This window comes from Larkinella sp. VNQ87 (assembly GCF_049445795.1).
Lineage (GTDB): Bacteria > Bacteroidota > Bacteroidia > Cytophagales > Spirosomataceae > Larkinella.
This window is the reverse complement of the sequence record NZ_JBMSDT010000002.1, coordinates 230,255-287,767: the sequence shown is the minus strand read 5'-3', so window position 1 is coordinate 287,767 and position 57,513 is coordinate 230,255. Positions and strand designations below refer to the sequence as shown.

Sequence of the window (57,513 nt, the reverse complement as noted above, 5' to 3'; positions counted from 1 at the left end):
ATTGCATTTTATTCCGTCCGATTTAAGCAAGGCAGAAGGCGCACAAAAAGTAGTCAACGAAGTGCTATCAACGTATGGGAAGCTGGATATTCTTGTGAACAATCTTGGTGCTTCAGCAACCCCCGCTGGCGGTTTTACCGTATTAACGGATGAAGATTGGGAATCAACCCTGCAAGCAAATTTGCTTGCTCCGGTTCGGCTGGATCGGGGATTTCTACCGCAAATGATCGGTCAAAAAAGTGGAGTCATTATTCACATCGCTTCTATTCAGGGCAAGCTGCCCCTCTACGATTCTACCTTGCCTTACGCAGCCGCCAAAGCGGGGTTGAGAAACTACAGTAAAAGTTTATCCAATGAAGTTACGCCAAAAGGTGTTCGGGTGCTGACTGTTTCGCCAGGCTGGATCAATACGACGGCATCGATAGCCTGGTTGGGCGAAATTGCAAGAAACGCAAATAGTACTGTAGAGGCAGCACAACAAAGTGTAATGGATGCATTGGGTGGAATCCCCTTCGGAAGACCGGCACAGCCCGAAGAGGTGGCCGAATTGGTCGGCTTTTTGGTTTCGCCAAGAGCAAGCTATCTCACCGGGACAGAATTTGTAATTGACGGAGGAACCGTACCCACTATTTGACCACTCTAAAAAATAAAAAAAATGGATTTGCCGAACGTAGTAGCCGATTTAATTGAAGCACAAAATAACTTTGATAGCGTTGCCTATGCAACTTGTTTCTCCGAAGCAGCCCTCGTTTTTGACGAGGGCAAAACGCACCATGGAAGAAAAGAAATAGAACATTGGATTACGAATGCCAACGAGCGATACAAGGCAACAATGAAGCCGGTCAGCTTTGAAGAAAAAGAAACCGAAAGCCTGTTAAAAGTAGAAGTTTCAGGAAGTTTTGACGGAAGCCCGATTGTAGTAAGTTATCATCTAAAAATAGCAGATAAATTGATACAATCACTGAAAATTACTGGATAAGCGGGACCGGCTAATTTTAGCCGGTCCTTTTTTAACTTCTCACAAAATAACCTCTATGAGTTTGGAATTTATCAACATCCTTTATTGGGTATGACATAGATCACGTTGCCCGAAACCGCTAAATTGAAACCATACTTTTCGGTAGCAGGAAGTGGTAGTTGTTGCCAGGTTTTGCCCCTATCCGATGACCGGAATAGACCATCTGAGCGACCACATAGCAGATCGTTACCCATTTGTTTGATGGATAAAATAGCCGATGAAGATTCAAGTAAGCCTATTTTTTGCAGTAATAAACTACTCAAGGAAGGCTGAAGGTCTTCACCAATGGCCTTCCAGGTTTTTCCACGATCCATTGAAAGGTGTAGGCTGTTTGTTTGGGTTACGGGGTTGTTTATGATCGCAGCAAATCCTCCATCCATACGTTCCACCGCGATGCCGACACCCCCTTCACTGAGCACACGATCCCAGGTTTGACCATCATCGGTGGACCTTACTATTCCCTCTCTGTAGGTAGCCAAAAGGACACCGTTCGACTCTACCAATTTCATATCCCCACCCCCAACATGCACTTGTTTCCAGGTTTGTCCGTGGTTCGCTGATCTAAAAAGGCTGTTGCTGGAAACGATAAAAACGGTGCCTCCGGCCGTTTCAAAAACGGTGCGTACAAATTTCACTTTATAATTCTTGTAATAATAATCTTCCGTTTCGTTTAGGCGTACGGCTTGCTCCTGAAAATTCGTATACACGGGTGACCAATCACTCGTTCCGTTTATTTTTTGTAAAAATTGGCCCTTGAAATCATAGGCAACTATCCCATTCTGACCAGGGACAATGTTACGTTGTTTACCGGGGAAGCTCTCTTTTGTCCAAAAAGGAGTGGTGGAAGTTGGCTCACTGTGATAAACCCCATTTCCAGCGCGTAAATAGAGCCCACGATCATTGGCAAAGAAACCGTTGCTCGGTACACCTGCTCTCTGCAAATTTTCAGGTAGCCCTTTGCTAACGTCCTGCCAGGTTTGTCCGCCATCCGCAGATTTGAAAATGATGTTGGCAACCTCCGCTGATTTGCTCTCTTTTATGGGGTTCTTTTTTACCTCCTTTTCTTTTAGCACGAAAGAGTTTAGTAGCAATACTACCAGAAAGATAGCCGGAATAAACACAACTAATTTTTTCATTTTTTCTTTATTTGAAGTAAAACCGTATCCATTAGTAAGTAGCGGAACGTAGCAAACCCGCCAAACCAGCTACTTCCATCGCCAGGCGAATTGCAACAAACCTACTAGTCTTTGTGCTGAGATGTGTTGAGGGATCGTAAAAGAATGTTAACGAAACGTAAAAGTTGCCGCTTCGGCTGTCCGAGTTTACATACTGCGGTGGATGTTTGCCCTAAGCGGGCTGGGTATGTTGTACAAAAAGGCTACTGGCGCATCTGCTATGACAGAAAAGGTCCAAACTGATTTACAATTGACTGGCAACCGGCCTGCATCGGCATACGGTACCTTTTTGTCGATGCATCCTAATTGGTATGCCTAAATTCCAGGGGAGTCACGCCCGTCTTGGATTTAAATAACCGGGAAAAGTATTGTGGATAGTCAAAGCCCAACGAAAATGCCAACTCGCCAACCGATTTATCCGTTCCTAGCAGCAACGTTTTGGCTTCTTCGATCAGGTAATAATGAATGCGGTCCTGGGCGTTCATCCCCGTTTCTTTTTTTAGCAAGTCACTGAGATAATTGGGCGATAAGAATACCTGGTCCGCCAAATACTTCACACTGGGCAGCCCTTTCTTACTCAGGTCCGCCGACTGGAAATAGCTGGTCAAGATAGTCTCAATTTTCGTAAGCAGATCCTGATTCGCCGTTTGTCGGGTGATGAATTGGCGGTCGTAATAGCGGGTACAATAATTCAGCAACAGCTCTATAGCAGAAACGATCAGCCGCTGACTGTGCCGGTCAATGTTTTCCGACAATTCAGCATCAATCTTCCGGACCAGCTCCGACAGATTTTGCTTTTCCTTCTCGGATAAATGAAGGGCTTCGTGTGTCTCGTAAGAAAAGAACGAATACTCTTTGATGGTTCGGCCTAACGAAGTGCCCCGGATCAGGTCCGGGTGGAAAAACACGCCCCAGCCCCACAGGGCCACATCCAACTGGGTGGGCTCGTCCAGGGAAATGACTTGGCGGGGCGCGATGCAGATCAAACTGCCGTCCTGAAAATCATAGGTTTGCTGGCCGTATTTCATCTTATTCGGACAAAAGTTCTTAAACATCAGGGCATAAAAGCCCAGGGTCACTTTCGTGCCTGAATTGAACTGCTCGCTAAACTGCGAAAAGTCCACCACGGCTCCCAGGGGATGCTTAACCCGGGCTTGCGGGAGCAGTCGGTACATGTCCGAAATCGTTTCTAAATGAAGGATGTTGCTCATGCTTGTACCTGGCTCATGATTAGTTTATCAAAGGCGCGATCGCCAAAGTAGGTACGCAGCCAAACCAACGGTTTTGCCCAGCGCCCGACCCGGTATCGAGTTTTGGCCTTCTTGGCCGTCACGATTTTCAAAACCGTATTGGCAATCACCGCAGCTTTCGAACCGCTCCCCCGCTCATACGTTTTTTTGGTTGATGCGACCAATCTGCGCGTCAGGTCAGCGTACGCTCCGGCGGAGGAAAATTGACCCAGGCTTTTCAGAACTTCATCACCAAATTCGGTCAGGATGATGCCTGGTTCCAACACCACCACGTTAATGTTGAAGGGAGCTAATTCCAACCGTAAGCAATCGCTGAACCCTTCAATGGCATGTTTACTGGCATGATACCAAGCGCCCATCGGCGTGTAGATCTTACCGCCCATGGAGGAGGTATTGATGATGGTGCCTGACTGCGCTTTGCGCATGTAAGGTACCACTTTTTGGGTCATTGAGGCCAAACCAAATACGTTTACTTCGAACTGTCTTCTGGCCTGCTCAAGGGGAATGTCTTCGACTGATCCATACAGGCCATAGCCCGCATTATTCCAAAGCACATCAATCTTGCCCTCTTGTTGGATGATGGTGTCTACGACCCGTTGGATGTCGGCTTCGTTGGTCACATCCATTTGAATGGGATGTCCGCCCAGGGTTTTTAGCTCCTGCATTTGCTCGACACGCCGGGCCGCCGTGTAGACAGTATGTCCTTCCTGAATAAGTTTCCGGGCCGTTTCTTTGCCCATGCCTGAACTGGCGCCCGTAATTAAGATGACCTTTTTCATGTTTGTGTCGTTTTAAAGTACACAACAAAGGTCTGGAGAATAGGGCAGGGAGACTTAACACAAAACCGGGTTGGTTGTATACGAATTCTCTATTGTGGTAGTACCCCTGGGGGATATCCTGTTTTTCTAATCGTGTTCCATCGTAACTACATGGAAAAGACCCATAAAGCAAAAAGGGCTGATTAGGTAATTTTGAGGTTTTATGCCAGAAACTGATTAATCCTTATCTGAAAAAGTCAGTGATTCAGGTCGTGATGTGTTAGGGATTTTTGCGACTCAGCAGCGTTTGCAGGCCTAGTATCAGCTTGCTCATATCGGCTTTGCTGTTGGCCAGCAGAACGCAGCCGCTTCTCCGTTCGGGAAAAGCCGATAAGTGCGATCGAAAGCCCAGCGAACTCCCGTTATGTTGAATATCCCGATAGGCCCCATTGGTCCGCGTCCCCCAGCCCAGGCCTGTGTTATTGACAGTGGGCTGGTGGCTCAAGCGAATCGCCGAATCCCGCTCTTCGATTTGCCCTTGTAGATAGCGTATCATATCCGGTAAGGTGGAATGAATATCACCCGCCGGACCAAACAGGCCTCCATCCTGAAATAGAACACGGTTCCCGTTCTCGCTATATGGCTGAGCCATCCTTGAGCGATCTTCATGGGCATGCTGGTAGTGCGTATGACGCATGCCCAACGGGGCGCAGATCGACTGCTGAACCAACTGCCCATACGGTTGGCGATACACCGTCTCTAGAATATGTCCCAGCAAGGCCATGCCCCAGTTGGAATACTCAAACTTATACCCCGGTAGGGTATCTAACCTGACGGCTCTTAGGGCCTGATAAAATGCCAGCGAGTCCATCGAGGGCTCCGGATTCAGTGGATTGGCGTCCGGTTGCTCGCCAATCGTCGGAGGTAGACTAGGAAGCCGGGCGGTATGATTGGCTAAATCCTGTAAGGTGATGGGGCGATCGGCAAATAGCAGGTTTGGATAGTCGCCCGGTAGATACCGACGAATATCGTCCTTCAGTGAAACCTTGCCGGAAACGACCGCCTGGGCCAATAATGTCGCGGTAAAGGTTTTTGTAATAGAAGCGATTTCGTACTCCGTTACTGGGCCAGGGAGCAAACCCGAGCCACGAGTCGTTTCTCCGTAATAATAGCTGTAGGGTTTGCCGTCTTTGATGAGGCCGATTGAAACACCCACCGCCGTCGGGTTGCGAAAATAGTCCCGCGCCAAACTGTCAATCGATCGGTCAAAAGCAGTTCTCAACGGATTGGTGCTTTTGACGGGGGGAGCGGTAGGCAACAGCTCAATGGGGACGGTGGAAAGACCGAAACTGCTAAATGTTCCCTGGGGAGTTATTTTCAGAAACAGGTTCATATCTCTGACTTCAAAGGCCAGTCGGTAAGCGATGCCGCCCCTGGTTTGTTCCTGGGAAACGAGTCGGATGATGTTGCCGCTGTTGCGGTTAGCCTTCAAATAATTAACCAGCCTGGATTCAGATATGCTTTTGGTAAAGGCGGTATCAGCCAGTTGATAAATGCCCTTGAAGTCATTTCGATTGAAGCGAGCAATAATGGAGTCTCTTACCAGGGCATGGGCTACTTGATTAATCTGAGCCGTAGCGGAAAGCGCGAATCCTAATACCGCTGCAAACAAAGCCAAAACACGCAACATAGGAAATAAGAATTAGACTGGAAATCAAAGCGACTAATGACACGCCAACACGCTGCGTAGTTGCATACACTCAGAACGAATTTTGCCTGTACTTTTTAGGTGGGTTATGGATTCACCTGCCTGCTTAGAATAATGGAAAGGCGTTCGAACAGTTCTTTTTTTGAGTACTTATATCGTCGTATTCACCTGTGACCTATACCGAATTTGAAGCCCGTTGGAAACCGGCGAACGGTATCGAACGCGCCAACTATGGACTATTCCTGCAAGACCTGTGCGATTTAATCGGTGTTGCCCGGCCTGACCCAACGACTGTTCTAATGCGACGCCACCCGGCCTAAATCAACCGCCCGTACCTCGTCCGCGCTCATGGTTTCCACAGCTACGGTGTCGCCTTTGGCATTCATGAACTCTACTTCATAAAGGCCATTACTCCCATAGACGTGAACAACGGTTCCTACGTCTCCCCGGTGCAATCCAATGGTCGGGCGGTCAGCCAACAAGGCTACTAAATCAAGTTCCTGAATCATGGTTCTATCAGTTTGGGTATGTTTTGCCGTTGTGCACAGCGAGCCAGACGCTAAACCCCCATAAAGCAAAAAGGGCTAATCAGTTGATTTTGAGGTTTTACGCTCGAAAACTGATTAACCCTTATCTGAAAAATGAGCTCTACGGGATTCGAACGGCAGCGGCCGACCGTCTGCGACCTACGCATTCGTAATGCGTCGCTCTACCCAAATGAGCCTCCTACGGGATTCGAACCTGCGACCTACGCATTACGAATGCGTCGCTCTACCAGCTGAGCTAAGGAGGCAAAACGGAAAATATCCATTTTTGTGGCTGCAAAATAATGGGTTCTTGACGAACTATGCAAGCAAACGAGGCAAAATTGCGTAAATTTGCCGCATGATTTCTCTTACCAACCTGTCGTATTACCTCGGCAGCCGGGCGCTCTACGAAAATGCCTCGATGCACATCAAGCCCGGCCAGAAAATCGGCCTTATTGGCCTCAACGGAACCGGAAAGTCAACCTTGCTGCGGCTGATCATCGGCGAATACCAACCCGACGGCGGGATCATCTCCAAAGCGGGCGATGTCACCATCGGTTTTTTGAACCAGGATTTGCTTTCCTACCAAACCGACGATTCCATCCTGTCGGTGGCCATGCAGGCGTTTGAGCGCCAGAACCACCTGCAAAAGCGCATCGATACGCTGCTGCACGAAATGGAAATCAACTACACCGACGACCTAATCGACAAACTGGCGCGGGCGCAGGACGAGTTTGCGGCCCTGGATGGCTACACGATTCAGTCGAAAGCCGAGGAAATTCTGGAGGGGTTGGGCTTCACGACCGACGATTTGCACAAACCGCTCCGGCAATTCTCCGGAGGCTGGCGGATGCGCGTCATGCTGGCGAAACTGCTGCTGCAAAAACCGTCGCTATTGATGCTCGATGAACCGACCAACCACCTTGACTTGCCCTCGATTCAGTGGGTTGAAAAATACATCCAGAACTACGAAGGCGCCGTGATCGTGGTTTCGCACGACCGCGAATTTCTCGACAACGTCGTCGATAGCATTGTGGAAGTGTCCGGGGCCAAGCTAAATTATTACCCTGGCAATTACTCGTTTTATGTCGAGGAAAAAGCCCTCCGGAATGAGATCCAGCAGGGTGCCTACGAAAATCAGCAGGCCAAAATCCGGCAGACCGAGCGGTTTATCGAACGGTTTAAGGCCAAGGCAACCAAAGCCAAGCAGGCTCAAAGCCGGGTGAAGATGCTCGAAAAAATGGAACTGGTCGACGCGGTGATTGACGAAAATGCCCGCGTTAACTTCCGGTTTAACTTCTCGACCCAGCCCGGTCGGCATATTCTGCATCTGGATGAGGTCACGAAAAATTACGGTGAGAAAAAAATCCTGACCCACACGACGGCCCGGCTCGAACGCGGGGATCACGTCGCGCTGATCGGGGCCAACGGGAAAGGGAAATCGACCCTGCTGCGGATCATTGCCGGGACCGAACCGACCACGCAGGGTGAACGGCGGCTGGGCCATAACGTCTCGTTCAGCTTCTACGCGCAGCACCAACTGGAGTCGCTGAACGTGGAAGACAACATGCTGGAAGAACTGAAAACCGCCAACCCGACCAAATCCGAAGCGGAATTACGGACGGTTTTGGGCTGCTTCCTGTTTTCGGGCGACGATGTGTTCAAGAAGATCAAAGTGCTGTCCGGGGGCGAAAAATCGCGGGTGGCGCTGGCGAAGGTGCTGTTGTCGCAGGCCAATTTCCTGCTGCTCGATGAGCCGACCAACCACCTCGACATGCAGTCGGTCAACATCCTGATTCAGGCGCTGGAGCAGTATGAGGGCACCTACGTGATCGTGTCGCACGACCGGTATTTCGTGTCGCGGATTGCCAACAAAATCTGGTACATCGAAGACGAGCAGATCAAGGAATACCCCGGCACGTACGAAGAATACGAGTGGTGGCTGGAAGAACGGAAATCGCAGGGGGCCGGGCAACCCGTAACCCAGACGCCCTCTGCCCCGCGCCCTAAGCCCCAGGCCAACGACGACGAGCGCAAGGAACTGCAACGCGCCCTGAAAAAAGCCACGCAGCAGGCCGACGAGTTCGAGCAGAAAATTGCCGGGTTGGAAAAGCAGAAAAAACAGTTGGAAGCCGAATTAGCCACGCCCGCTGTGGTTGCTGACGGAAAGAAATTTCAGGCCAAAACCGCCGATTACCAGCGTCTTAAAACCCAGCTTGATGCTGTTCAGGAGCAGTGGGAAGACGCCATGCTGGAAGCGGAGGAGCTGGAGAAAAAGTTGGGGTGATTATACTTCCCTGAGAATGTTGTTGGTACTTTACTTGACTAAATGAAGAATTTCCATGAGCACACTGGAGCAAATACGGAAAGAAGTAGTCGAGTATTTACTCGAACGACATTCTCAGGAGAAGGAGGCCGGGAGGGAGTTTTATTTTACGGTTGATACGGTTCAAAATCGTTTCTTACCACCATTTCCTACAGATAGAGCAAAATTACTCGGAGAGGAAAGTATTAAAATATTATGCTATGGTGATTGGGCTCCATCGCCAATTGCCTATTTGATAATAGACATCAGTAAGCAATTATATTTAATTATAGAGTTTAGAAATGCGTACGATCCAACTGAGTTTATTGTATTAAACAAGCTCAAAAATAAATTTGAGTCTTATTATAAGACTGATCTTGTTGACGGGGTTTCTGGTAGAGAATATTTTTTTCGTGTTCTTAAAATATACAAATACAATAGTAGTGTAATTGATAAATTAAATTATTTTTTTAATGACGTAAAACCTGATATAGATTTTTGTGTTAATGACTTGAAGGATAATCCTAAACACAGCTATTATTTTTTTAATCGCCAACAGTTTGAAGACTATTTAAAAACCGAACCGTTTTATACTCCGCCAGTATCAGTTGCTAAAAGAAATCTTGCTTTAAAATCGTTGCGGGTTCAGAATTACAAAGGAATTAAGCAACTGGTTATCGACGATCTTCCTGCTTCGGCTCGCTGGATTATTCTGACCGGTGAAAACGGGTTAGGAAAAACATCAGTTTTACAAGCTATCGCTGCCGGTTTATACGGGAATAACGAAGAGAGCGGAACCGAGTTGGTCACGGATCGTTCGTTTGTCGGGGTTGAATACTATGCCAATGGCGAACCGTTTGAAACCAATTCCCGCACACCGCGCCTGGATGCGGCTCCGTTAAAACTCGCTAATGAACTGGCAACCTATGGTTCGTCGCGGTTGCAGGTGAGCGCGTCGGTAACGAGAGAAATGATTGAACAACAGGAACCGACTACGTATCATTTATTTAATTCCAACGGGCTTCTATTGAATATTGAACAGTACTTAAAAGATACGTATAGCTTCAATCGACCGGTTTTTGAAAAAGTTGTTAGCTTATTCAAAGAATTGCTACCAACATTGTCGAAGATAGAGATAGTATTGGCGAATAAGATACCGGAAGTTCGGTATTATGAACAAGATGAGGAGGGTAAGTTAGTAACGGATGGACTGTCATTCAGTCAATTAGCATCCGGTTTTAAGAACATCATTGCAATGGTCGGCGATTTGGTTTATCGGCTGTCCAGCAAGCAAAACGTTGATGATTTTAGCGACTTGGAAGGGATTGTAATCATTGATGAACTGGAGCTGCATTTGCATCCCAGATACCAAAAATTGTTGCCGGAAATACTCTCCAAACACTTCCCGAAAATTCAGTTTATTGCTTCGACGCACAGCGCCATTCCCTTATTGGGCGTTCCGAAAGACACGGTTTTACTACACGTTACCCGGAGTGAAGAGAAGGGAATTGAAGTAGAACGGCTGGATGTCGATTTTTCCGTGTTAACGCCCAATGCCATTCTGTCGTCGCCAATTTTTGGCTTCAAGGATTTGATTCCGGACAGTAAAGCAGAAAACCGGATGATCCAGCCGGAAGATTCGTACGAAGAAATGACGGAAAACCGGCAATTGCGTAGTCAGATCAAGGAGTTTCTTTCGCCGGAAAAGCAGCAGGAATTGCTAAAGCTTCTTAAAGAAAAGTAAGCATGCGTTTGGTACCGAAAAATCTGGCCGATCAACCGGCCATTTTAACCCACCAACGAACGCTGGATGCGCTGGAAAAGTTGAGCCAGGCGGCTGATCCGTCACAAATCGCGGATAATTATTACCAGGATACGTACAAAGATTCGGAAGAAAGAACGCAATCCCGCGTTCGGGATAAGCTGAACGAATATTACTATCACAAATGCGCTTATTGCGAGTCGTATTGCAAGGCTGAAATCGAACATTATCGCCCGAAGAAAACCGTAAAAGGTTCGACAAGTGGTTATTATTGGCTGTGTTACGAATGGTCGAATCTGGTTCCTTCCTGTCATGATTGCAATACCGCCGGTGGAAAAGGAACGCAATTTCCGGTAGCCGGAATCCGGGTGTTGGCTCCGGCTTTCGGTGTCGATGGAAAGTTGGATAAAAGCCGTTCACGAGCTTCTACCGCTCCATTGATTGATGAAAAGCCGTATTTATTGCATCCGGAGATTGATGAGCCTATTCACTACCTGGGCGTGGCTATTGATGAAAAAGGGGAAGGGCTACTACTCACCGGACTCGATGGTGCAAATCAACGAGGGGAACAGACGATCCGAATTTGCAACCTGAACCGCAACGATTTAAAACTACGACGGCTCCAGATTTTAGATTCATTGATCAAGGGTATAAATGAGGTGTTCGCCTACCTGTTAGAGGGAACCCTGCCTTTCGATAAATTAGGGAATGCGCTGCAGATCTGTTTTCGTCAAATGGATACTGAAAAAGCTAATCCGAAACTCGAACACACGTTTTTGCGCCGGTTTGCAATGGCGAATCCCGCCAATTTTGATGCGGTGGTTTTACCGCTTTTGGAAGCAAGTCAGTGTCCGATTGTTCAGGAAGCCTTTCGGGTTTATTACCAGGAACGACTCCACGAATAAAGTCCTAACCTGATGGTTTTACCCGTACATAATATACAGAAAACTGGCTCCGGCCGAAACGATCCCCCAGGTCAGCAGACCGACCAGCGTGATGAGGGCGGTTTTCAGGATCGACCGGGGGCGCGTAGCGGGCAGGAACTGGTAGTAGGCGAAGGTTAAATACAGCAGTTGAAACCCCAACTGGCTGTAGTTGAAGGCGTTATTGCCCGGAAAAACCGGCCGGATGGGCGTCAGCACGAGGGTCGTGAAGAGCGAATAAAAGCTCGAAAAAAAGACCTGAGCGACCAGGTGCTCGGCGTAGTTGAGACCCGTCCGCAGAAAGAACAGCCAGTACACGAGCGCAATGATCGGAATCGCCAGAAACAGAATCAGGTTATTTCTTTTTTCGATGAAAGCCTGAAGGTTCTGCCGTCGCTCCGCAAAACCGATGATTCGTTGCCGCTCCTGCTCCGACTGGTATTGCCCGGTTTTGGCCCGTTCCACCAGGTCGCGGGAGGTTTGCGTATACGGGCGGAAAACCGAGTTGAAAAACAGCGTCAAGCCCAGCACCAGGACCAGAAAGGTAAACGGATTGAAATATTTCTTACGCTTGCCTTCCAGAATGTATTCCCGGGCGACGATACCGGGCCGGGTCGCCAACCCTTTCAGCAGGTAGATAACCCCTTTGTCGGCGTGGGTCAGGGCATGGAAAACTTCGTGAAAAATGTGCGGCAGGTTAAACCGGTGAATGTGGGTACTTTGCCCGCAGGTGGGGCAATACTTGAACGGAGCTTCCAAATTGGCCGAACAGTTCGGACATTCTTTGACCGCAGTCAGATGCATGGTATCGGGAGGAAATGGCGTTTGTGCAATGTAAACGTTTCCGCCCGAAACCGCAACTCAACGAGGGTCGGAAGTCGTTGACTGACTGACCGATGCGGGCAACGAAAGGAGCAACCCCACCGAACGTTGAATCGTTTGGCAGATGGTTTCGGCGGGCAGGTCGTTGGCGTCAGTGCCGAACGGGTCTTCAATTTCCTCGGCAATCACCTCCAGGCTGGCCAGAACGTAAAAAATAAAGACCGAAAACGGCACCACGAGGTAGTGCAGGTTAAACACGTAGCCCAGCGGAAGCGTCAGGCAGTAAATGATGATGAATTTCTTTAGAAAAGCGCTGTACGAAAACGGAATCGGCGTTTTATGAATCCGCTCGCAGGCACCACAAATGTCCATCAGACTCAGCAATTCGTTGTTCAGAAAAAGCAGATGTTCGGGTAGCAGTGCGCCCCGGCCTTGCAACTCGTAGACTTTCCGGGTCAGGGCGGCCGAAATCTGCCCCGGAATGTGCTCGTGCCGGTTCAGGTCCGACAACCGAAACTGCGCACATTCCGTAAATTCCTGCTCAATGAACTGGGCACGGAGGTGATTCTTCATCGCAAAGGCGAAATTCGGAATCATGGCCCGAAAGAATTCCCGGTCGTCAGCCGTTGCGTCGGCCAGCAACGGTGCCAGCTTCAGGGCCAGATTCCGGCTGTTGTTGACCAGCGCGCCCCACTGCCGACGGCCTTCCCACCAGCGGTCGTAGGCGGTATTGGTCCGGAACACCAGCAGCAGCGAAATCACGAACCCGAGCAGCGAGTGCATGATGGAAATGCTCTTCAAATCCGACTTTTCGTTCAGCCGCCACACATCCATGATTAGAAAGGCGACGACCGTCGAGTAAGCCGCCATCAGGATCAGAAAAGGCATTAATTTGCGAACCGTGTCGGCTTTCGGGAAGTTGATCAGAAACCGGAGCCACTCTTTTGGGTTGTAATTGATCATCGTTCGGGGATTGGTCTGGCTTTTTCAGGCGGATTGTCGGTTTTTTGTATAACTCCGACGCTTAAATTTCGTTCATACTTCCGTACGTTTACCGGTATGAAGTCATTTTTTCCTTTTTATCTACTTCTTTCGTTCGTTTCGTTTTGTCAGGGTTTGGCCCAAAAACCGCCGACGGAAGACCGCATTTTTGACCCAACGATCAAAACCGTGTTGCTGTATCCGCAACTCGGCAGCGATCCGTCCGACCCCGCCCAAACGCTCAACCCGCCCGTGATCGACCAGTCGGCCGGGACACAGCTTATGCTGGAATTTGACGACCTGACGGCCAATTATCGCCCGTTTCGCGCCAAAATCGTCCATTGCAACGCCGACTGGCAGCCGTCGGTGCTGAGCGATATTGAGTTCACCTACGAATACAACGACTATCCGATTCAGGATTACCAGATTTCGCAGAACGCTAAAATACCGTATTACCACTACCGATTTCCGGTGCCGAAGCTGAAATTGCCCGGAAATTACGTGCTGGTGGTGTATAATGAGCGCAATCCGCGCCAGATTCAGTTCAGTCGACGGTTTTGTTCCTACGTCAATCGCGTCAACATTTCGCCGACCTTACAGTTTGCCAACGACCCACAGTTGCGGTTTACCGACCAGCAGATCAATTTCGACATCAGTTACCGGGGCTATTCGCTCATTTCCCCGCAGGATGAGCTGAAGATTGTCATCCGTCAGAATTACCGCGACGACCGGGTGGTGACGGGCCTGCGCCCCACCAACGTCCGGGCATTCGATTATTTGCTCGAATACCGGCTGTTCGACCTGAAAAACACCTTTCCGGGCGGGAACGAATACCGATATTTCGACACGCGAACGGTGTTGTCGCGCGGAAATAACATCGGGCGCGTCGATCGACGGGAGGAGAAGAATACGGTTTTCGTGCAGACCGATGGTGTGCGGAGCCAGGGGGTTTACGTGCAGACCGACGATTTCAACGGCCTGTTTGTGATCGATCACCTGGAAACCCGGATCGGAGCGACACAGGCCGATTACATTACGACGGTTTTTACGCTGCACATGGACGAGATTGCCAACGCTGAGGTGTTCGTTAACAGCGCATTCAATTTCTGGCGGCTCGATGAGTTGAACCGGATGCAGTACGTGCCGGACCTGCGGGCGTATCAAGCCGAAATTCTGCTGAAACAGGGCGTGTATAATTACAACTATTCCGTGAAAGGTATCCCGCCACCGGTTACGCGGTCAGGCATGAACCTGACCGGCAACGAAACCCTGATTGAAGGCAATTATTCCGAAACGGAAAACGATTACGAATTATTCGTCTATCATCGCCCCCCGGCGTCACGGGCCGACCAACTGATCGGCTACCGGCGGATTGGCTACAACAAGCGGAAGTGAAAAAAGCGGGCACCTGACCCGCTTCTGTCAGGCACTGTGCAGGAATTCCATCACGTCGCCGTCTTCCACGACGTACTCCTTGCCTTCGACCGACAGCTTTCCGGCTTCGCGGACGGCGGCTTGCGATTTGAACTGTACGAAATCCGGTATCTTGATCACCTGAGCCCGGATAAAGTGTTTTTCAAAGTCGGAGTGAATCACACCGGCCGCCTGGGGCGCTTTCCAGCCGCGCTGGATCGTCCAGGCCCGCACTTCCTTCACCCCCGCCGTAAAGTACGTAATCAGGTTGAGCAGCCGGTACGACGCCTTGATGAGTCGGTCCAGCCCGGATTCCTGCAAACCATATTCTTCCAGGAAAAGTTGGCGTTCGTCGGGGTCTTCCATTTCGGCAATCTGCGCTTCAATGGCCGCACACACGACCACCACCTCAGCGCCCTCGGCTTTAGCCACTTCCTTCAACTGGTCGGAATATTGATTTCCGTCCGGAAGCGATTTTTCGTCCACGTTGGCAACGTAGATGACCGGTTTGATGGTCAGCAACTGGAGGTCACCCACAGCAGCCTGACTTTCCTCGGGCGTGGCATCGACAGCGCGGGCGTTCAGGCCCGATTCGAGGGCTTTCTTGTATTTCAGTAGCGTTTCGAGTTCAGCTTTGGCCTTGGCGTCGCCACTGGCGCGGGCGGCTTTTTCGGTGCGCTGGAGCTTCCTGTCGACCGACTCGAGGTCTTTCATCTGCAACTCGATGTCGATGATTTCCTTGTCAAAAACCGGGTCAACGCGCCCCTCGACGTGGACGATGTTGTCGTCTTCGAAGCACCGGACGACGTGGACGATGGCATCCACCTCCCGGATGTTAGCCAGAAACTTGTTTCCCAGCCCCTGGCCTTGGCTGGCGCCTTTCACCAGCCCGGCGATGTCGACAAACTCGATGATGGTCGGCACCACTTTCTGGGGCTTGACGAGCGTTTCCAGCGTGTTCAGCCGCTCGTCGGGCACCGTCACGACGCCGACGTTGGGATCTATGGTACAGAACGGATAATTGGCAGCTTCGGCTTTTCCGCTCGAAATGGCATTAAACAAAGTGGACTTCCCGACGTTGGGCAGCCCGACAATACCGCATTGAAGACTCATGAATTTTTAATTTTGAATGAGTGAATGAGCGAATGAGTGAATAGCTCCGCAAAATGACTACTTGGCGGAGCTATTCACTCATTCGCTCATTCACTCATTCAAAATTAAAAATTCGGGGCCGAAAAACAAAAAAGCCTGCGGGTAGTCCGAGGCTGAGGGAAAGGTCGAATAAGAAGGAACTAATCCCACTTGAGATCGCTGCCGCCCACGTCTTCCAGTTCGTCTTTTGCATTGTACTGCGAAAAGTCAAAATCGGGCATCAGATCAGATTTGATGTACTGAATGGTATCGTGCAGGGCATCAGAGAATTTATCGAAATCTTCCTTGTAGAGAAACATTTTGTGTTTCTCGTAAACAAAACCATCGCCTTGCGGATGCCGTCTGCTCTCAGTAATCGTCAGGTAATAATCGTTGGCGCGGGTGGATTTAACATCAAAAAAATACGTCCGTTTTCCGGCCCTGACGCGCTTCGAAAAGATTTTTTCTTTCTCTTTTTCTTCCACAATCGGTGGTGGTTTGGGTGATTTAAACGCTAAAATAAGCGGATTAGTATAACAAGCAAAAATATTGCCTGAAATTAATTTTTATAGCGTACGGCCCAAACAGGACACTTTTGGGAGAACATTCTAAAAAAGAAAGAAAACAAATTGCTTCTTACGTAGTTGCTGCTATCTTTGTAAGAAGGGACTTGATAGAGTCCCGGCGGAGGTGGGGCGTATGTGTCTGACGCTCAACCTTTTTTTGTTTCCACCAAACCTCAAACTGTATGAGTCTAATCGTATCGATCATGCTGTTTTTCGGCGGCATGAAATCAACGGAGGCCCATTCGGGTCTCATACAGAAAGGAAAGGCTTCTTTCTATTCCAAACGCTTTCATGGGAAAAAAACCACCAGCGGAGAACGGTACCAAAATAACAAACTGACGGCCGCACATCTCTCCCTCCCCATGAATACCCTGGTCGAAGTGACCAATCTGGCCAATAACCAATCCGTCGTCGTACGCATCAACGACCGGGGACCACATGGCAAAGGCCGCATCATCGATTTAGCGTACGGCGCAGCCAAAGCACTCGGCATGGTCAGCAGCGGCATCGCCAATGTCGCCATCCGGGTAGTCGGCTTTAACCGGAAAATTACCGAGCCGATCACGGCCGACTTGTTTCCGCTCAACACCCGTTTCGAACCGCGTCTGGCGCCTGTCGACAACATTTAAGCGCCGACAACGTTCTCGTATCGCGGCTGGATTCCTGAACCTTCGGTAGTTTGCACACCGGACGCCCGCTCAGACACCGGGCTTTCCACATCAAAGGTGCACAAACTGGCAAACGGGTCGCTTGGATGATCCGGCCGCGATCGTTATTTTTATGACTATGGCAGCACAAGTCGATTTAGGGAAAGTCCGGGAATACGGCAATGTTGAGTTCCTGGCCCGGCAGTTGGTCGAAGGGTTCATTACGGGTTTGCACAAATCGCCGTTTCACGGCTTTTCGGTCGAGTTTGCCGAACACCGGCTGTACAATACCGGCGAAAGCACCCGCTACATTGACTGGAAAGTGTTCGCCAAGTCGGAACGCCTGTTTGTCAAGCGGTTTGAAGAAGAAACCAACCTGCGCTGCCACTTGCTGCTCGATACCTCGTCGACGATGTATTATCCCGAACCGGGCTACGGAAAGATTACGTTCAGCATTCTGGCTTCGGCCTGCCTGGCCTACCTGCTGCAACGCCAGAAAGACGCCGTCAGCCTGACGACGTTTGCCGAAGGAATCGACATACAGACGCAGACCAAATCGACGCCTTCGCACGTTCACAAGATTTTCCAGCAACTCAACGGCCTGCTGCACCAGCCTGCTCCGCTGCGAAAAACCTCGGCGGCTGAGGTGATTCACCAACTGGCCGAAAAAATCAATAAGCGGTCGCTGGTGATCATTTTCAGCGATATGTTTGAAAATGTCTCGGAGGTCGATCACCTATTTTCGGCCTTGCAACACCTGCGGCATAACCTGCACGAGGTGCTGATTTTCCACGTCATGGACAAAAAAACCGAGGAGGATTTTGCGTTCGACGAGCGGCCTTACGAGTTTATCGACCTGGAAACGGGCGACAAGGTGAAAGTGCAGCCGAATCAGGTCCGCGACAGCTACCAGCAGGCCGTCAAAAACTTCTACCACGAACTTAAACTCCGCTGCGGCCAGTACCGGATCGACTTCATCGAAGCCGACATTGCCAAAGGCTTTGACCAAATCCTGACCAGCTACCTCGTGAAGCGGACGAAGATGCGGTGATGACGTCTGGTTGTTATAATTTCTCCCATTCTTCCCGGCTGATTCCGGCCTGTTTTAGCAAACGTCCGAGGAGACCCACACTAATTTCGCCTTGGTGTGGGTTCGGAATAGTGAGCTTTAGATTCCCTTTCAACATGAATTGGTGTTTACCTCCAGATTCGGGTCCCGTAAAACCGGCCTGAGGAAGAAAATAAATTAAATCGGAACGCTTAATGGATTTGAAGGGGGACATAGTGACTTAAACCACTTCCAGAGCTGGATTTAAATCAATTCCTTCGACAATGGGCAGTTTGTGTCCATGACGAATTCCGACGATCAGCCACCCCTCTAAAACGTCCAGGAGTTGTTCCCGGCAGGCTTCCAGCGTATCACCGTAAGCGATCACACCTTCAAACCCCGGAATCTCCGCGTAGAAGGTACCTTCTTCCAATTCATAATGCGCTTTTCGTAAAGCGGATTGAAGATATTCTCCGATCATGGTTTGTTTGAATAAACGGCTAACAAGATAAGCAAATCTCTTTACTTCCCCTTCACACTCGCCTTGGCATCCTTCATCGGAGCCGGTTTTTGTTTCAACTTCTGTTGTTGCAGGAAATTGAAATAACCTTCCAGGTCTTCGACGGGTAGCCGCCGGGCCAGGATTTTCTTGTCTTTGTCGAGCACATAGACCGTCGGCGTCGAGTACACATCGTACTTGTTCTTGTAGTCGACGGGCGCGCTCGGGCCGTAGACGTTCACGAGGTTCTGCAGCTTAAACTCGCGGATAAACTTCTTCCAGTCAGCTTCGGTTTTGCCGATGGCGACGGCGTAGATCTGCACCCCTTTTGCTTTGTTGTCGTCAAAAAACTTCTTCAGCTTGGGTGCCGATTCGCGGCAGTGGCCACATTCGGGGTCGTAGAAGAACGCAATGGTGTAGTCGGCTTTCAGGTCGTGCAGCGCCCGCCGACGGCCCAGCGTGTCTTGCAGGCTGATATTGGGTAAGATCTTTCCGGCCAGCAACGGTTTCAAAATGGCTACCCGCTCGCGCATGCTTTTTAGCGTCGAGGTGTCGCTCACGGGCATCACCCCGGTTAACCAGTATTTTTCGGCCATGTGAATAAACAGCCCGTCGGTATTTAGCACCTTCTTCTGTTCTTCGTACTGGTTGGTGATGTACCAGATCGTATAGCGAAGCATCTCTTCGTTGGCTTTGGCTTTGCTTACCAGGTAATCGGCTGCCGGAATCAGCGAATCGACGGTTTGTACAGTCAGTTCTTTGATATACCGGTCGATTTTATTTTGCAGAAAAGGCGTTCGCAGCAGCCGCTCGTCGGCAAAATCGAAGCCGTCGAAGTAGTGATTTCGATAATAATTAAACACCCAATTTGAATCCGGCCGACCGTTGGCGAGCTTCGGCGCTTCCGGAACTTCGGGCTCCTCGGCGGCTTTGAACAGCTTTACCGTCAGTGTATTGGCGTTCTGGGCGATAAAGTTTTTGCGGTACTCTTCGACTTCTTTTCGAAGAGCCGCCAACTGGGTCGGCGAACCGCCCTGTTTTTGCAATGCCCCGATTTCTCCGTACTTTTTGCTCAGAAATTTCTGGTAGCCATAGAAAATCTCGTTCTCCCGAGAACCCGTCACCTTCATGGACTCGATGACGTTGAGCGTATCGGCCTCAAACGAAAACCGCTGTTCGCCAATCACGAGTTGCAAAACCGGCTTGGCATTCACGACGATCATGTACAAACCGCCGGGCAGTTCTTTGGGTCCGTCGAACACCAGTGTCCCGTTGGCATCTGCCGTAGCCGTGTCGCGGGGCGTAAACTGCGTCGGGCCATAAAAATGGGCCAGGTAAGCGGTTTTGTTGGCTAGTCCTTTGATTCGGGCCGTTATGTTGTGACCTTCGGACGATTGCGCCCGTAGGAGCGGCACGGACAACAGCAGCAGAAGCGCCGTAAAACAAAAGCGTCGGTTCATGAATAGAGCGGTTGATTGACCAGATTTTGGCATACAAAGATACAACTAATAACGTTTGGCCCCCCGGCCTTCGCATACCTGATGTTCTACTTTCTTTCGAAGACGCTCACCTTTCTGTTTATGCCGATGGGCCTGATTGCCGTGGCCCTGTTGTTTGCCTTATTGACCAAAAACCGTGCCCGCCAGCGCAAGGCCCTGATCGGGGCAACGCTGCTGCTTTTTATCGGTGGAAATGGGTTTATTACCAATGAACTGGCTCGTTGGTGGGAGGTTCCTCCGACGGTTCTGCCCGCCCGAACCAGCCCACGAGTCGGCGTCGTACTGACGGGTGGGCTTATGAAAACCAGTCCGGAATTACAAAACCGGTTGCATTTGAGCGATCAGGCCGATCGGGTTGGGCAGGCGCTGCTGCTCTATAAAACTGGCCAGATTCAGAAAATCCTGATCAGTGGCGGAATTGGCGGGATTATCAAACGAAAAACGGGCGATGAGGGGCACCTGTCGCGCCAGTTCCTGATCATCGGGGGGGTCCGGGCGGAGGATATTGTGCTGGAAAACAAATCGATCAATACCTACGAAAATGCCCGGTTTTCGGCCCCGGTCCTTCGGCAGCAATTTAGCGGCTATGAAGTGGTGTTGATTACGTCCGGCTGGCATATGCGCCGGGCCATCGGCTGTTTCGAAAAGCAGGCGGTTTCCGTAACCCCTTTTCCGGCGGCTCCGATGGCGAGCGAGCGACAATACGCACCCAATCATCTCCTGTTCCCGTCGGAAGGAGCCTTGCACGATTCGTACTGGATTCTGCACGAATTGGTCGGGTTTGCCACCTACCGCATCATGGGCTATCTCTAAACGCTCAGAATGCGAACCATCCGCAGCAGGTCTTCGTTGATCGGTTTTGGCAGTTTGATGGTGTCAATGAACGGCGTGTAAATCAGCTCGTTGTTGACAATTCCGGCCATAACGTTCTTCTGTCCGTCGAGCAGCCCTTCGAGGGCACCCAGCCCCAGGCGGCTGGCCAGAATCCGGTCGTAAGCCGTCGGTACTCCACCCCGCTGGATGTGGCCGAGCGTCGTTACGCGCATGTCAATCGGAACGGCAAGTTGCTCCCGGATCTGTTCGGCCAGTACGACGGCATTGCCTTCCACGTCACCTTCGGCCACGATGATGATCGAAGAGGATTTTGAGCGGCTCCAGCCCTGTTTCAGCGTTTCGACCACTTCCGAGATTGGCGTCAGTACTTCCGGCACCATCACCATTTCGGCCCCTCCGGCAATCCCCGACTGAATGGCGATGTAGCCGGAGTCGCGGCCCATGACCTCGATGAAGAAAACCCGGTCGTGAGAGTCGGCCGTATCCCGGATTTTGTCGATGGCTTCCAGAGCGGTATTCACGGCCGTATCGTACCCAATCGTGTAATCCGTCCCGTACAAGTCGTTGTCGATGGTGCCCGGTGCGCCAACGGTCGGGATCTGGAATTCCTCGAAAAACTTGAGCGCTCCCGTAAACGTTCCGTTTCCACCGATGGCAATCAGGCCTTCGATGCCGTGTTTCATCAACTGATCGTGGGCTTTCTGACGGCCTTCGGGCGTCATGAACTCTTTGCTGCGTGCTGATTTCAGAATGGTTCCGCCCCGTTGCACAATATTGCTGACGGAGTGAGAAGTCATCGGAAAAATATCGCCGTTAATCATTCCGTTGTACCCCCGACGGATGCCGAACACTTCGACGCCGTGGTAAACAGCCCCCCTGACGACTGCCCGGATACAGGCATTCATACCAGGGGCGTCACCGCCGGAAGTAAAAACAGCTACGCGCTTCATGATATAAGTCTATTTTAAATTTCCTAGGTACAAAAAAATATTCGTTGGCCCATCGCCAGCGAACCGCAAATTTATTTTCATTTTTGGACAAACCGACAAATGTCTTTCATGAAAAACGAATTTAATCCTTGCGTAAAGCAGAAATAGGCCGGAGAATAAGCAAAAATTTGTAAGTAATTAACTGATTATTAGTAAGTAATGCCTATCGTGTGACGCGCTTTTTCGGCCGGATCAATTTCCGTTTAATCACCGGATAAACGGCGTATGTTATCTTTACCGACGCGATTCCGATACCGGCTGCGGCCAGCACATCCGCCCAATGGTGTTCGTTATTGGCTACCCGCAACAGGGCGGTGGCACTTGCCATGGCGTACCCCGCCACGCTGATCCAGGGGCTTTTGTGCTTGTAAGCCTGGTGCAGCAATTCGGCTCCCGTGAAGGCCACCGCCGTATGCCCGGACGGAAACGACCGCCGGTCCGAGCCATTCGGGCGGGTTGACTGAACGGTTCGTTTCAATCCTTCCGTCACCACGGCCATCACGCCATTCGAGATTACCGTCACGGCGATTTCGTCGCCGAGCTTGACCGCCGGTTTTACGCCAAACGCCTGCAAGGCTACCCGCAATCCGTACGGCCCAAACCGCAGGTACTCGTCGGCCGCGCTGATGTGATCGGTACTCGTAAACGGGTCGCGCGTCGGATGACCGAGCAAAGCCGCTCCGCCCCCGATCAACACCGACGGGACAATAAAAGACTTCAGCGGATACCGCCGTTCGGTCGGAATGGAATCGCCTGCCGTTTGGGCGAAAAGCTGAAAGGAAGTCAGCCAGAGTAAAAGGAAAAACCGAATGCGAAGTGCCATAAAATCAGGTAAATAAGGGCGGTTTTTAAAACGTGCGGTAATCAGGCTGCTAACCGAAACCGCACGGCCCGGGCCAGAATCCGGACGTGATTCCACATGGCCGTTGCCGTACCAAAATGCGTCGCCAGCACCTTAAACCGGTCGATCAGCGACTGCCGGTGCCGCTGCACGGACAAGCCGCCGGTCAGGTATTTGCACAAAATAAAATCCAACCGAACCACCTTGCGGGCCGCTTTCAGACACCGGATTTCCCAGTCGATATCGGCGCTCAGGTTGTCGACCCAAAACGGCGGGGCCAGGCTCCGGCGGGCAATAAATGCCTGGTGGCACACCTTCATGCCCATCGCCATGTCGCGCCAGGTAAGCTGCTGCGGCAGGGTGTGGGGCGTAATCGCGGAGCGCAGCCCGAGCGGTTTGCCGGTTTCGTCGACAAACAGGGCGTCACTATAATAGACGTCGGCGGGGTTGTTTCGTAACTCGTTCAGCAACTTAAAAATGGTGGTAGCGTCGTAAATCTCATCCCCGGCGTTCATAAACCAGATGTATTCTCCCGTCGCCAGTTGCTGCCCTTTGTTCATAGCGTCGTACAGCCCGCGATCCGGCTCCGAGATCCAGCGGCTGATGTGGTTTTCGTACTGATGCACAATGGCCAGCGTCCGGTCCCGGGAGTTGCCGTCGATGATCAGGTATTCCACCTCGTCGCCCGGCAGGTTGGCAATCAGGCTCTGGATCGTGCGTTCCAGAAACCGCTCGGCGTTGTAGGTGACGGTGATGATGGAGAGTAAGGGCATGAAGCGGTCGCGAAAAGTTGCAAAAAAACGGTATTTTTACCGGCTAACCAACGGCAGAATGCAAACGAATTCCACCACTTCTTCGGCGCTTCAGGATGCGTACCGCTCGCAATACGCTGATGCTGACCGCACCTGGCGCGATATGGGCGCGCGGATGAAGGCCGAAACCATTCGCCGGTTGTGCCAGTCGTACCAGTTCCCGAAGATACTCGACGTCGGTTCGGGCGACGGCGCGGTGTTGCAGCAGCTCGACCAGGCCCGGTTTTGTCCGGCGATGTTCTCGCTTGAAATCTCCGAAAGTGGGGCCAACCGCATCCGCGAGCGCGGGCTGGCATCGTTGCAAAATGTGCAGTTGTTCGATGGCTACAAAATCCCGTACGGCCCGAAGGAGTTTCCGCTGGCGACCTGCTCGCACGTCATCGAACACGTCGAACACCCGCGTTTGCTGCTGCGTGAGATTGCGCGGGTGTCGGAGTACCAGTTTTTCGAAGTGCCGATCGATTTCAGCTTTTTCGTCGACCGAAAGACCGAGCATTTTCTGTCGTACGGACACATCAATATTTTCACGCCCTCGCTGTTCAAGTTCCTGCTCAAATCCGAAGGTTTCGAGATTCTGGCCGAACATTCGGTTTTCTACGACACGGCCGCCATCCGGCATTCGGCTCCGGGCACGCTGGCGTTCTGGGCCATCTGGTTGAAAACGCAGGTCCTGAAGTCGGTCCCGGCTTTGCGGAAAATCAAGCCGAGTGCGTTTGCAGTGTTGTGCCGGAAGAAGAGTGATTTGAGTATTTTTTGAAAGGGGCTGTTACACAGGGTTTATCAGGGATTATCAGAGGTTATCAGAGAAAAACCCTGATAACTCTGATGTCCTCTGATTAACTCTGTGTAACTAAAATATCTCCTCATACAAAGCCAAATACCGCCCGGCCACCACGGTTTCGTCGTAGTTGGCAACGACATGGTTTCGGGCATTCACGGCCAACTGCTCATACCCGGTTTCGGATTGTTCCAGAATCCAGCGCATCCCGTTCGCCAGGTCCTCGACGGACCGGTATTCGACTAGGTAGCCCGTCTGCCGGTGCCGCACCATTTCGGGAATCCCGCCGACCTCAAACCCGACCACCGGCGTTCCGCAGGCCATCGACTCCATAATGGTGTTGGGCAAATTTTCTTCCAGCGACGGGATCACGAACAGATCGGCGGCACTGTAGGCTCTGACAATTTGCTCCAAACTGCTCAACGAACCCAGAAAGTAGTAGCGAAACGGCAGGCTGTTCAGCAGGCTTTCGTCACCCGCGCCGAAAATCAGCAACTCCACATCGTTGGGCTGGGCGAGTTGCTGCCGTAACACCGTCAGCGCCTTTTGAAAATACGAAAAGCCCTTGCCGAGCGCCGAAACTTTAGCAGCCGCAAAAAGGATAAACCGTTTATGATCCGGCAGCTTCAGTTCCCACCGGGCGACGGCTTTTGGCAGGGGAAAGAATTGCTTCGTATCGAGCGGATTCGGGATCGACCGGACGGCCAGATCACCGAACAAACGGCTTTTCCGGGCGCGGTTCGCCAGCCATTGGCTGCACCCGACGGGCGTTAACCGGGCGTTTGCGTAGGCTTTCTGCTTCCGTAGCCAGCCGCCGTGCGAAAGGTCGTCGGGCGCAGCGGTGCGCAGAAACGGGCAGTTGCCGCACTGGTCCTGGTATCGTTCGCAGGTTCCGCTGTGGTGACAGCCGCCGGTAAACGCGCCCATGTCGTGCATCGTCCAGACGACCGGTTTTTGCAGCGCAAAGAGTTTTTGTAACGAACGCGTCGATAAAAAACCGAAGGTGGTCCAGTGGAGGTGCAGAATATCCGCCTGTTGCACGAGCGGGTGCTGGCTGATGTCGGTGCCGACCAAACCGGGTGAAAATGCAAACCGGACCGCGCGGCTGCGTTCGAACGGCATAAACGTCAGCCGGTCGAGCGCAAACCTTGCTTTGGACCAACGCCGTTGCCAGGCGGTTTCGGCCAGCGACACCACGTGCGGTTCTTCAACCGACGTTTCGGCCACCAGCATCTCCGACAACACCCCCGCCCGGTTGAGCGCCTGGTTGATGCGGTTAGCGGCAATGGCGGCCCCGCCGTACCGGTGAAACGTGCTCAGGTGCAGAACCTTCATTTAGTAGCCGTTAGAACGATGTAGGGCGAAAACGCTTTGGTTTCGACCGGAACCAGTTTGAAAAAGACTTTCAGCGGAAGCCAGAGCCCTTTTTTGAGCAGTCGGCCCAGCAGCGGTTTTTCGGCTTCCCGCTCAAACCAGAGCATAAACCGGCCGTCGTAGTCCACCCGGATGTTTTGCAGTCCCAGCCGCTGGCTGGCCTGCCGAAGCCGGTCAAGGTCCATCGAGCGGATGTTGTGCTTGGCGTAGTTTTCGGGGTCGAAGGTTTTCTGAAACCAGCCGTTCAGCCCCCGAAAGTTGGGCAGCGTCACGAGCAGTACCCCGCCGGGATTCAGCGATTCGACGTGTTTTTCGAGAATGGTTTCGATGTCGTCAAAATGTTCGATCAGTCCGTTCGACATCACCAGATCGAAGCCGCGTTGGGGCGTGTACTGGAACAGATCGGTTTCAATGACGCCCACCGACCCTTCAGGCAAGCCGTTGGCCCGCTCCAGGTCGTGCAGAATTTTCGGGTGAACGACGTAATCGAGCAGGGTGGTGTCGGTTTTGAGGTGTTTTTTAAGCCAAACCGAATAATAACCCGGAAAACCGCCCAACTCCAGCGCCGACCGGATTGGATGCGTCGAAACCAGTTGCCGAATCAGGGGCAGAAACGGGTACTTGTCCGGTATCTGGAAAATAAGCCCCTCTTTCGATTCCCAGTAGTTGAGCCAGAATGTGCGGTCGGTCAGTGTCAAAGCCGTAGTTGATCCAATGCGGAAAACCACCCGCACCGGGGCAAAAATAGCCACGATCCGACAGATTCAAAACCGCCCGGCCGAAAACCGCCCTGAGCGTACTGACCCGCCTATCCCGGCTGCACCACAACCCCTGGCGGGGGTTGTGGTGCAGCCGTTGTCCCTCTGGGTTTGTGGGAGTGTGTTAGGCACCGTACTTGTAGCGGTTGATCAACTGCCGCAGCAGACTGGGCCGGAAATGGCGTTGCAGATTTTGGATGACCGCCGGATCGAGTTGCAGGTTTTCGGTGAAATAGATCTCGCCCTCGTATAACGGAGCGTGCTGGTAGCGACTAAACCGGCCGAAATTCGTTCCAGCATCGTAGCCAATATGGTCGACTTTCGATTTGAAGGGATACAAACAATACCGTTTTTGCCGGAAATGCGTGTAACTCCAGCGAATCGCCCAGGAGCTGATCAGGCCCTGCTGCTGTTTCTGAAACATCGGAATGAGGTCGCTGCCGCCCACCGAAAAGGCGCGCCGGGCCTCCCGGTTTTTGATAAAATCGGCAAAATCGGGTACCGTCCAGTCGGCCAGCGCCCAGCGGTTTTGCCAGGTCGACCAGCCCAGCGACGACGCCCGGGGCAGCAGCAGCACCTCGTCGGGGTAGCTGGCCGGAATGGTGAAGGGATACAAATACCCGGAAACCGAGAAAACCAGCGGATGGTGTTCGTAGAAGTCGAGGGCTTTATTCTGAAAATCAAGAAAGTCGGTGGTGCAGATCACATCGTCTTCCATGACGATCACCCGCCCGTGCTGTTCGATCACCGCCGAAACACCCCCGATGATGGAGTTGGCTAATCCCTGATTTTTAGGCGCTTCCTGAATTCGAACGTCTGCAAAACCGGTAATGGTGGGCAAATAAGCCCGGACCTGCTGCACCTTTTCAACGTCTTCCAGACCCGGTTTCGGCCCATCCGAGAAAATATACAGCACACTTTGCTGGGCCAATGGATTATTGGCCAGGTATTGGATCGTTTCGCGCAGGTGATCGACGCGGTTGTAACAAAATAAAACGATGGGAGCGAGGGTCATTTTACGGTTTACGGTATTCGGTGCCCGGCGTACCCACGGACTTTAGTCCGTGATAAAATCTCACCAACCGATTAGCTGGGCTGAAAACACGGACTAAAGTCCGTGGGTACGCCGGGCACAAACTAATTGCAAGATTACTTAATTATTTGCATCGTCTCTGCTTTCTTTGTGGGCAGAATGTTGACTTGTAGCCGATCAGTACTGTGAACGGACCGGGCTTTTTTGATGAATTATGACTGAAATCCGCGCTGAAGCGATGCCGGACGATCCGTCCGAGCACTACCGGATTAAACCTCCACTGACCAATCCCCGCCGGTATTACCTGATGAAACTGAGGGAGTTGGTGCAGTATGCCAAAGCTACGTTTATTGATCCGCTGACGAAAACCGGTCGGATCAGCCTGGCCGATTATGGCTGCGGCACCAAGCCATACGTTTCCCTTTTTCCGGCTGAACAAGTCAAGTATATTGGTATCGACCTGGCCTGGAATCCCCACGCGGATGTGTACATCGGATCCGATAGCCGGATTGACATGGCTGATAATCAGGTGGATGTGGTGCTCTCGACGCAGGTACTCGAACACGTTGAAGACCCGGAAGGGTATTTGCGGGAAGCCTGCCGCATTCTGAAACCGGGCGGTTTGCTGCTGCTGACTACCCACGGCTACTGGATGTACCATCCCGACCCGACGGATTACTGGCGCTGGACCTCGGCGGGTTTGCAAAAAATCGTAGCCCGCAACGGTTTTGAAATCGTGGCGTTTCGCGGGATCATCGGCCGGTCGGCGATGGGGTTGCAACTGTTTCAGGACGGTTTTCTGTTCAAAATACCGCGCTGGCTGTGGCCACCGTTCGCGCTGGTCATGCAGGCGTCGATCAGCCTGTTCGACCGGACGACCTCGCAGGAAACGAAGGACAAAGACGCGTGTACGTACCTGGTTGTCGGACGAAAACGATGAAAATCTGCCTGGCCTATCCGAACAAAAACAGCTATTCGGAGACGTTTATTCACAACCATGTTCAGTACCTGAAACCGGCCCTGACGCTCTCGGGCGGCTGGCGACCGTACCGAACCCAGGACGGTGGCACGATTGTAACCCTGCCGTTGGCCGAACCGATTCGGGTGGTCGTGAAGCGCGGTTTGTCGGCGCTCTACCCGGCTTTTTACACCCATTTTCTGACCCGGTATCTGAACCAAAACCGTCCCGATGTGTTGCTGGCGGAATACGGCCCGACGGGCTGTGCGGTCATGACCGCTTGCCGACGGGCCAATGTGCCGCTGGTCGTGCATTTTCACGGATTTGATGCCGTAGAAAAACAGACCATTGAACGATATCAAAAACCGTATCGCCAACTGTTTGCGCAGGCCAAAGCAATTGTGGCGGTTTCCAACGACATGGTCGATCAACTGGTACGGCTGGGAGCCGATCCGGCGAAGGTTTACCGGAATCCGTACGGCGTCGAAACGCGGTTGTTCTCCGGAGCCGAACCGGAAAAAGCCGATAAAATTGTGGTGGCAGTTGGGCGGTTTACGGCCAAAAAAGCTCCGCAATTTACCATTCGAGCGTTTGATAAAGTGCTCGACAAACACCCCGACGCGCAACTGGTCATGATCGGCGAGGGGGAATTATTCGAATCATGTAAAAAACTCGTCAACGACTTACAACTGAAATACGCTGTTCGTTTGTTGGGCGTAAAACCGGCTGCGGAAATTGCCGACTGGCACCGAAAAGCCCGGCTGTTTGCCCAGCACTCGATGGTCAATCCGGCGAACGGCGATTCGGAGGGAACACCCAATACCGTGCTGGAAGCGTCGGCGGCCGGGTTGCCGATTATCAGCACCCGCCATGCCGGAATCAAGGAAGCCGTCGAGCACGGCAAAACCGGGTTTCTGGTCGAAGAAGGGGATGTGGGAGGCATGGCGAACTACATGATTCAACTCCTCGACGATCCCCAACTGGCCGGTGAACTCGGCCGGAACGCCCGGCAAAAAATGCTGGCCGACTACGAAATGAGCGACCGTATCAACGAATTAAACCGTATTTTAGAAAGTGCCCACGGGCCGGCGGGCGCTCCCGTTTAGCCCCTGACCTGGATCGAAAACAATGACCGTACTCTCCCCCCTCACCAACTCCCCGGCGGTGTCGCCCGTTCGGAGCCTGAACGCCCGCACCATCGAACAGCGTTACCGCGAGCAGTTCGGCATGGACGTGAGCCGCTATTTTGCCGGGATGGACGAGGTGATGATTTATGAATGCAACCAGTCGAAACTGCGGTTTTACTATCCGTTTTCGCTGGCGGGCGATGCGGCTTTTTACGCCGATTTGGGCAAGCATTACAAAGGCTACTACAGCCCCTGGAAGTGGGAGCACGAACTGGTTTTCCAGCAGTTGAAACCGGGCGACCAGGTGCTGGAAATCGGCAGCGGCAACGGTTTTTTTCTGAAACGGCTGCCCGAAAAAGGAGCCGTTGGGCTGGGGCTGGAACTGAACGACGATGCGATTGCGTACGGCAAAAAAATCGGCGTCAACATCATCAGCGAGGACCTGAAAATTCATGCGGAGCAACACGCCGGGCAGTACGACCTGGTCTGCGCCTTTCAGGTCTTCGAGCACGTCAATCAGGTCGGCGAGTTTTTCCGGCAGGCGGCCCAGTGTGTCAAACCGGGCGGTTTGCTGGCGATTGGTGTTCCGAACAATGCGTCGTATTATTTCCGGGAAGACCCGTACCATACCCTGAACCTGCCACCCCACCACACGCTGCTCTGGGACCCGGTTTCGCTGCGGTTTGCGGGGGAATTGATGGGCCTGAACGTCGTTGACATCCGGAGCGAACCCGCCACCGTGACGCACCGGAGCCTCGGTTACCGGCTGTGGCTCGAAAAGCAGTTGGGCCGCAGTCTGCTGACGACGCTCCTGTACAAATCGACCCGGTTTGTGGCCAAACGCTTACCGATCCTGAACGACGGCGCGACGGTGGTCGCTATTTACCGCAAGTGAGTTAATTTGATTTCATGGGAATTGTCATTCGTCAGAGCCTGAAAGCCAGCATCGGTTCCTACATCGGAGTCGGCATCGGGATTGTCAACCAGTTATACGTGTCGCTGGAGTTTCTGGAAACCGACCAACTGGCTATTTCGCGCTTGTTGCTGGAAAACAGCCTGTTGTTTGCGGCTTTCGCGCACCTCGGCGCGCCCTTTATTACCGACCGGTTTTTTGGCTATTTCCGCGACGACAAAACGCAGAACAACGGTTTTCTCGGTTTTCTGCTGGCGTTTCCGCTCATCGGCATCAGCCTGTTCACGGCCCTTTATTTTGGGTTTGAGCAGCCGATCAAGAATTATTTTGCCGAGAAGTCGGCCGGGCTGATTCCGTACTACGTGCTGGTGGTGCCGTTTACGATCTTCTGGATTTACATCACGGTGCTCGAAGCGTATTGCCGCAACAATTCTCGTATTGCCATTCCGACCTTTATTCGGGAAGTCTACCTGAAACTATCCAACGTGCTGATTATCCTGATGTTCGGTATCGGCTGGTACAGTTTCGACTGGATGCTGTACCTGGTCATTGGCGCGCACGGGCTGGCGGTGCTGATCCTGCTGGCGTACATTTATCAGTTGGGCAAGTTTTCGCTCCGCTTCGATTTCAGGCAGTTGAAAGACGGGTTGTTCCGGCAAATGGTGTATTTCGGGCTGTTCGTGGTGCTGGGCGGAGTCGGTACGCAAGTGGTGTATTTTATCGACCGGACGATGCTGTCGGGCGGCAAAGGGCTGGTCGACGCCGGTATTTTTATCATTGCGACTTACATTGCCGGGATCATCGAAATTCCCCGAAAAACCATTACGCAAATCTCGACACCGCTGGTTTCCAACTCGTTGCGCCAGAACAACCTGGCGCACGTGCAGGAGTTGTACCACAAATCGTCGCTGAACCAGTTGCTGGCGGGCGGGCTGGTGTTTCTACTCATCTGGACCAACATCGACGGTATTTTCAGCATTCTGCCGAAAGGGGCCATTTACAGCCAGGGCAAGCTGGTGGTGTTGCTGCTGGCGTCGGCCAAGCTGTTCGAGATGGCGACCGGCGTCAACGGCGAAATCATCAATTATTCCCGGTATTTCCGCTACGCGACCTACCTGATGCTGGTGATGGCCTGCCTTGCCATCGGCGCAAATGCCTATTTTATCCCCCGGTACGGTATCGACGGGGCCGCGCTGGCCACCACGCTGACCACGCTGATTTTCGCCCTGAGCAAAGTGGTGATTGTCTGGGTCCTGTTCCGCATTCTACCCTTTACATTCTCGGGCGTGAAGGCCGTGCTGGTGCTGGCGCTGGTGTACGGTGCGTCGTTTCTGTTGCCTGAATGGAGCGGTTCGCTCTGGCTGACGCTGCTCAGCATTGCGTTCCGGTCGGGGGTGTTGGCGGGTCTGTTTGCCGGGCTGGTGCTGTGGCTACGGGTTTCGGAAGACATTAACGGCCTGGCCGGAAGCCTGTGGAGTCAGGCGCGGGCGTTCCGGCAGCGTTAACGGTTAAATCATCCAGAGTCGGCGATCAATGGGTATGATTTCTTGTTCGACAATTTGGAGTTGGTGAAACGTCGGATGAAGCGGGTGAAAAATGACATTGAACGAAAAAGGCACAACGACAGATGGCAGCGCCACGGCCAGCCGATCCGGTTTTTGTAACCACGCTTTGAGCCACTGCTGCGTCCGTTCGTAGGTGTTGTCCTGCCAATAATCGGGCATTTCATCCCGCCGGAAATACCGAATGTCGTCGGGGGCTTCGATGGAAAACAGCCAGTACGTGGGCAGTTCTTCGTAGCGGACCCTGGGCGCGTGCGCCAGGGTCTCTACTAAACCAAGCTCCGGGCTCGAGGTAGTGTAGAGGACTCCGCGGCCTTTCGGGTTCCAGCGGGCACTATATAGGCGACTTCCTTCGACGGACAGCGGCTGGTCGATGAACTTCTCGCGGATAATGCGGTAAACGATGGGCATTGTTCGAACGGCTGGTCAGGCAGGCAGGCCATGATCGATCCGTCCCAGTACATCGTCGACCAGGCCAAATCCAGTCACGGTGTCCAGTAACTGAAGCGGGGTCTGATCTTCCAACTCCCGGATGGGCGTTTTGAGCCAGTTTAAGACTGTACCGGCCCGACCTTCAAACGTATCCAGGCTGTGCAGCAAGAGGTTTTTTAACAACAAAAGCCGCTCAGACGCTTCGGTATTCAGCGTTTGTTCGGGCGAAAGCCGGTGCAAGTTTCGGGGCGTCATACCCAGGGCGTGCGCCATTTCCTTGTCGGTTAAACCGACCAAGTTCGCCACTTCATCGATCTGCGAACGCAACACGCCCTGCCGGACGGTTTTGATCACCTCGAAAGGAAGCATTTCCTGAAAAGGAACTGAGCCAGTTTGAGCGCGTGGTTGCATAATCGTTAAGTGAAAATTTTCACTAAGTTGAGGGAAATGTTTCACGAAAGCAAGTAATGTTTTAAGAAGCAGTCAAAACCGCTTTTCAAACACCAACTTCAGCGATTCGCTGGCTCCAAGGTTTCGTTTAAACCGAATCAGCCCTTCGTTTCGAACAGTCTGGCTGGTCGAAATACCGAGGTCGAGCAGGGAAATACCATGTTGCTGACAATACGCATACAGGCTTTCTACTAACAAGACCGACGGACTATGTGCCTGATAATCTTCGTGGTCGGCGGGTAGGAAGTAATACAAAATATCGGCGCGAACGCGAATTCCCAGACAGGAAGCAATCAGTTGGCCCTGATCGAGCACGGTAAAAACCGGGCAGACATCGCCGAAATTTTCGAGCAGATTCGCCAGCCCGTCGCGGGTAATGCTTAGGGGCAGTTTTTTTCGCCACCGGGCTTGCTGAATAAACGTAAATAGTTCGTCAACATCCGGTTTTTCCCAGATCTGGGTCGTAAAACCAGCCTGGTGGCATTTTCGAAGCCGCCGTCGTTCGTTGGCATGCAGTGCCTCCTCAAAAGAGCGCTCGTCGACGGACCGGTGTTGATTCAGTTCTTCGTATTTGACCAAAAAACCGGCTTTTAGCAGGAGCGAGCGAAGTCGAGCGGCTTGTCGGGGAGCGTAACAATCGGGATAATTGACTAGTCGGATTCCTGTTACTAGTAAATTTTTACTAGAAATAATAATATAATTAAGCAGCCGGTCCAGCGCCGAATTGGGTATGGTTTTCAAAAATTCAAGAGAACCAAAGGAGGCCGCGCAAGGGCTGATAGTCCAGCCGTCGCGGACGAAAAGGCTGCATCGAGCCACTGCCTGGCCGGTTTTTGAATCCAGGAGGGCAAAATAGTGTAGCGGACGGCAGGGCTGGTTAAGCAGATGCCTGGCCTGGAGGAACAGAAAACCATCGTCCGAAAACGGAGGAATCTGTTCCGGCAGCGGATTTTCTACGTGAAAAAGATCGTACACGGAATCACAAAAGTGTTGAAGCCAGGACTAGTGCTTCTTTTTCTGGTGTTTTTTGGCCCAGCGGTCGTAGACCAACTGAAGAATACCGTCTTTGAGTCCGAGGTCGGGCACGATGATGGTTTCAGCTCCGGCCCATTTCATGACCGAAATATAAATATCGGCGGCCGGAACGATGACATCGGCGCGGTCGGCATTCAGGCGCAGTTTGTTGATCCGGTCGTCGAGGGTGTAGCTTGCGATGTAATTCCGCATCCGTTCGATTTCGGCCAGCGTGGTGGTGTCGGATACTTTGGCGACAAGGTTAAAAATCTTATTGATGTTCCCACCCGTACCGACGGCAATCAACTCCTGCGAGGTTTGCACATTTTCCTCGACCCATTCCTTCATTTTCGTCCAGGCACCCCGGGTTTCCTTGCCTTCCAACAAGCGCACGGAGCCGATTTTGAACGATTTGGAGTTGGTTTTCTTTCGGTTCAGGTACAGGTTCAGCTCGGTGCTGCCCCCGCCCACATCGATGTGCAGGTATTGCCGTTCGTCAAGTGCCTGCACCACTACATTGTTGATCAGTTCGGCTTCTTTCTGTCCGTCGATGATATGAATATCAATGCCAGTCGACTCTTTGATGCGGGCGGCTACAGCCTGGCCGTTAGCAGATTCGCGCATGGCCGAGGTCGCACAGGCCATATAATCTTCTACTTCGTGCAGTTCCATGAGCAGTTTATAAACCTGCATCAGTTTGGTAGTCCGCGCTTCGCTCTCCGGGGTCAGTTCCCGGAAGTTGAAAACGTCGTGGCCCAACCGAAGTGGAAAACGGACGTATTCTACTTTTTTAAAGCTCACCGTGCCGTCGACATACAGGATCGTAGAAATCTGTAGTCGGGCCGCATTGGAGCCAATATCGATTGCCGCAATTTTCAAAGTAGCTTGGGGTCAATGTGGAACGCAAACGGCCAAATATACTGAACGTCGGGGAAATAAGCCGAAAACTTCGTTAAAGGAACATTAGTGATGGTACCTTCTATCAGAGTAAAGGCCAGCCAGTCGGGTGGTTCGTCCGGTACAACGGTTAGTGAATGCGTGAGAGAAACCTGCCAGGCGGTACTGCTAAACTGGTAGGCCAGTTTAGCAGTACCGCCCTAAGCGAGTGGTGTGAACATAATGGGATCGACTTTCACTGGATTCAACGGCATCGGCCGTCCGGCAGGTAAGCCAGCTCAAAACGCTTACATTGAGCGTTTCAATGCGGGGTCGACGCGAAGTGAAGCCACCGCCGACTAAAAAAATCAGTTGAATTTTCACGGAATCTTATAGAAAATTAGAAAATAAATAATATGAGTTTGAAAAAGCTCTCACTATAATTAGCTTTGGATACGAATATACCCACACTTGTATGACCATTTTAGGAATCTCAGCTTTTTATCATGATTCGGCGGCAGCGTTGATTGAAGATGGACGTATCGTGGCGGCTGCTCAGGAAGAACGATTTACCCGCAAAAAACACGATCCCGGTTTTCCCGCCAACGCCATCGCTTACTGCCTGGAATACGGCGGAACTACAATTAACACGCTGGATGCCATTGTCTTCTACGATAAACCCCTTTTGAAATTCGAGCGTCTGCTGGAGACGTATTATGCCTTTGCTCCGCGTGGGCTAGCCTCGTTCCTGACGGCGATGCCGGTTTGGATGAAGGAAAAGTTATTTTTGAAGCGGCTCATTCGGGATGAACTGAAAAAAATCGGTTATGACACGAAAAGACCGGTAAAACTACTCTTTCCGGAACACCACCTCTCTCACGCAGCCAGCGCCTATTACCCGTCCGCTTTCGAAAAAGCCGCCATCCTCACCATCGACGGCGTGGGGGAATGGGCCACGGCTTCCATTGGTCTTGGCGACGGCAAAAATATCACGATTCTGAAAGAATTACGGTTTCCGCATTCGCTGGGACTTTTGTATTCTGCTTTCACCTATTTCCTGGGTTTTAAAGTCAACTCCGGAGAGTATAAGCTGATGGGTCTGGCACCGTATGGCGATCCGCACTCGCCCGATATTACCCGGTACGTCAGCGTAATTAACGACAAACTGATCAGTGCCAAAGAAGACGGCTCAGTCTGGCTTAATCAGGCGTATTTTGATTACGCTACGGGGCTGCGAATGGTGCATGAGAAAAAATGGGAAGAACTGTTTGGCATGGCGAAACGGAATCCGGAAGATGAACTGAAAGCCGAGCATTGTAACCTTGGTTTGGCGATCCAGATCGTAACGGAGGAAATCGTGATTAAAATGGCCCGCGAAGCCCAGCGGCTTACCCAAACCGAGAACCTGGTGCTGGCGGGGGGAGTGGCGCTCAACTGCGTTGCCAACGGAAAGCTCCAGAAATCCGGTATTTTCAAAAACGTCTTCATTCAACCCGCAGCCGGTGATGCCGGTGGTGCATTGGGCGCAGCGCTGGCGGCTTATCATATTTATTTCGGGAAAGAACGGGTCGTGAATTACCAGAATGACGCGATGGAGGGCTCGTATTTGGGGCCGACGTTCTCCGACCTGGATGTAGAACTGATGGCGAAAAAATACAAAGCCGTTTATACCCGATACGATGACTTTACGACACTGAGTGAAGACGTTGCGAAGTTGCTGGCTAGTGAAAATGTGATTGGTTGGGTGCAGGGACGGATGGAGTTTGGGCCCCGGGCGCTCGGCGGACGCAGTATTTTGGGCGATCCGCGCAGCTCGGAAATGCAGAAAAAACTGAATTTGAAGATCAAATACCGGGAGTCGTTCCGGCCGTTTGCGCCTTCGGTGCTTGCCGAAGATTGCCATCAATATTTTGATTACGACGGTATTTCACCGTACATGCTGCTGGTGCATCCGGTCGTGAAAGCGCGTCGAAAACCGCTCCCGGCTAACTACGACAGCCTGCCGCTGCGGGATAAACTGTATCATCTGCGTTCCGATTTGCCGTCGATTACCCACATCGATTTTTCGGCCCGAATTCAGACCGTTCACCGCGAAACCAATCCGCGCTACTGGCAACTGATTGACGCGTTCAAGAAGCTGACGGGGTATAGCGTCATCGTCAATACCAGTTTTAACGTGAGGGGCGAGCCGATCGTGTCGACGCCCAATGATGCCTACCGCTGTTTTATGCGAACGGAGATGGATTATCTGGTCGTGGGAAATTACGTATTCGACAAAAAACAACAGCCTGAGTGGGAGGAAAAAGATAACTGGAAAGAGGAGTTTGTGCTGGATTGATGGGGTTTATTCCATTGCATTTGTTTGATTAAGTAAGCACATATGTCAAAGGTCATCAGTAGTCTCTTCCGGCTTGCATTGCTGGGGTTCCTAATCGTGTTCGTATATTTCCCGGACCGGCTGAAAATTACCTTCCAATACCCGCACTATACCATTTTCGACAACGCGTATATCCGGGTCGCCAAAGCTTTTCTGCTGGTGCTCGTTCTGATCGAGGTTTTGCGGATTTTCTATTACGGCATTATTAAAAACGCCCGTGTCCCGAAATGGCTGGGCAATGCGGCTACCTTGCTCGTACCGCTGCTGGGGTTGCTGGTGGTACTCGAAATCAGCTTCATGTTTGTCTCACAGAGCCATGAGGGCGGGTTGACGCTGGCATCGCATATCTGGTTTGAACGATATTGGCCTCCGGTCAACGCGGCCGGATACCGGGATGTCGAACACACCGATACAACCGGCAAGAAAAAGATCCTTGTGGTCGGCGATTCCTACACCGCCGGTCACGGCCTAAAAAAGGTCGAAGAACGATATTCGAACGTTCTGGCGCAGAAATTGGGTGCTCAAACGTACATCGTTTATAACCTAGGGGTATCAGGCTCGGACACGCGCGATGAGTACGATCGTCTCCAGAAGTTCGGCGTCAAACCGGATTTGATGGTGCTGCAATATTTTCCAAACGATATTGAGAAAGTGGCACGGGATTTTGGTGTCTTTCCTGCGGTGTTTCAGCCCTTCAGTGACCTTCCGGGGCCGCTCCGCATTCTGTTCAAAAACTCGTATCTACTCAACTATGTGTATTGGCAATTACCCCACGGGAGCGGAGTCGCGCCTTTTGAAGACTACGCGAAGAAGGTATATACTGATCCTAAAATCATGAATAGCCACCTGAGCGACCTGAGTAAGTTTATGACGTATTGCCAGGTAAATAAGATCCCGCTATATGTAGTGCTCTTTCCGTTCTCGCACAATCTGGAGAAAACGACGACGTATACCCGACCGGTGGTTGACTTTTTCCGACGGAACAACGTCCCGGTACTGGAGGTCGGCACGCTCATCAAAGACATTGATCCGGACGACCGCATTGTGGGCCGGAATGATTTTCATGCCAGCGCCATCGTTAATCAACGCGTCGGAGAAGCCCTGTTTCAACGAATAAAACCGCAAACCCTTGTTGTAAATCAATAAATTTTATTCACCTGCTATACTGTATACAAAAATGGACTTTGTTAAAGACATCTTCGGATTTTTGAGCCAGCGCAAAAAATGGTGGTTGGCACCGATTATTCTGCTTTTACTGTTGATCGGCGTCATTCTGGTGATCGGCGGTGGATCGGCGGTAGCTCCTTTTATTTATACATTGTTCTAACCGGAATTCACCGATCGTATGAGTCAGTTGGAGCGTGTCAAGGCCCAGTTGGTCATTGTAACCGGGCTGGTTGTTTTGTATTTTATTTTTAAATCCGTCTACTGGTTGTACGCTGCGGCTGCCGTGGGCGTGCTGAGTCTGTTTATTCCGGCCATCGGCAACGGCATTGTCTGGCTGTGGTTCAAACTGGCCGAAATTCTGGGTTCCATCAACGGAAAAATCATTCTGACGGTGGTATTCTGGGTCTTTCTGCTGCCGATTGCCCTGCTTTACCGGCTATCGGCTAAAAATCCGCTGTCGATCCGGCGGGCCGACGAAGGCTCCTTGTACCACGAGCGGAATCATCTGTACACGAAAGAAGATCTTGAACAAACCTGGTAAGGAATTTTTTCCGTGCGGAGCCGGTTTTTGACCTGAACGAATCGTTTTGGCAAAAACCGGCTCTTTTCTTATTTTTGTCCAACGCTTATCGAGAAAGACGGAGGGATTGGACCCGATGATGTCTTGGCAACCAGTCAGACCCCCTGAAAAAGGTGCCAAATTCCGCCCCGGCGACGGGGAAAGATAAGTTGAAAGCCTGCGCCCCGCTTCCTTTCTTCGATAAGCCGTTACGTTGTATTTGCACCTTTTTGTCATAAAGGTTGATTTACTGTGAGCAATCGCTATAACCAGTACACGAACTTGGAAAAAATTACCGACCTTCTTCAACAGCGCATCCTGCTGCTCGACGGAGCCATGGGCACGATGATTCAACGCTATAAGCTCACCGAAGAAGATTATCGCGGCACGCGCTTCGCCGACTGGCCCCACGAGCTGAAGGGCAATAACGACCTGTTGTCGATCACGCAGCCGCACATTATCAAAGAAATTCACCGCCAGTACCTGGACGCCGGTTCGGACATTATAGAAACCAACACTTTCAGCGGTACGTGGGTCGCGATGGCCGACTACCACATGGAGGAACTGGTGTACGAACTGAACTACCAGTCGGCGAAAATCGCGAAGGAAGTAGCCGAGGAGGTCACCCGCCTGAACCCCGCCAAACCCCGGTTTGTGGCCGGGGCGATGGGGCCGACCACGCGGTTGGCGTCCATGTCGCCCGACGTGAACAACCCCGGCTACCGGGCCATTACGTTCGACCAACTCGTGGAAGCGTTTTACACCCAGGTGTCGGGTCTGGTCGAAGGTGGGGCCGATCTGCTGCTGATCGAAACGATTACAGATACGCTCAACGCGAAAGCCGCCCTGTTTGCCATCGACAAATATTTTACAGACAAAGGCCAAAAACCGCTGCCGATCATGGTGTCGGGCACGATCACCGATGCGTCGGGCCGGACACTCTCGGGCCAGACGACGGAGGCTTTTCTGTATTCGGTCTCGCACCTGCCGCTGCTTAGCATCGGGCTGAACTGTGCGATGGGGGCCGAACTGCTGCGGCCGTATGTACAAACGCTGGCGAAAGAGTCGCCGTTTTTTACCTCGGCCTACCCGAATGCCGGTTTGCCCAACGAAATGGGCGAATACGATCAGTCGCCCGACGAAATGGCGGCCCAGATCGAGGGCTTCGTGCAGGACGGTTTTGTAAACATCGTGGGCGGTTGCTGCGGTTCGACGCCCGATCACATCCGGGCCATTGCCCAGGCCGTGGCGAAGTACAAACCGCGCCCGAAACCGCATCCGGAACCGTACCAGAAACTGAGCGGTCTGGAACCGTTGAAAATCACGGAACTTACCAACTTTGTCAACGTCGGGGAACGGACCAACGTAACCGGTTCGAAGGCATTTGCGCGTTTGATCAAAGCCGGAGATTATGACGCGGCTCTGGCCGTGGCCCGGCAGCAGGTCGAGAACGGTGCCCAGGTGATCGACGTGAACATGGACGAGGGCATGCTCGATTCGGTGGAAGTGATGACGACGTTCCTGAACCTGATTGCGTCGGAACCGGATATTGCGCGCGTGCCGATCATGATCGACTCCTCGAAGTGGGAAGTGATCGAAGCCGGGTTGAAGTGCGTGCAGGGGAAAGCCATTGTGAACTCGATTTCGCTCAAAGAAGGTGAAGAAGCGTTTATCGAGCGGGCCAACCTGATCAAACGCTACGGAGCCGCTGCGGTGGTGATGGCGTTTGACGAAGTGGGGCAGGCCGATAATTACGAGCGCCGGATCGAAATCTGCGAACGGGCCTACCGGATTCTGGTCGATAAAGTTGGTTTTTCGGCCCAGGACATCATTTTTGACCCCAACATCCTGACCGTAGCAACCGGCATCGAAGAGCATAACAACTACGCCGTCGATTTCATCAATGCCACCCGCTGGATCAAACAGAACCTGCCGCTGGCGAAGGTGAGCGGTGGGGTTTCCAATATTTCGTTTTCGTTCCGGGGCAACGAAGTCGTGCGGGAAGCGATGCACTCGGTTTTTCTGTACCACGCCATCAAAGCCGGGATGGACATGGGCATCGTGAACGCCGGGCAGTTGGCGGTGTACGACGAAATCCCGAAAGACCTGCTCGAACGCTGCGAAGACGTGATCCTGAACCGCCGACCCGACGCGACGGAGCGGCTGGTCGAGTTTGCCGAAACCGTCAAGGCGAAGGGCAAAGAAGTGGTGCAGGACGAAAGCTGGCGGCTCGAACCGGTGGCCGAGCGGCTGAAACACGCCCTGGTTCGCGGGATTACGGACTACATCGATCAGGATACCGAAGAAGCCCGCCAACAGTTTGAGCGCCCGATTGAAGTGATTGAAGGCCCGCTGATGGACGGCATGAACGTGGTCGGCGATCTGTTCGGCGAGGGAAAAATGTTCCTGCCGCAGGTCGTGAAGTCGGCGCGGGTGATGAAAAAAGCCGTGGCTTACCTCTTGCCGTTTATCGAAGCCAGCAAGCAGGAGGGTGCCCGGGCGGCTGGTAAAATTCTGCTGGCAACCGTCAAAGGCGACGTACACGATATTGGCAAAAACATCGTCGGCGTTGTGCTGGGCTGTAATAACTACGAAATCATCGACCTGGGCGTGATGGTGCCGACCCAGAAAATTCTGGACGAAGCCAAAAAACACAACGTCGATATTATTGGCCTGAGCGGCTTGATTACGCCCTCGCTCGACGAGATGGTGGGTGTCGCCAAAGAGATGGAGCGGCAGGGCTTCAAGATCCCGCTGCTGATTGGCGGGGCCACTACTTCCCGGATTCACACCGCCGTCAAGATCGATCCGCATTATTCGGGGCCGGTCATTCACGTGCTGGATGCCAGCCGGAGCGTGCCCGTAGCCGGTCGGTTGACGAGCGAGCAGGAAACGACGCGCGATCTGGTCTTTCAGGAAATCAAGGCCGAATACGTCAAGCTACGGGCCGATCACGCCAAACGGAAGCAGGATAAAAATTACCTGAGCATCGATGCGGCTCGTAAAAACAAAACCGCCATCGACTGGTCGGCCTTTGAGCCGGTAAAACCGCAATTCCTGGGCAATCGGTACTTCCCGGATTATTCACTGAAAGAAATCGCGGAGTACATCGACTGGACGCCGTTTTTCCAGACCTGGCAGTTGCACGGGAAATACCCCAAAATTTTCGAGGATGCCGTCGTTGGTAAGGAAGCCCAACGGTTATTTGACGATGCAAACCGGCTGTTGCAACGGGTAATTGACGAGAAACTGCTGAAAGCCAAAGCGGTCGTTGGGTTTTTCCCGGCCAACTCGGCGGAAGACGATATTCTGCTGCACGAGTTTGAAGAGATTGCCCACGAAGTGCCCTGCGAGCGGCACGGTTCGCACACGCACGTGGAGTACAAACTCAGTCGGCTGGCCGAAGCGGGTCAGGAGAAATCGGTGGGTGAATTGGTGTACGATACCAAAACCGTCCTGCATTTCTTGCGGCAACAGAACCAGAAAGCACCCGGTTTGCCCAACTTCTGTTTGTCGGACTTTGTCGCTCCGCTCGAAACCGGCCATACGGATTACATCGGCGGTTTTGCCGTTACGGCGGGCATCGGCATTGAGAAGCTGATCGAGGAATTCGAGCGGGATCACGACGACTACAACAGCATCATGATCAAGGCCATTGCCGACCGGCTGGCCGAAGCCTTCGCCGAGTTGATGCACAAGCGCGTCCGGACCGAATTCTGGCCGTATGCCGTGGGCGAAACTCTATCTAACGAGGAGTTGATCAAGGAAGAATACCGGGGCATTCGGCCCGCACCGGGCTACCCGGCCTGCCCCGATCATACCGAGAAAGCGACCTTGTTCGAACTGCTGAATGCGGGTGAAATCGGCATTGAACTGACCGAAAGTTTTGCCATGTACCCCGCTTCGTCGGTGAGCGGTTTTTACTTCTCACACCCGGAATCCCGGTATTTTGCGGTCGGGAAAATCAGCAAGGATCAGGTGCTGCACTACGCCCACCGCAAGAACATGCCCGTCGAGGACGTGGAGCGCTGGCTGGCCCCGGTTTTAGCCTACGACGCCTGATGCCCCAACCCCGCAGGGGTTTGTTGAAAAAGGGAAAACTTTCGCTCGAAAGTTTTCCCTTTTTTTATTGGATATATCGGAATCCTATATATATTTACTGGCAAGAAGAATAGGAACGAATTAGAATCAGGTAAAAACATGGAACCATCAGGTAATGAGTTTTTACGGGGTACCCTGAAAACCATCGTATTGAAACTGCTGACCGAACGCGGCCGGATGTATGGCTATGAAATTACGCAATCCGTCAAGGAGCGGACGCAGGGGGAAGTTGTGCTGACCTTCGGCGCTTTGTATCCGGTTTTGCACAAACTGCAACAGGAAGGATTATTGATCACCGAGTCGGTGGAAGTCGACGGTCGACTCCGCAAATATTATACCCTGACGCCCAAAGGAAACGAAACGGCGGTTCAGAAGGTGTCTGATTTTGAGCGTTTTGTTGAAGTAATGAAACATCTCCTCCAACCTGCTCCCGCCTTGTCGCTGGGCAATTAATCGCCGATTCGCTGGCCTAAACCTGATCTGATTATGGAAAAGCTCAACCCGCAGCAACTGGATACATTATACCGCCATCTGGTCTGGAGCGGTACGGACGAAGCCCTGTTCGAAGAACTCCTGGATCACCTGGCTTGTGAGGTGGAGCATTACATGTGGATTGGTCTTCCGTTTGAAACGGCGGTGGAAAAAGTACAGCTCGAAGCGAATGCGAAGGCCGTCAAACACCTGCGCAAAACGTACCAAATTGAGCTGACGATGAGTGAAGAGCAGCTCCGGCAGGCGAATCTGGACGACATTGTTTTTCAATTCCGGAACAAGGCCTACGGAGCCTATGATTTGCGAATGGAATACCGGAATTCACTGCGGACGGCCCTGCTGATGACGGTCGGACTGGTCCTGATGATCATGTCCCTGCTGACGAGCTTTAATGCCGGAAAATGGTCGTATCTGAGTGTTTGGGGGTTGGTCTGGATGGCTGGCCTGATCAGCTTTTCGGTGGCCGTCGGCACCTGCGTCCGGCAACGGATTCAGCAGAAATACCGAATAGCGCGGTAGAAAAACCGCCCGTGCGTCGGCTAGCGTTTGTGAGAAATACGACAGCGGCAACCCACCATTCGGCAGGGTTGCCGCTGTTCTTTTGGGTGTACGAGCGTAGGACTAGATAAGCCGGTACTGGGTGGCCAGGTCTTTCATGACCACCACATTGTCTACTTTTAACTTGTTGAAAATCCGGGCTTTATGCGTTCCAACGGTCGAGGTGTGGATATTCAGCGTGTCGGCGATGTAACTCACCGAACGGCCTTTGACCAGATGGTAGGCGATTTCCAACTCCCGGTTCGACAACAGGCCGAATGGATCCACTTCTTTCCGGAAGTGCGTATCGTCGGCCATTTGCTCCAGCAGGTCGGGACAAATGGCGAGCTTTCCCCGTAAGATGGTGTGTACAGCTTTGAGGATCTCGCCATCTTCGGCCTGCTTGCTGATGTATCCTTTTACCCCTAATTGTAAATACCGCTTGGCAAACGCATACTCGGTCATGATCGTGAAAATCATGATGGGCACATCCGGAACAATCGCCCGCACGTTTTGCAACAGGCTGAACGTGTCGGTATTGGGCATGTTGATGTCCATGATAATCAGGTCGTACACCTGATCCATGATCTTGCTGAAGGCCTGGCTGCCATTACGGGCTTCATCGATCAGAATACCGCCGTACTGTTCCTTCAACAGCAGCCGGATGCCTGAACGTACGATGGAGTGATCGTCGACTAATAAGATTTTGTACATCGTTTTTCGGAGTTGAATGGTGTTGGTCAGAGAGGATGCACCCGGTTTCAATAGTCGAGGGCTGCGAAAACCGAATTGTTGCTGATGTATTCCGGAATCAGGTGTTTGAGCGTCGCGACGAGTTGGGTGTCGGTGCCGTTCAGCAACAGATACCGTAACTGTTCGAGTGTGGCCCTCATTTCGTCCGCTTCCGGAGCCACTACCTGAGCAATCATGATCTTGGGGTGGTGCGTCGGCAGCGTATTTTCGTTATCGTTCAACAGTTCTTCGTACAACTTCTCACCCGGTCGTAAGCCGGTAAACTCAATCTGAATGTCCTTATCGACGGTGAAGCCCGACAGATGAATCATCTTCCGGGCCAGCTCGACGATCTTCACCGGTTCGCCCATATCGAAGACGAAAACTTCACCGCCTTTGCCCATCGCTCCTGCTTCCAGCACGAGCTGACAGGCTTCCGGAATGGTCATGAAATACCGGATGATATCGGGATGCGTGACCGTTACCGGCCCGCCCGACTGAATTTGCTGGCGGAAAACCGTGACGACCGAGCCATTGGAACCCAGCACATTCCCAAACCGGGTGGCAATAAACCGGGTTTGGCGCAGGGCCGGGTCCGGGTGGTTCAGACTCTGCACGTACATCTCGGCCAGGCGTTTGGTGGCCCCCATGACATTGGTCGGGTTGACGGCTTTATCGGTTGAGATCATGACGAACGTTCGAACACCAAACTTCAGTGAGAGGTCGGCCACGATCTGCGTTCCCAGGACGTTCACCCGGACGGCTTCGTAGGGGTGTTCTTCCATCAGCGGAACGTGCTTATAAGCGGCCGCGTGGAAAACGACAATTGGCCGGGTTTCCCGGAAAATATGCCGCATCCGGAATTCGTCGGAGATGTCGGCCACTTTCACGACGATATTGACCCGGCTGGCTTGTTTCTGAAACTCCCGACGCAGGTTAAATTCCAGGTCAAACAGCGCCGATTCGGCCTGATCGACCAGCACGATAGTGTGCGGACGTTGGCGCAGCACCTGACGGATCAGTTCAGAGCCGATGGAACCGGCGGCCCCGGTGACCAGGATGACCTGGTTGTTAAGCTGCTGGCGCACAGCTTTGTTGTCGAGCCGGATGGGTGAGCGGCCCAGCAAATCCTCAATCCGGATGTCGCGGATCTGGAAGGCGTTCAGTCGTCCATCGATCCACTGTTCGACCGTCGGGATGGTTTTGACCGGGACGTGGTATTGCAGAAAAAAATCGGTCATCTCGGTTTTTTTCTGAGGGCTGATGGCTCCCATCGCCAGCAGGACCTGCGGGGGAGTTGCCTGCTTCCGGAGATAACGCTGATAAGCTTCCTGCCGTGAAACGACGGGCAGGCCCTGAATGACTTTGTGAATCTTGTACGGATTGTCATCGATGAAAGCCAGCACGGTGTATCGCTGAGTCGGGTCCTGCGCCAGCGCATTGTGGGTGAGCAGACCGGTTTGCCCCGCTCCATAGATCAGAATGGGTTGTTGCGGTACCTGACGGGTGGTGGCCCGCAGATGCCAGTAAAACGTTTTGACCAGCAGGCGACTTAGGGATAAAACAACCAGCGCACAGCCGTAATCGATCATCAAAATCGATACCGGAACATAGTATACGCAATACCCTGTCTGCCAGCCGAGATAAGTCCCGAAGGCAGTGAGGGCATTGCTGAGCGTAACGGCATAGAGCAGCAGCAGGATGTCTTCCAGACTGGTATGCCGAATGATTCCCTGGTGGGAGCGGAACAGGACAAAGAACAGGCCACGCAGGCTGATGGTCATACCCAGACAGTATGCAAAATAGTCCGCTGGAATGGCGTTGACCTCAAAATTGAATCGCAACAGGAAGGCGATGGCAAAGGCTCCAATGGAAATAAGCAGATCGGCCAGCAAGACAAAATAGCTGGAGACGATGCGGTTGGAGTGGCGCTTCAGGTAATCCTCGATCATCACGGCGTCATCATTAGGTGGATAGGCTATGACATATTTTTTGGCAACAGGCGGCCCGGTATCGCTACTTCGGGCGATAGACAGACGGTTTCCGCTTGTGGCTTGTTCGGACGGAACAAATCCATTATTGTACCGCGACCTTCACGGATTTGAGCCCGGTCAGCGAGGTGTTCTGCAACGAGATCAGGTAGAGGCCCGTGCGCAGGCTAGCTCCCGAAAAGGTTACGGTATTCCGGCCTTTTTGCAAGATGAGCTGCTGTTTGCCGACGGCCCGACCCTGAAAATCATACAGAACGACGTTGGCCTGGTTGGATAGCGTCTCGTCGCCGTAATCGACGTAAGCCCGGATGGTTCCGGCCGTAACCGGATTGGTGGCCAGCTTCAACTCGATACCGACATAACCATCCAGCACGAGCGAACGAATCTGGCTGAATTCGAACTTGCCATCGCTATCGACCTGTCGCAAGCGGTAGTAATGAACCACCGACGGATCCGGAAATTCCTGGGTAAACCGGTAGTGGTGCGTTTGAAAGGAGGTGCCATGTCCGGAGACTTTGCCCAGCACGTCAAAGTCGCGGGCGTTGGTCGAGTGCTGTACTTCAAAGTAGGCGTTGTTCTTTTCTGAAGAAGTCACCCACTCCAGCACCGCGTGTTTATTGACGGCTTTGGCCGTAAACGACGCCAACGTGACGGGCAGGGGAGTAGCGCCAACGGAAGTCTGCACATTGGACGCGTTGTTTCCGGGCGTATTTTCCTGAATGGCCAGGGCGTTGGCTACTTCAATGTCAGCCTGAAGAATAACGTTTCCAGCGGTCTGAGCGACGGCTACGGTATTCAGATCAATCGCCACGGCCCCCGTCGGAATCGGCGCTGAATTGACCAGACTGACCGAGGTAGATGTCGAACTTTCTATCGCAAAGGACGCGTTCGACTGAAGGGATACAAAGTTGACAAAACTGTTTAAGGTAACCACCACCCGGATAGCGCCCGTAGGAATCGTTGGGGCCGATAAGTTTTGAAAATTAACCGTCAACGTCCCCGGATCGCCGGGTCCGGCAAAAACGGTTACATCATCCGGGTTGGTGGTGATCAAAAAGATGTTCGTTGACGCATCGACAACGACCTGGGCTTTCGCATCTCTTTTGATAAGCAAGAGAGGTAGGAGCAGAAAAAGGACAGATATGCGCTTCATAGCCTGTTTGTAAGTTGTTTTCACGTGCGGTTTTTGTTTGGAAATGGTTTATATCCCCGGCCAAACCGATTCAGCCGGGGATGCGATGTCAACTATTCAATGGTTATCTGAGCCGATGCTACGTTGTTCGCGCTGTTGGTTTCACCGCCTGAACCCGCCAGAATGTTTACATTCAGGTTGGCAAGTCCGGGAGCCGCTGAACCATTGACGGTCAGGACCAGGTTGATCTGATTGAAACTGCTGCCCGCAATGACCACGCCCGGTTTGGACACGAGCCGGAACAGCAAGCCTTCCGTCGTCAGGGTCCACTGGTCTTCCGAAATCTCCGAGCTGGAGAGAGCCATCGTGTAAAATGGTGACGGTCTGGAAATGGTCAGGGTGATCGTTCCGTTCGTGTTCGTAGCCGGGATCAGGTTGTACACCTGGATAGCCAGGTTTTTCGATCCGCCACTGGCTCCGTACAAGCGGTCTGGCATGGACAAGGTCGGGTACAGGTCGACTCCGGCCGGATCGGTATAATCCGGGTTATTGTCGGTGTCTTCATCGGGTAAGGTCGGGTTGCCGCTGTCACCGTACGCATTCGGCTCGCCATCAACGGTTTGCGGAATTCCATCGTTGTCAGGGCCATCGTTGGCATCGACAACACCATCGCCGTTGGTGTCAAGGTCGCCCGGATTGGGAATACCGCTTTCATACAGGTCTTTCTTCGTGTCATTGTCCGAATCCAGGTCCTTGTAATTCGGCGTTCCGTCGTTGTCCGAATCCGGCGGGGTCAGGCCGTTGCTGGCCGATGCAGGAATACCATTACCCCCCGGCGTGCCGTCGGCAATGCCGTTGTTGTCGGCATCGGTTCCTCCGCCTTCGATGACGTCGTTGATGCCATCGTTGTCCGAATCCAGATCGAGGTAGTTCGGCAGCGAGTCGGGATCACTGTTGGTTGGTGCAGTTCCATCGATGCCTTTTTCCTCCGAATCCGTAATCCCATCGTTATCGCTGTCGAGGTCGCGGAAGTTGGGCACAGCATCGCTGTCATTGTTCGGAAGCGCCGGGCTGTTGGCGTCGCCGTAGCTACCCGTTGCACCATCCACCGATTGCGGAACTCCGTCGTTGTCGGTTTCGGAGGCATCGTCGATGATCCCGTCTTTGTTGGTATCCAGCGTGTTCGGATTCGAAATGCCGCTTTCGTAAAGATCCGGAATTCCATCACCGTCGGTATCGACATCCTGGAAGTCGGGTTTGGAGTCGCCATCGGTATCGGGTGGTGTCAGACCCGAACCCGCCGAAGCCGGGATGCCGGTTGGACCCGGGGTGCCGTCCGCAATGCCGTCGCCGTTGCTGTCTTTGGTTGGAGAGCCGTTAGCATTGGCTTCAATGACGTCGTTGATGCCGTCGTTGTCGCTGTCCAGGTCGATGTAATCCGGGCGACCATCCGGGTTGCTACCAGTATTGGTGTCGCTGTTGGTCGGGTTATTGCCGTCCGATCCTTTTTCCACCGTATCCAGAATGCCATCATTGTCACTGTCCAGATCGAGGAAGTCGGGTAGCGGGTCGCCGTCGGTGTTGCGGGGTTCGTCGCCGTTCGGACCGGCTTCAACCGAATCAGGGATGCCGTCGTTGTCGCTGTCGGGGTCGCGATAATCCGGAACGTCTGTGCCATCGGTGTTTGACGGATTGTTGCCATCCGGTCCTTTTTCGACCGAGTCAGGAATGCCGTCGTTGTCGCTGTCGAGGTCTTTGCCATCCGGTCCGCCATCGCCATCGGTATCACGGTTCGGATCAGATTCCGGGTTTTCAACGGTGTCCGGAATACCGTCGTTGTCGTCGTCCGGATCACAGGTATCCGGAATGCCGTCGTTGTCAAAATCAAGCAAATCGTTGCCGGTTCCGGTTCCGCAGACATCCTGGCAGTCGGGAATACCGTCGCCGTCGGTGTCTTCAATCACAAAAGCATCGTAAATGCGGTATTCTCCGAGCAAACCCGCCACACTGCCGATGTCGATCTGAACCATGTCAAAAGCAACATTGGGCGTAAATCCGACCACCGATTGGCTGGAATTGCCACCAATGACGGATGCACCCAGGAGGTTGGCTCCTGTCGACGTAGCAACCGGCGTTGAATTGCCATCACGAAAGACCCGAATCGTGATGGCCGACAACAGATTCAGATCAATCAGGCCCGTTGCCGTAGAAATGTGAAAACCGACGAAGGTCTTGCCCCCAGCGAAATCCGTTCCGTCGTTTTTGACGGTAATTCGGGCGCCTGCTCCTACGGATATACCGGTATTGTAGGTGGCATAATCCCCAATCGTACCATTCGTTACCCGATCGGTATTGATCAAGCTGGGCAATACCGACAGCAAACCGTACAAATCGGTGTATACGTTGGCGCAAACACCCAGAACGCAACCTGTGTTCTCCTGGATCGTACCGCTGTATTTACCGGTATTGTTTTCATTCAGGGCCGTTTCACAATTGGTACAAGCATCGTCCTCCACAAACGCGCCGTATAAACGAATTGCGCCGACATTAGCGGTAACCAGCGAATTGATCCGGATGCGTACTTCGTTGAAATCTTTGGTAGTAACAAAACCGATTTTTTGCTTTGGGACCGACGTGCTCCCAGCAAGTAACGACAACCCAACAACGTTGCTGGCGTCACCCGTAGATCGGGCTTCCTGAAGCGTGCCGAACAAGTACGTTTCAATCGTGATGGTGTTCAGCGCGTTGGCTGCCAGCAAGGCGTTGAGCTGATCTTTGGCAAGCACAAAGCCGGCGCGGTCGCCGGCTTTATATTTCTTCTTGGTATCGATCACGCTGACCGCAATTTGGGAAGCAACCCCCGCCGTTGGCGTCAAAACTGCATAATTGCTGTTATCGCCATCGATCAGATTCGTACGGTTGGTCAAGGAGCAGCCCACACAACTGACCGACCCAAAATAGGTGGCGTCGGTACCCAGGCCGCTGATGTAATCGTTGCAGCCGGTCGCGGAGACGGCTGTCGCGCAGGAGGTAGGGAACGCAACGGCGGCATATATACGCAGACTGCCCAGAACCTCTGCACTCAGCAAACTGGTGTTCAGTCGTACTTCGTTAAATTCCTGATTGGTCGTGAATGTAGCGTACAACTTTTCGGTGCTGCCGAGCACCGAACCAGCCACCAGCGAACTGACAGTCTGGGCGCTGGAAACCGGGTTACCGTTCAGGAAAGTTTGAATCGTTACATTACTCAACACCGAAAGATCGGCCAGACCACTACGGGAAAGGATAAAACCGACTACGTTTTCGCCGGTAAAGGTTCCGCTGGTTTTCCGCACGGAAATCCCCTGAGCAACCTGAACCGCCACGGCTCCGTTCAGGCTGGCGTAGGTTTCGAGGCTGTTATCGGTGATTTTCTGAAGCTCGTTGTAGCTGGCCGTTCCCAGACAAAGTTGACCGGCGCAAACCGTCGTGTTGATAACGCCACCGACCTGTACCGCCGAACCGGAGATGGGCTGGTAACACGATTGCCCCTGGGCTGATTGTCGACCGAGTACCAACAATACAAAGACCAGGAAGCCTGCCAGTGAGGTCCGACCGGTGTGGGTAATAAAACAATAATACCGTTTAATTAAATCGTAAATTAAAAACATAAAAGACAAGGTTTTGGTCCGTTGAGACTGCTATTGTTAATCGGAATGTATAGGCATACCTATCACATCCAGCCTTTTTTAATAGAAGGCCACGAGTAAAAAATAGCTAGATTTAATCGTCAATGTCCTAAGCATTGACAATACAATTCCACGCTACCAGCAGGTAGTTTTTTTGTAAAGGGATTAAAACCTATTTGATAGATTTTAAGACTGATTTGGAGGAGATCAAGTCTGATTACTGTATAGGGTCAGGCAAAGAAAAGTAGACTGTGCGCGCACAATTCTACATTTTTGCAAGCGTCCTGTACTGTATGTTTCTGAGGTGCCCAAGTAACTGGATGAAGTTTGGCGTTGGAGGAGAAGCCTGATCCAGTCGTTTCCTACTCGGGGGTAGAAAGCTTAACTTATACCTTGGTTGCTTTGATAAGCGCCTTACTTAGAGATTTTTGGAGGTTTTCTCAAAAGGCGGACCTATGGTTTTTAGTCCGGAGCCCTAACCAGGGTGGCAAAATGCCAGTGAAAGTTAAATTCAAGCCATTTCATACGCAGTTGAGTACTATTAGTTGAACAGAGAAATTGTATGAGCAACTTTACGATCTTTTTTAGAAAATGTCAACCGTTAAGCAATTAATTCTTTTTGTCTATTTATTATACGGTATGTTGTAAATTCAAGCTACCTGATAATGATATTTTACAAGCCGCATAAATAGTTATAGCTTATTATAATCCAGCAAGAATTTTGCCATTTTCAATGCAGAAAAGTTGAAAAGTTTACTTGTGAGTATGAATGTAGCGTCATTGAATAAAAAATGAATAAAACTAATAATATTCAGTCAAAATACTAGAATAAAATAACGCCAATAAAGTAAAACAAGACCGTAGAAAAAGCACATTACGCTCGAAAACGTATAGGCTATACGAATACAAGTGTTTCTAGCAATTTCTGAACCAAATTATTTATATAGTTGCCTTTTAGTTTATATTTTTTATAAAATGGATACATTGTCTTTTCCAATTAAAAAGGTTTGGGAACGAGCGGTGAATTACTCGTTCCCAAACCTCTACCGATAGCAGACCAGGCGGTTCTGCCGGACCCTGCCCAGACAGACAATACGGCTAATCGTCCTGTTCCCGTTATTCGCTACGCAAACTTTTCACCGGATTCGCCAGAGCCGCTTTCACTGTCTGGAAACTGACCGTGGCCAGCGCAATCAGAACGGCTCCCAGGCCCACACCGCCCAGCAGCCACAGGCTGATCGTCACCCGTTCGCGGTAATTGTCCAGCCACAGGTTCATGCCAAACCAGGCCAGCGGTAGAGCAATCAGCAGCGCGATGAGGACGAGTTTGACAAAGTCCCGCGATAGCACCAAAATAATGCTGCTCACGCTGGCGCCCATCACTTTCCGGATGCCAATCTCTTTCGTGCGTTGTTCAATCATCATCAGCGCAATGGCAAACAGCCCCACGCAGGAGAGCAGAATGGCAATGCCGGCGGCCAGGCTGCAAATCTGGGTAAATCGCTCTTCGTCCTGGTACCAGGCATTCACATTGTCGTCCAGAAAGGTGCCCATAAATTCGGATTGGGGCGCTACCTCCCGCCAGAGCAGTTTTAGCTTGTCCATCGAACCGGCCAGACTCTGCGGAGAAACCCGCACGAAAATGTAATGAATGGCTTCGGAATTGGAGAGGTGCAGCGTAATCGGGCGGTTTTCACTGGCGAGCGAATACAACTGAAAGTCCGGGATGATACCGATGACCTGCATTTTGCTTCCCGTTGTATCGTCATCGTCGCCGAGCAGCGCACCAACCGCATTTTTTTCACCCATCATTTTCGCCATGCTGGCTGTCACGATGATCCGGTTGACCGAATCCGTAGCATACAACCGGCTGAAATCACGGCCCGCCAGCGGTTTGATGTTCAGGGTTTGGAGGTAATCATAATCGACCAGCAGCCAGTCGGTCAGGACGTCTTTGCCCTTGTATTTATAGCCTACCGTTGTCCGGGAACTGACGCGGTCCTGCCCCCGGCCAATGTTGACACTGGTGCCTGTGATGGCCAGCACCGACGGATCGTTGGCCAGTTTATTGCGTAACCGCCCGAGCACCTGCCGACCATCCGCCTGATTACCCACCGGAATGCTGATGACTTGCTCTTTCTGAAAACCGAGCGGCCGTGAACGTAGAAAATCGACTTGCTGCGACGCAATCAGGGTGCAGCAGGCCAGGAGGCAGGAAAGCGAGAATTGTGTGACGATCAGCGCATTGCGCAAAACGCCGGGGCGTTTCAGCGAAACTTTCCCTTTCAGTACTTCAACCGTGTTAAACTTGGTCATTTGCCAGGCCGGATACCCGCCGGCCAAGAGCGTAACCACCGCAAAGACGCTCAGAATGCAGGCTATGAAAGACGGCTGAAGCATGGTTTCCAGCCGAAGCCGGGCATCGAAGGCGGCATTGAACTGCGGCAACAGTCCATACGCCAGCAGCACACCCAGCAGAAAACCGACCAGGCAGAGCACCGTCGACTCGCCCCAGACCTGGGCAAAAAGCTGACCTTTCAGCGCCCCCAGCGATTTACGCACGCCCACTTCCCGCGCCCGGGTGAAGGAGCGGGCGATGCTCAGGTTGATAAAATTGATGCAGGCAATCAGCAGAATGAAAAACGCCAGCCCCAACAGGGTATAAACGATGGCAATCGGTGCTCCTCTCCCGCCGGTAATTTCCCGGTCGAAATGAACATGGGAGAGCGCTTGTAGCCGGATGGCAAATACATCGCCCCGCTGATCGGGTTGAGCCCCTTTCTTTTGCAGGTCAGTGATGGTAGAGCCGAAGTATTTCAGCGCAAACGGTTTTAGCCGCTCTTCGAAGGTGGCCTGCTCGACCTGGGGAGCCAGTTTGATGAAAACCGAATGGGAGGTGCCGTTCCAATCCGTTTTGGTTGCCTGGTAATTGGGCGCATTCTCGATCCGGATCAGGGCATCATACTGAATGGTTGAATTGCCGGGAGCATCTTCAATAATGCCGGAAACCACATACGGTTTTTGGTTTTCTCCGCTGCCAATCAGTACGGTCTGTCCCATCGGATCGGTGGTGCCGAAAACCGTTTGCGCCATACTTTCGCTGATTACGACGCTGCTCAGGCTGTTCAGCGCGACGTCCCGGTTTCCCTTTAGCAACGGGAAAGAAAACAGTTGCAGAAAATCCGGATCGGTATGCAGCACCAGCTTATCAAAATATGCCCCCCGGACTTCCACCAGACTTTTCCGACCGGTCAGGATGCGGGCAGCCTGTTTGACTTCCGGATAGGCGGTTTTGAGAGCGGGCGTAAAAGGCAGGGCCATGTTGCCGCTCCGAACGGTTTTTTCGGGATCATTGGCAACGGTATAAGGCTGGTAGATACGGTCCCCGTCCGTGTGGAAAGAGTCGTAGGTGAGTTGCAGGTACGCCGTCAGAAACAGAAACGTGCAGACAGAGAAGGCTACCGCCAACCCCAGGGCGTTGACAGCCGCGTATCCCTTGCTTTTCCAGAGGGTGCGCAGGGCGATTTTCAGGTAATTACGGAGCATAGCGGGATGAAGAAAAGAAGGTTCAGAATACGGTTTTTGGGAAAATGGGCTATTCCCCGGATTGGGTGTCCGGCTGAGTTCGGCAACCCGGCGTTTCAGAAAATAGGGCCGACAGAACCGGAGCACTTCCAGGACATAAAGCCAGCGGGCTTTCGATACGCCCCGTTCGGCAACCTGCTCGGCGAATTGCTCGTGCAGATCGCCCAGCAGTTCTTCTCCCAGGTCCGGCGGACAGAACAGGGCGATCAGACGGTCGGCCCAGGCCGGGGGAGTTGGCTCGCCCGAAGGGTCGGGTTGGTGGGTGTTTTTCATAGGTTACGACCAGGAAGGGTTCGGAATGGATTCCCAGAGTTCATTGCGGACCTGACGCATATCGTCCAGGGTTTGTTTCCCGACGGCAGTAATCGTGAAAAGACGCTTCCGGCGTCCACCCCGGGCCGCGGTGGCTCCGCCCAAGCTGGACGTGACAAAGCCTTTCGCTTCCAGCCGATAAAGGGCGATGTGAACGGCGCTGAGGCTAATCGTCCGCTGCGTGCGCTGCTTCAGTTCGGTCGCAATCGGAACACCGTATGCACCACCGGCCAGCACCGCCACCGTCAGTAAGACCAGTTCTTCGAATTCGCCCAGATAAGCTCTTCCCATGTAGTTTTTATTTTATTATTATTTGCTAAACAAATCGTTTGCCAGAAACACAAATGTGCCCTTCTGGTCGCAGAAAGGGATAGTTGAGAAATAGGAAGGTTGGTAAACTGTCCAGAACCGGACAGTACGTGTACTAAAGTGGACAGGACTGAAAGAGAAAGAAAGTTTGCCGGTCTGTCTAAAACCGGTTCTACTATAACCCGGTTTTGAGAAAAAATGAGACGTTTTTTTTAGATTCTCCTCTTTTGTATGGTGAAATTTCCTTTTTTTAGGGCTAATAATAAAATAGATGTTCATTTTACAGACTAGCAGCCCTGCTGACCCCAATCACCCACCTTATCAAACCGAATGGAAACCCTCGTAACCAAGATCAATGATATTATTTGGAGTAACGCACTCATTATTTTGTGTCTGGGTGTAGGAATTTACTTCTCTATTGTCACCCGGTTTTTGCAGATTCGCTACTTAAAAGATATGGTCCGGCTGCTGTTCAGCGGACATGCTTCAGCCCAGGGGGTAACGCCCTTTCAGGCGTTTGCCATTGCCATTTCGGGGCGGGTTGGTACAGGTAACATCGCCGGTGTGGCCACGGCGATTGCGATGGGAGGGCCGGGAGCCATTTTCTGGATGTGGGCCATTGCCTTTCTGGGCGCTGCTTCGGCTTTTGTCGAAGCAACGCTGGGCCAAATTTATAAGCAGGTAAAAGACGGTCAGTACCGGGGCGGTCCGGCTTTTTACATTGAAAAGGGGCTGGGCATCCATTGGTACGCAACCCTGTTTGCTGTGGCCACCGTATTCAGTACGGCGTTTTTCCTGCCCGGGGTCCAAAGCAACAGCATTGCCCTCAGTGTGCAGAATGCCTTTCAGATTCCGGTGGAAATCACGGGCGGAGTGGTGGTTCTTTTGCTGGCCCTGATCATTTTTGGTGGAGTCAAGCGCATCGGCAAAGTGGCCGAAATTGTGGTTCCCTTTATGGCGGGGGCTTACATTCTGATGGCGGTCATCATCATCGTGGCCAATCTGGATCAGGTTCCGGCGGTTTTCAGCCTCATCATCCGTTCGGCGTTTGACCGTGAGCCGCTCTACAGTGGTGTTTTTGGGATGGCGGTGGCCTGGGGCGTTAAGCGGGGTATTTACTCCAATGAAGCGGGTCAGGGGACGGCACCCCACGCAGCGGCAGCCGCCGAAACGGATCATCCGGCCAAACAGGGGTTGGTGCAGGCGTTTTCTGTCTATGTCGATACGCTGTTTGTCTGTACGGCTACGGCTTTTATGATTTTGTTCACCGGACAATACAATGTGTTGAATCCGGAGGGCGGTTTTTTGGTGGAGCATATCCCCGGCGCGGCTGTCGGGGGGGAGTATACGCAACGGGCGGTCAACACGCATTTCCCGTCATTGGGAGGCAGCTTTGTAGCGATCTCACTTTTTTTCTTTGCCTTCACCACCATCATGGCTTATTACTACATTGCTGAAACCAATCTGGCTTACCTCATGAAACAAGGCGACAAGCGGTGGATGCGGTGGGGGCTCCGGTTCCTGATTCTGGGAGCGACCTTCTACGGCTCGATCAAAACAGCCGCGCTGGCCTGGACGCTGGGTGATATCGGCGTGGGCGTTATGGCCTGGTTGAATATTATCGCCATTGTATTATTGCGCAAGCCCGCCCTGTTAGCCCTCAAAGACTACCAGACTCAGAAAAAAGCCGGAAAGAACCCTGTATTCAACCCCAGAAAGCTAGGAATCCGGCATGCGGATGAATGGAAAGAGGGCGATGAAGCCCCCT

Annotated in this window: 50 protein-coding genes, 1 tRNA gene and 1 riboswitch (2 of these 52 only partly in view); of the genes, 22 read left to right on the top strand and 29 right to left on the bottom strand. The window is 52.3% G+C overall.

Going from position 1 to position 57,513, the window contains the following annotated elements:
• Both ACO2Q8_RS03785 and ACO2Q8_RS03780 read left to right on the top strand, forming a co-directional pair.
• A protein-coding gene (locus ACO2Q8_RS03785) for an SDR family oxidoreductase (protein ID WP_423343448.1) crosses the window boundary here: on the top strand, positions 1–634 show its 3' portion. 158 nt of this gene lie to the left of the window's left edge; the window shows 634 of its 792 coding nt (coding positions 159–792); its start codon lies beyond the left edge, outside the window; it ends in the stop codon at positions 632–634.
• 21 nt (positions 635–655) lie between these two features.
• A complete protein-coding gene (locus ACO2Q8_RS03780) occupies positions 656–979 on the top strand; it encodes a nuclear transport factor 2 family protein (RefSeq protein ID WP_423343447.1) in 324 nt (107 codons plus the stop codon).
• Positions 980–1,050: 71 nt separating this feature from the next.
• Here ACO2Q8_RS03780 and ACO2Q8_RS03775 read toward each other — a convergent pair whose 3' ends face one another.
• The 6 genes from ACO2Q8_RS03775 to ACO2Q8_RS03750 all read right to left on the bottom strand — a co-directional run bounded on the left by ACO2Q8_RS03775 (position 1,051) and on the right by ACO2Q8_RS03750 (position 6,702).
• Positions 1,051–2,154, bottom strand: coding sequence for a WD40/YVTN/BNR-like repeat-containing protein (locus ACO2Q8_RS03775; protein ID WP_423343446.1), 1,104 nt, complete (start codon positions 2,152–2,154; stop codon positions 1,051–1,053).
• A 341-nt stretch (positions 2,155–2,495) separates the two neighbouring features.
• The gene (locus tag ACO2Q8_RS03770) at positions 2,496–3,368 is read right to left on the bottom strand and encodes a helix-turn-helix domain-containing protein (protein WP_423343445.1); all 873 of its coding nucleotides are present in this window, start codon (positions 3,366–3,368) and stop codon (positions 2,496–2,498) included.
• 32 nt (positions 3,369–3,400) lie between these two features.
• Positions 3,401–4,222, bottom strand: coding sequence for an oxidoreductase (locus ACO2Q8_RS03765; RefSeq protein ID WP_423343444.1), 822 nt, complete (start codon positions 4,220–4,222; stop codon positions 3,401–3,403).
• 259 nt (positions 4,223–4,481) lie between these two features.
• A complete protein-coding gene (locus tag ACO2Q8_RS03760; RefSeq protein WP_423343443.1) occupies positions 4,482–5,891 on the bottom strand; it encodes a serine hydrolase domain-containing protein in 1,410 nt (469 codons plus the stop codon).
• Between the two features lie 314 nt (positions 5,892–6,205).
• Positions 6,206–6,418 (bottom strand): DUF4926 domain-containing protein, encoded by a 213-nt coding sequence (locus ACO2Q8_RS03755; protein WP_423343442.1) that lies wholly within the window; start codon positions 6,416–6,418, stop codon positions 6,206–6,208.
• Positions 6,419–6,629: 211 nt separating this feature from the next.
• Positions 6,630–6,702, bottom strand: a tRNA-Thr gene (locus ACO2Q8_RS03750).
• A gap of 92 nt (positions 6,703–6,794) precedes the next feature.
• On the opposite strand from ACO2Q8_RS03750, the gene ACO2Q8_RS03745 reads away from it, so the two are divergent.
• From ACO2Q8_RS03745 to ACO2Q8_RS03735, 3 genes are read left to right on the top strand one after another with little or no spacing between them, the layout of a single operon-like run.
• Positions 6,795–8,723 (top strand): ABC-F family ATP-binding cassette domain-containing protein, encoded by a 1,929-nt coding sequence (locus ACO2Q8_RS03745; RefSeq protein ID WP_423343441.1) that lies wholly within the window; start codon positions 6,795–6,797, stop codon positions 8,721–8,723.
• A gap of 55 nt (positions 8,724–8,778) precedes the next feature.
• Positions 8,779–10,485 carry an AAA family ATPase gene (locus tag ACO2Q8_RS03740; RefSeq protein ID WP_423343440.1) on the top strand — a complete coding sequence of 569 codons (1,707 nt, stop codon included), beginning with the start codon at positions 8,779–8,781 and terminating at the stop codon, positions 10,483–10,485.
• 2 nt (positions 10,486–10,487) lie between these two features.
• Positions 10,488–11,408, top strand: coding sequence for a hypothetical protein (locus ACO2Q8_RS03735; RefSeq protein WP_423343439.1), 921 nt, complete (start codon positions 10,488–10,490; stop codon positions 11,406–11,408).
• A gap of 18 nt (positions 11,409–11,426) precedes the next feature.
• Here ACO2Q8_RS03735 and ACO2Q8_RS03730 read toward each other — a convergent pair whose 3' ends face one another.
• Positions 11,427–12,230 (bottom strand): DUF3667 domain-containing protein, encoded by an 804-nt coding sequence (locus tag ACO2Q8_RS03730; RefSeq protein WP_423343438.1) that lies wholly within the window; start codon positions 12,228–12,230, stop codon positions 11,427–11,429.
• A gap of 57 nt (positions 12,231–12,287) precedes the next feature.
• Complete coding sequence (locus tag ACO2Q8_RS03725; RefSeq protein ID WP_423343437.1) at positions 12,288–13,211, bottom strand: bestrophin family protein; 924 nt, start codon at positions 13,209–13,211, stop codon at positions 12,288–12,290.
• Positions 13,212–13,307: 96 nt separating this feature from the next.
• Between ACO2Q8_RS03725 and ACO2Q8_RS03720 the strand changes: the two genes are divergently transcribed.
• Positions 13,308–14,624, top strand: coding sequence for a DUF5103 domain-containing protein (locus ACO2Q8_RS03720; RefSeq protein ID WP_423343436.1), 1,317 nt, complete (start codon positions 13,308–13,310; stop codon positions 14,622–14,624).
• 27 nt (positions 14,625–14,651) lie between these two features.
• On the opposite strand, the gene ychF is transcribed toward ACO2Q8_RS03720, so the two are convergent.
• Positions 14,652–15,755, bottom strand: a complete 1,104-nt coding sequence (gene ychF / locus ACO2Q8_RS03715) for a redox-regulated ATPase YchF (RefSeq protein WP_423343435.1) — start codon at positions 15,753–15,755, stop codon at positions 14,652–14,654.
• Positions 15,756–15,934: 179 nt separating this feature from the next.
• Positions 15,935–16,258 (bottom strand): DUF3276 family protein, encoded by a 324-nt coding sequence (locus ACO2Q8_RS03710; RefSeq protein WP_423343434.1) that lies wholly within the window; start codon positions 16,256–16,258, stop codon positions 15,935–15,937.
• Between the two features lie 263 nt (positions 16,259–16,521).
• Here ACO2Q8_RS03710 and ACO2Q8_RS03705 point away from each other — a divergent pair, with 263 nt between their 5' ends.
• Both ACO2Q8_RS03705 and ACO2Q8_RS03700 read left to right on the top strand, forming a co-directional pair.
• Positions 16,522–16,968, top strand: coding sequence for a septal ring lytic transglycosylase RlpA family protein (locus ACO2Q8_RS03705; RefSeq protein WP_423343433.1), 447 nt, complete (start codon positions 16,522–16,524; stop codon positions 16,966–16,968).
• A gap of 157 nt (positions 16,969–17,125) precedes the next feature.
• Positions 17,126–18,037, top strand: a complete 912-nt coding sequence (locus ACO2Q8_RS03700) for a DUF58 domain-containing protein (protein ID WP_423343432.1) — start codon at positions 17,126–17,128, stop codon at positions 18,035–18,037.
• A gap of 13 nt (positions 18,038–18,050) precedes the next feature.
• Here ACO2Q8_RS03700 and ACO2Q8_RS03695 read toward each other — a convergent pair whose 3' ends face one another.
• Genes ACO2Q8_RS03695 through ACO2Q8_RS03685 form a run of 3 tightly spaced genes read right to left on the bottom strand, consistent with a single transcriptional unit; the run spans position 18,051 to position 19,993 of the window.
• Positions 18,051–18,269 (bottom strand): type II toxin-antitoxin system HicA family toxin, encoded by a 219-nt coding sequence (locus tag ACO2Q8_RS03695; protein ID WP_423343431.1) that lies wholly within the window; start codon positions 18,267–18,269, stop codon positions 18,051–18,053.
• A gap of 6 nt (positions 18,270–18,275) precedes the next feature.
• Complete coding sequence (locus ACO2Q8_RS03690; protein ID WP_423343430.1) at positions 18,276–18,515, bottom strand: type II toxin-antitoxin system HicB family antitoxin; 240 nt, start codon at positions 18,513–18,515, stop codon at positions 18,276–18,278.
• Between the two features lie 41 nt (positions 18,516–18,556).
• The gene (locus ACO2Q8_RS03685; RefSeq protein WP_423343429.1) at positions 18,557–19,993 is read right to left on the bottom strand and encodes a thioredoxin-like domain-containing protein; all 1,437 of its coding nucleotides are present in this window, start codon (positions 19,991–19,993) and stop codon (positions 18,557–18,559) included.
• Positions 19,994–20,074: 81 nt separating this feature from the next.
• Between ACO2Q8_RS03685 and ACO2Q8_RS03680 the strand changes: the two genes are divergently transcribed.
• The gene (locus tag ACO2Q8_RS03680; RefSeq protein WP_423343428.1) at positions 20,075–20,845 is read left to right on the top strand and encodes a YdcF family protein; all 771 of its coding nucleotides are present in this window, start codon (positions 20,075–20,077) and stop codon (positions 20,843–20,845) included.
• On the opposite strand, the gene pfkA is transcribed toward ACO2Q8_RS03680, so the two are convergent.
• The 3 genes from pfkA to ACO2Q8_RS03665 form a co-directional block, all read right to left on the bottom strand.
• Complete coding sequence (gene pfkA / locus ACO2Q8_RS03675) at positions 20,842–21,816, bottom strand: 6-phosphofructokinase (protein WP_423343427.1); 975 nt, start codon at positions 21,814–21,816, stop codon at positions 20,842–20,844. The two genes, ACO2Q8_RS03680 and pfkA, sit on opposite strands and share 4 nt — an antisense overlap.
• Positions 21,817–22,018: 202 nt before the next feature.
• Positions 22,019–22,678: a phosphatase PAP2 family protein gene (locus ACO2Q8_RS03670; protein ID WP_423343426.1), complete on the bottom strand. Its 660-nt coding sequence runs from the start codon at positions 22,676–22,678 to the stop codon at positions 22,019–22,021.
• Positions 22,679–22,719: 41 nt separating this feature from the next.
• Complete coding sequence (locus ACO2Q8_RS03665; protein WP_423343425.1) at positions 22,720–23,469, bottom strand: glycosyltransferase family 2 protein; 750 nt, start codon at positions 23,467–23,469, stop codon at positions 22,720–22,722.
• A 58-nt stretch (positions 23,470–23,527) separates the two neighbouring features.
• Here ACO2Q8_RS03665 and ACO2Q8_RS03660 point away from each other — a divergent pair, with 58 nt between their 5' ends.
• Positions 23,528–24,265, top strand: a complete 738-nt coding sequence (locus ACO2Q8_RS03660) for a class I SAM-dependent methyltransferase (RefSeq protein ID WP_423343424.1) — start codon at positions 23,528–23,530, stop codon at positions 24,263–24,265.
• A 93-nt stretch (positions 24,266–24,358) separates the two neighbouring features.
• On the opposite strand, the gene ACO2Q8_RS03655 is transcribed toward ACO2Q8_RS03660, so the two are convergent.
• From ACO2Q8_RS03655 to ACO2Q8_RS03645, 3 genes are all read right to left on the bottom strand, one after another.
• Positions 24,359–25,621, bottom strand: coding sequence for a glycosyltransferase family 4 protein (locus ACO2Q8_RS03655; RefSeq protein WP_423343423.1), 1,263 nt, complete (start codon positions 25,619–25,621; stop codon positions 24,359–24,361).
• Entirely contained in the window at positions 25,618–26,412 is a 795-nt protein-coding gene (locus tag ACO2Q8_RS03650) for a class I SAM-dependent methyltransferase (protein ID WP_423343422.1), read from the bottom strand. The genes ACO2Q8_RS03655 and ACO2Q8_RS03650 overlap by 4 nt, the downstream gene beginning before the upstream one ends.
• Positions 26,413–26,542: 130 nt before the next feature.
• Complete coding sequence (locus ACO2Q8_RS03645) at positions 26,543–27,433, bottom strand: glycosyltransferase family A protein (protein ID WP_423343421.1); 891 nt, start codon at positions 27,431–27,433, stop codon at positions 26,543–26,545.
• A 232-nt stretch (positions 27,434–27,665) separates the two neighbouring features.
• Here ACO2Q8_RS03645 and ACO2Q8_RS03640 point away from each other — a divergent pair, with 232 nt between their 5' ends.
• Genes ACO2Q8_RS03640 through ACO2Q8_RS03625 form a run of 4 tightly spaced genes read left to right on the top strand, consistent with a single transcriptional unit; the run spans position 27,666 to position 31,954 of the window.
• On the top strand, positions 27,666–28,391 hold the full coding sequence (locus ACO2Q8_RS03640) for a class I SAM-dependent methyltransferase (RefSeq protein WP_423343420.1): 726 nt from the start codon (positions 27,666–27,668) through the stop codon (positions 28,389–28,391).
• Positions 28,388–29,515 (top strand): glycosyltransferase, encoded by a 1,128-nt coding sequence (locus tag ACO2Q8_RS03635; protein ID WP_423343419.1) that lies wholly within the window; start codon positions 28,388–28,390, stop codon positions 29,513–29,515. Before ACO2Q8_RS03640 ends, ACO2Q8_RS03635 begins: the two co-directional genes overlap by 4 nt.
• A 22-nt stretch (positions 29,516–29,537) precedes the next feature.
• A complete protein-coding gene (locus tag ACO2Q8_RS03630) occupies positions 29,538–30,431 on the top strand; it encodes a class I SAM-dependent methyltransferase (RefSeq protein WP_423343418.1) in 894 nt (297 codons plus the stop codon).
• A 14-nt stretch (positions 30,432–30,445) separates the two neighbouring features.
• The gene (locus ACO2Q8_RS03625) at positions 30,446–31,954 is read left to right on the top strand and encodes a lipopolysaccharide biosynthesis protein (RefSeq protein ID WP_423343417.1); all 1,509 of its coding nucleotides are present in this window, start codon (positions 30,446–30,448) and stop codon (positions 31,952–31,954) included.
• 3 nt (positions 31,955–31,957) lie between these two features.
• Here the strand turns inward: ACO2Q8_RS03625 and ACO2Q8_RS03620 are convergent, their stop codons facing one another.
• The 4 genes from ACO2Q8_RS03620 to ACO2Q8_RS03605 all read right to left on the bottom strand — a co-directional run bounded on the left by ACO2Q8_RS03620 (position 31,958) and on the right by ACO2Q8_RS03605 (position 34,786).
• On the bottom strand, positions 31,958–32,422 hold the full coding sequence (locus ACO2Q8_RS03620) for an RES family NAD+ phosphorylase (RefSeq protein WP_423343416.1): 465 nt from the start codon (positions 32,420–32,422) through the stop codon (positions 31,958–31,960).
• 15 nt (positions 32,423–32,437) lie between these two features.
• Entirely contained in the window at positions 32,438–32,812 is a 375-nt protein-coding gene (parS, locus tag ACO2Q8_RS03615; protein ID WP_423343702.1) for a type II toxin-antitoxin system Xre/ParS family antitoxin, read from the bottom strand.
• A gap of 114 nt (positions 32,813–32,926) precedes the next feature.
• A complete protein-coding gene (locus ACO2Q8_RS03610; protein WP_423343415.1) occupies positions 32,927–33,868 on the bottom strand; it encodes a GNAT family N-acetyltransferase in 942 nt (313 codons plus the stop codon).
• Between the two features lie 27 nt (positions 33,869–33,895).
• Complete coding sequence (locus ACO2Q8_RS03605) at positions 33,896–34,786, bottom strand: Ppx/GppA phosphatase family protein (protein ID WP_423343414.1); 891 nt, start codon at positions 34,784–34,786, stop codon at positions 33,896–33,898.
• A 472-nt stretch (positions 34,787–35,258) separates the two neighbouring features.
• Here ACO2Q8_RS03605 and ACO2Q8_RS03600 point away from each other — a divergent pair, with 472 nt between their 5' ends.
• From ACO2Q8_RS03600 to ACO2Q8_RS03570, 7 genes are all read left to right on the top strand, one after another.
• On the top strand, positions 35,259–37,121 hold the full coding sequence (locus ACO2Q8_RS03600) for a carbamoyltransferase (RefSeq protein ID WP_423343413.1): 1,863 nt from the start codon (positions 35,259–35,261) through the stop codon (positions 37,119–37,121).
• Positions 37,122–37,163: 42 nt separating this feature from the next.
• Positions 37,164–38,306 carry an SGNH/GDSL hydrolase family protein gene (locus ACO2Q8_RS03595; RefSeq protein ID WP_423343412.1) on the top strand — a complete coding sequence of 381 codons (1,143 nt, stop codon included), beginning with the start codon at positions 37,164–37,166 and terminating at the stop codon, positions 38,304–38,306.
• Between the two features lie 31 nt (positions 38,307–38,337).
• Positions 38,338–38,487 carry a DUF5989 family protein gene (locus ACO2Q8_RS03590; protein ID WP_423343411.1) on the top strand — a complete coding sequence of 50 codons (150 nt, stop codon included), beginning with the start codon at positions 38,338–38,340 and terminating at the stop codon, positions 38,485–38,487.
• An 18-nt stretch (positions 38,488–38,505) separates the two neighbouring features.
• On the top strand, positions 38,506–38,868 hold the full coding sequence (locus ACO2Q8_RS03585; RefSeq protein ID WP_423343410.1) for an SxtJ family membrane protein: 363 nt from the start codon (positions 38,506–38,508) through the stop codon (positions 38,866–38,868).
• Between the two features lie 82 nt (positions 38,869–38,950).
• Positions 38,951–39,058, top strand: a riboswitch (SAM riboswitch).
• A gap of 110 nt (positions 39,059–39,168) precedes the next feature.
• The gene (gene metH, locus ACO2Q8_RS03580) at positions 39,169–42,948 is read left to right on the top strand and encodes a methionine synthase (protein WP_423343409.1); all 3,780 of its coding nucleotides are present in this window, start codon (positions 39,169–39,171) and stop codon (positions 42,946–42,948) included.
• A 138-nt stretch (positions 42,949–43,086) separates the two neighbouring features.
• A complete protein-coding gene (locus tag ACO2Q8_RS03575) occupies positions 43,087–43,440 on the top strand; it encodes a PadR family transcriptional regulator (RefSeq protein WP_423343408.1) in 354 nt (117 codons plus the stop codon).
• A 33-nt stretch (positions 43,441–43,473) separates the two neighbouring features.
• The gene (locus ACO2Q8_RS03570) at positions 43,474–43,998 is read left to right on the top strand and encodes a hypothetical protein (RefSeq protein WP_423343407.1); all 525 of its coding nucleotides are present in this window, start codon (positions 43,474–43,476) and stop codon (positions 43,996–43,998) included.
• Positions 43,999–44,100: 102 nt separating this feature from the next.
• On the opposite strand, the gene ACO2Q8_RS03565 is transcribed toward ACO2Q8_RS03570, so the two are convergent.
• The 6 genes from ACO2Q8_RS03565 to ACO2Q8_RS03540 all read right to left on the bottom strand — a co-directional run bounded on the left by ACO2Q8_RS03565 (position 44,101) and on the right by ACO2Q8_RS03540 (position 55,727).
• Positions 44,101–44,730 (bottom strand): response regulator, encoded by a 630-nt coding sequence (locus tag ACO2Q8_RS03565; RefSeq protein ID WP_423343406.1) that lies wholly within the window; start codon positions 44,728–44,730, stop codon positions 44,101–44,103.
• A gap of 47 nt (positions 44,731–44,777) precedes the next feature.
• Complete coding sequence (locus ACO2Q8_RS03560; protein ID WP_423343405.1) at positions 44,778–46,700, bottom strand: polysaccharide biosynthesis protein; 1,923 nt, start codon at positions 46,698–46,700, stop codon at positions 44,778–44,780.
• Positions 46,701–46,824: 124 nt separating this feature from the next.
• Complete coding sequence (locus ACO2Q8_RS03555; protein WP_423343404.1) at positions 46,825–47,892, bottom strand: hypothetical protein; 1,068 nt, start codon at positions 47,890–47,892, stop codon at positions 46,825–46,827.
• 92 nt (positions 47,893–47,984) lie between these two features.
• Positions 47,985–51,521: a hypothetical protein gene (locus tag ACO2Q8_RS03550; RefSeq protein ID WP_423343403.1), complete on the bottom strand. Its 3,537-nt coding sequence runs from the start codon at positions 51,519–51,521 to the stop codon at positions 47,985–47,987.
• A gap of 1,134 nt (positions 51,522–52,655) precedes the next feature.
• Positions 52,656–55,397: an FtsX-like permease family protein gene (locus ACO2Q8_RS03545; protein WP_423343402.1), complete on the bottom strand. Its 2,742-nt coding sequence runs from the start codon at positions 55,395–55,397 to the stop codon at positions 52,656–52,658.
• 3 nt (positions 55,398–55,400) lie between these two features.
• On the bottom strand, positions 55,401–55,727 hold the full coding sequence (locus tag ACO2Q8_RS03540) for a PadR family transcriptional regulator (protein WP_423343401.1): 327 nt from the start codon (positions 55,725–55,727) through the stop codon (positions 55,401–55,403).
• Between the two features lie 348 nt (positions 55,728–56,075).
• Between ACO2Q8_RS03540 and ACO2Q8_RS03535 the strand changes: the two genes are divergently transcribed.
• Positions 56,076–57,513, top strand: partial view of an alanine/glycine:cation symporter family protein gene (locus ACO2Q8_RS03535; RefSeq protein ID WP_423343400.1) — the 5' portion only. Its footprint extends 14 nt past the window's final position; the window shows 1,438 of its 1,452 coding nt (coding positions 1–1,438); the start codon lies at positions 56,076–56,078; its stop codon lies off the right edge, out of view.

Bases quoted from the DNA above. Each gene is read 5' to 3' on its own strand.
- ACO2Q8_RS03725 (WP_423343437.1), bottom strand. From the start codon at position 13,211: ATGATCAATTACAACCCAAAAGAGTGGCTCCGGTTTCTGATCAACTTC.
- ACO2Q8_RS03570 (WP_423343407.1), top strand. From the start codon at position 43,474: ATGGAAAAGCTCAACCCGCAGCAACTGGATACATTATACCGCCATCTG.
- ACO2Q8_RS03705 (WP_423343433.1), top strand. From the start codon at position 16,522: ATGAGTCTAATCGTATCGATCATGCTGTTTTTCGGCGGCATGAAATCA.
- ACO2Q8_RS03680 (WP_423343428.1), top strand. From the start codon at position 20,075: ATGTTCTACTTTCTTTCGAAGACGCTCACCTTTCTGTTTATGCCGATG.
- ACO2Q8_RS03740 (WP_423343440.1), top strand. From the start codon at position 8,779: ATGAGCACACTGGAGCAAATACGGAAAGAAGTAGTCGAGTATTTACTC.
- ychF (WP_423343435.1), bottom strand. From the start codon at position 15,755: ATGAGTCTTCAATGCGGTATTGTCGGGCTGCCCAACGTCGGGAAGTCC.
- ACO2Q8_RS03595 (WP_423343412.1), top strand. From the start codon at position 37,164: ATGTCAAAGGTCATCAGTAGTCTCTTCCGGCTTGCATTGCTGGGGTTC.
- ACO2Q8_RS03590 (WP_423343411.1), top strand. From the start codon at position 38,338: ATGGACTTTGTTAAAGACATCTTCGGATTTTTGAGCCAGCGCAAAAAA.
- pfkA (WP_423343427.1), bottom strand. From the start codon at position 21,816: ATGAAGCGCGTAGCTGTTTTTACTTCCGGCGGTGACGCCCCTGGTATG.
- ACO2Q8_RS03770 (WP_423343445.1), bottom strand. From the start codon at position 3,368: ATGTACCGACTGCTCCCGCAAGCCCGGGTTAAGCATCCCCTGGGAGCC.
- ACO2Q8_RS03765 (WP_423343444.1), bottom strand. From the start codon at position 4,222: ATGAAAAAGGTCATCTTAATTACGGGCGCCAGTTCAGGCATGGGCAAA.
- ACO2Q8_RS03600 (WP_423343413.1), top strand. From the start codon at position 35,259: ATGACCATTTTAGGAATCTCAGCTTTTTATCATGATTCGGCGGCAGCG.
- ACO2Q8_RS03780 (WP_423343447.1), top strand. From the start codon at position 656: ATGGATTTGCCGAACGTAGTAGCCGATTTAATTGAAGCACAAAATAAC.
- ACO2Q8_RS03665 (WP_423343425.1), bottom strand. From the start codon at position 23,469: ATGCCCTTACTCTCCATCATCACCGTCACCTACAACGCCGAGCGGTTT.
- ACO2Q8_RS03700 (WP_423343432.1), top strand. From the start codon at position 17,126: ATGGCAGCACAAGTCGATTTAGGGAAAGTCCGGGAATACGGCAATGTT.
- ACO2Q8_RS03630 (WP_423343418.1), top strand. From the start codon at position 29,538: ATGACCGTACTCTCCCCCCTCACCAACTCCCCGGCGGTGTCGCCCGTT.
- ACO2Q8_RS03550 (WP_423343403.1), bottom strand. From the start codon at position 51,521: ATGTTTTTAATTTACGATTTAATTAAACGGTATTATTGTTTTATTACC.
- ACO2Q8_RS03565 (WP_423343406.1), bottom strand. From the start codon at position 44,730: ATGTACAAAATCTTATTAGTCGACGATCACTCCATCGTACGTTCAGGC.
- ACO2Q8_RS03560 (WP_423343405.1), bottom strand. From the start codon at position 46,700: ATGATCGAGGATTACCTGAAGCGCCACTCCAACCGCATCGTCTCCAGC.
- ACO2Q8_RS03575 (WP_423343408.1), top strand. From the start codon at position 43,087: ATGGAACCATCAGGTAATGAGTTTTTACGGGGTACCCTGAAAACCATC.
- ACO2Q8_RS03540 (WP_423343401.1), bottom strand. From the start codon at position 55,727: ATGGGAAGAGCTTATCTGGGCGAATTCGAAGAACTGGTCTTACTGACG.
- ACO2Q8_RS03635 (WP_423343419.1), top strand. From the start codon at position 28,388: ATGAAAATCTGCCTGGCCTATCCGAACAAAAACAGCTATTCGGAGACG.
- ACO2Q8_RS03640 (WP_423343420.1), top strand. From the start codon at position 27,666: ATGACTGAAATCCGCGCTGAAGCGATGCCGGACGATCCGTCCGAGCAC.
- ACO2Q8_RS03585 (WP_423343410.1), top strand. From the start codon at position 38,506: ATGAGTCAGTTGGAGCGTGTCAAGGCCCAGTTGGTCATTGTAACCGGG.
- ACO2Q8_RS03760 (WP_423343443.1), bottom strand. From the start codon at position 5,891: ATGTTGCGTGTTTTGGCTTTGTTTGCAGCGGTATTAGGATTCGCGCTT.
- ACO2Q8_RS03625 (WP_423343417.1), top strand. From the start codon at position 30,446: ATGGGAATTGTCATTCGTCAGAGCCTGAAAGCCAGCATCGGTTCCTAC.
- ACO2Q8_RS03755 (WP_423343442.1), bottom strand. From the start codon at position 6,418: ATGATTCAGGAACTTGATTTAGTAGCCTTGTTGGCTGACCGCCCGACC.
- ACO2Q8_RS03695 (WP_423343431.1), bottom strand. From the start codon at position 18,269: ATGTCCCCCTTCAAATCCATTAAGCGTTCCGATTTAATTTATTTTCTT.
- parS (WP_423343702.1), bottom strand. From the start codon at position 32,812: ATGCTTCCTTTCGAGGTGATCAAAACCGTCCGGCAGGGCGTGTTGCGT.
- ACO2Q8_RS03670 (WP_423343426.1), bottom strand. From the start codon at position 22,678: ATGGCACTTCGCATTCGGTTTTTCCTTTTACTCTGGCTGACTTCCTTT.
- ACO2Q8_RS03720 (WP_423343436.1), top strand. From the start codon at position 13,308: ATGAAGTCATTTTTTCCTTTTTATCTACTTCTTTCGTTCGTTTCGTTT.
- ACO2Q8_RS03735 (WP_423343439.1), top strand. From the start codon at position 10,488: ATGCGTTTGGTACCGAAAAATCTGGCCGATCAACCGGCCATTTTAACC.
- ACO2Q8_RS03685 (WP_423343429.1), bottom strand. From the start codon at position 19,993: ATGAACCGACGCTTTTGTTTTACGGCGCTTCTGCTGCTGTTGTCCGTG.
- ACO2Q8_RS03730 (WP_423343438.1), bottom strand. From the start codon at position 12,230: ATGCATCTGACTGCGGTCAAAGAATGTCCGAACTGTTCGGCCAATTTG.
- ACO2Q8_RS03775 (WP_423343446.1), bottom strand. From the start codon at position 2,154: ATGAAAAAATTAGTTGTGTTTATTCCGGCTATCTTTCTGGTAGTATTG.
- ACO2Q8_RS03645 (WP_423343421.1), bottom strand. From the start codon at position 27,433: ATGACCCTCGCTCCCATCGTTTTATTTTGTTACAACCGCGTCGATCAC.
- ACO2Q8_RS03745 (WP_423343441.1), top strand. From the start codon at position 6,795: ATGATTTCTCTTACCAACCTGTCGTATTACCTCGGCAGCCGGGCGCTC.
- ACO2Q8_RS03620 (WP_423343416.1), bottom strand. From the start codon at position 32,422: ATGCCCATCGTTTACCGCATTATCCGCGAGAAGTTCATCGACCAGCCG.
- ACO2Q8_RS03660 (WP_423343424.1), top strand. From the start codon at position 23,528: ATGCAAACGAATTCCACCACTTCTTCGGCGCTTCAGGATGCGTACCGC.
- ACO2Q8_RS03555 (WP_423343404.1), bottom strand. From the start codon at position 47,892: ATGAAGCGCATATCTGTCCTTTTTCTGCTCCTACCTCTCTTGCTTATC.
- ACO2Q8_RS03655 (WP_423343423.1), bottom strand. From the start codon at position 25,621: ATGAAGGTTCTGCACCTGAGCACGTTTCACCGGTACGGCGGGGCCGCC.
- ACO2Q8_RS03545 (WP_423343402.1), bottom strand. From the start codon at position 55,397: ATGAAAAACACCCACCAACCCGACCCTTCGGGCGAGCCAACTCCCCCG.
- ACO2Q8_RS03690 (WP_423343430.1), bottom strand. From the start codon at position 18,515: ATGATCGGAGAATATCTTCAATCCGCTTTACGAAAAGCGCATTATGAA.